The sequence below is a fragment of the Arthrobacter sp. P1_A5 genome (assembly GCF_056406825.1).
Genome location: NZ_JBFTZL010000016.1, coordinates 1 through 42208 on the forward strand (window position 1 = coordinate 1; position 42208 = coordinate 42208).

Here is a 42208-nt window from a genome sequence, read left to right on the forward strand (position 1 = left end):
AGCTTATTGTTCGTCGCCGTCGTACTGGCAAGAACAAGCGATAGGAGCCTGGACACATGCCACGCAGCCTGAAAAAAGGTCCTTTCGTTGACCAGCACCTCTTTGTAAAGGTAGCCAGGGAAAACGAAAAGGGCACCAAGAACGTCATCAAGACCTGGTCCCGCCGTTCGATGATCGTCCCCGACATGCTCGGCCACACGATCGCCGTACACGACGGACGCAAGCACATCCCCGTGTTTGTCACTGAGTCGATGGTCGGGCACAAGCTCGGCGAATTCGCTCCCACGCGGACATTCCGCGGCCATGTCAAGGACGACCGTAAGGGCAAGCGCCGCTAGGCGCCTGCACTTACGTCAAAGACGAGAGAAGGAAAGCAATGGAAGCCAAGGCAATTGCGCGTCACATCCGCGTAACGCCTATGAAGGCCCGGCGCGTCGTCAACCTTGTTCGTGGTAAGCAAGCGAATGAGGCTCTGGCAATTCTGAAGTTTGCCCCCCAGGCAGCTTCGGAGCCGGTATTCAAGGTAGTTCAGTCGGCAATCTCCAACGCCCGGGTCCTCGCGGACCGCGACGGCGTGGCGTTTGACGAAGGTGACCTCATCATCAGCGAAGCGTTTGTTGATGAAGGCCCGACCATGAAGCGGTTCCAGCCGCGAGCCCAGGGTCGTGCATTTCAGATCAAGAAGCGCACGAGCCACATCACCGTGGTAGTCGCTACCCCGGAGAAAGAGGAGGCTCGCTAAGTGGGACAGAAAGTTAACCCGCACGGGTTCCGACTCGGCATCACCACCGATCACGTATCGCACTGGTTCGCCGACAGCACCAAGGCCGGCCAGCGGTACAAGGACTTCGTTCGCGAAGACATCCGTATCCGCCAGCTCATGTCCACGGGCATGGAGCGCGCCGGTATCGCCAAGGTCGAAATCGAGCGCACCCGCGACCGTGTCCGCGTGGATATCCACACGGCACGTCCGGGCATCGTCATCGGCCGCCGCGGCGCTGAAGCAGACCGCATCCGCGGCGAGCTTGAGAAGCTCACGGGCAAGCAGGTTCAGCTGAACATCCTCGAGGTCAAGAACCCCGAGATGGAAGCCCAGCTTGTTGCCCAGGGCGTTGCTGAGCAGCTGACTTCCCGCGTGGCTTTCCGCCGTGCGATGAAGAAGGCCATGCAGTCCGCACAGCGCGCCGGTGCCAAGGGCATCCGGATCGCTTGCTCGGGTCGACTGGGCGGCGCAGAAATGTCCCGCTCGGAGTTCTACCGCGAAGGCCGTGTGCCCCTGCACACCCTGCGTGCGAACATCGACTACGGCTTCTACGAGGCCAAGACCACCTTCGGCCGCATCGGCGTGAAGGTCTGGATCTACAAGGGCGACGTCACTGCCAAGGAACTGGCTCAGCAGGCAGCTGCTGCTCCGTCCCGTGGCCGTGCCGGCGACCGCCCGGGCCGCCCGGGTGGCGCCGACCGTGGTGACCGCCGCCGTCGTCCCGACCGCCCCGCAGCCGAGGCAGCACCTGCCGCCGAAGCTCCGGCTGTCGAAGCCGGTGCCGCAGGCACGGCACAGTCAGTAGAAGGAGGACAGGCTTAAATGCTTATCCCACGTCGAGTCAAGCACCGTAAGCAGCACCACCCGGGTCGTTCCGGCGCTGCTACGGGCGGCACCCAGGTCTCCTTCGGTGASTRSGGCATCCAGGCGCTGAGCCCGGCCTACGTCACGAACCGTCAGATCGAATCTGCCCGTATCGCGATGACCCGCCACATCAAGCGTGGCGGAAAGGTCTGGATCAACATTTACCCGGACCGTCCGCTGACGAAGAAGCCGGCCGAAACCCGCATGGGTTCCGGTAAGGGTTCTCCGGAATGGTGGGTCTCAAACGTCAAGCCGGGCCGGGTTCTCTTCGAACTCTCCGGTGTCAGTGAAGAGGTAGCTCGCGAGGCCCTGCGCCTGGCAATCCACAAGCTGCCGTTGAAGGCACGCATTGTGCGTCGCGAAGGTGGTGAGTAGAAATGGCAGTAGGATCCAAGGAACTTGCATCCGCGCAGCTGGACGGTTTCGACAACGAGCGTCTCGTTGAAGAACTCCGCAAGGCCARGGAAGAGCTGTTCAACCTGCGTTTCCAGTCCGCCACCGGTCAGCTGGAGAACCACGGTCGTCTGCGCGCGGTAAAGAAGGACATCGCCCGCATCTACACCGTTCTCCGTGAGCGCGAGCTCGGCATTCGTGCCGAGGTTGCCGCACCGGTTGTGGAAGCCAAGGAAGAGAAGAAGTCCAAGAAGGCTGCAACCAAGAAGGCTGAGAAGGCTGAAACGGTTGAATCCGAGGAGGATGCCAAGTGAGTGAAAAGGACGAGAACGTGACGGAAACTGTTTCCGACGCAGCCAAGGCTGACGAGCGCGGTTACCGTAAGACGAAGCGCGGCTACGTCGTCTCGGACAAGATGGAAAAGACCATCACTGTCCAGGTCGAAGACCGCGTGAAGCACGCCCTCTACGGCAAGGTCATCCGCCGCAACGCCAAGATCAAGGCTCACGACGAAGAGAACAGCGCCGGCATCGGCGACCTCGTGCTCCTCGCCGAGACCCGCCCGCTGTCCGCTACCAAGCGGTGGCGTCTGGTCGAGATCCTCGAGAAGGCCAAGTAACACCTGCACCTGTTTGCCTGGTGATACAGCAGAAGCCCCCGTTCCCCTTTGGGGAGCGGGGGCTTCCGCGTTGCCGGCAGCCGCCGCAGCCGGCAGCCTGAGACCGGCGGCAGCCGTTTACCCTGCTCGTCAGGCAGAGCAGCCTTTGGGGGCTTACGACGCCGGCGGGCCGGGTTCCCGGGATACGCGGCGGCGGACGGGCCCAAAGCCTGTCCGGCGGAACGGGGTAACGGCTTCGCGGYTACGGGGGAGGGGTGTGCAGGTTCCATGGCTGTGATATGGGGATACGCCCAAAACGTGCTAAGATTTTGAGTTTGTATGGCGCCTTTTGCGCGCCGTCATCAACCTCGTAAACAATCGTGCCACGGCATAGTGCCCCCTTGCGCCCCGACTCGTCGGGAACCGCCTGGGAAGCAAATGTTTTTGGCACGGGCGTTTAGGCCTGGTCTGGCAAAATCCAGGCAGGTCAAGAGACACCCCGATCAACCGTTCCGCAAGGCTCATTCCGTAGGAAGATTTTCGGTCTGAGAACCAGCGCGACGCAAGGAGTAAATAGTGATTCAGCAGGAGTCGCGACTCAAGGTCGCCGACAACACGGGTGCTAAGGAAATCCTTACCATTCGCGTTCTCGGTGGATCTGGCCGTCGCTACGCAGGCATTGGCGACGTAATCGTCGCTACCGTCAAGGACGCAATTCCGGGCGGCAACGTAAAGAAGGGCGACGTCGTCAAGGCTGTCATCGTCCGTACCAAGAAGGAACGCCGCCGTGCGGATGGTTCCTACATCAAGTTTGACGAGAACGCAGCCGTCATCCTGAAGAACGACGGTGACCCCCGCGGTACCCGTATCTTCGGACCGGTTGGTCGTGAACTTCGCGACAAGAAGTTCATGAAGATCGTTTCTCTGGCTCCGGAGGTGCTCTAGTCCATGGCTAAGATCAAAAAGGGTGACCTCGTTCAGGTCATCACTGGCGCCAAGGCTGAGCGCGGCGGCGACAAGGGTAAGCAGGGCAAGGTTCTGCGCGTATACCCGGAGACCAACCGCGTGTTGGTTGAAGGCATTAACCGCGTGACCAAGCACACCAAGGTCGGTCAGTCGCAGCGCGGCACCAAGACCGGTGGCATCGAGGTCGTCGAGGCTTCGATCCACATCTCCAACGTGGCTCTGGTTGACCCGTCCACCAAGAAGCCCACCCGCGTCGGTTTCCGCACCGAGACCGTTGAGCGCGATGGCGTGAAGCGTGACGTGCGCGTCCGCGTGGCCAAGAGCTCAGGGAAGGACATCTAATGACTGAGACTCTCGAGACTCCGGCAAGCAAGATCGTTCCTCGTCTGAAGACCAAGTACGCCGATTCCATCAAGAACACGCTGACTGAGGAATTCAAGTACCAGAACGTCAACCAGGTTCCCCGCCTGGTGAAGGTCGTTGTGAACATGGGTGTTGGAGATGCCGCCAAGGACTCCAAGCTGATCGACGGCGCTGTCCGCGATCTGACCCTGATCACCGGCCAGAAGCCGCAGGTAACCAAGGCCCGCAAGTCGATCGCACAGTTCAAGCTGCGCGAAGGCATGCCGATCGGTGCACACGCAACTCTGCGTGGGGACCGCATGTGGGAATTCCTGGACCGTCTGGTCACGCTGGCCCTGCCGCGTATCCGCGACTTCCGTGGCCTCAGCGGCAAGCAGTTCGATGGCAACGGCAACTACACCTTCGGTCTGACCGAGCAGGTTATGTTCCACGAGATCGACCAGGATTCCATTGACCGCGTTCGCGGTATGGACATCACCGTCGTGACCACTGCCAAGACCGACGACGAAGGCCGCGCGCTGCTGAAGGCGCTTGGCTTCCCGTTCAAGACCGAAGACTAATCTAGCTACGTAAAAGGTCCGCCCGCGCTCCTTTCCGAATTCTGTTCGGGACAAAGAGTACGGCGGAAACCGTTATGAGGAAGGGCAAGAGCCCACATGACAATGACAGATCCCGTCGCAGACATGCTTACGCGTCTGCGCAACGCTAACTCGGCATACCACGATTCCGTGACCATGCCGTACAGCAAGCTCAAGGCACGCGTTGCCGACATCCTGAAGGCTGAAGGTTACATCGCCTCCTGGAAAGAAGAAGACGCTGAGGTTGGCAAGAAGCTGACCCTCGAGCTCAAGTTCGGTCCGAACCGCGAGCGTTCAATCGCTGGCGTTCGTCGTATTTCCAAGCCGGGACTGCGCGTTTACGCAAAGTCCACCAACCTGCCGCACGTGCTCGGTGGCCTGGGTGTCGCAATCCTGTCCACCTCTTCCGGCCTCTTGACTGACAAGCAGGCCGGCAAGAAGGGCGTGGGCGGCGAAGTCCTCGCTTACGTCTGGTAACGGGAAAGGAAGAGAATAATGTCACGTATTGGACGTCTCCCCATCACCGTTCCTGCCGGCGTTGAGGTCAAGGTTGACGGCTCTGTCGTCAGCGTCAAGGGTTCCAAAGGCGAGCTGAGCCACACTGTGGCCAGCCCGATCGAGGTTTCCCTGGAAGATGGCACCCTGACTGTCGCCCGCCCGAACGACGAGCGCGCCTCACGTTCGCTGCACGGCCTGACCCGCACCCTGATCGCCAACATGATCCAGGGTGTCACCGCAGGCTACGAGAAGAAGCTTGAGATTGTCGGTACCGGTTACCGCGTCCAGGCCAAGGGTTCTGACCTGGAGTTCGCTCTGGGCTACAGCCACCCGGTCAACGTCTCGGCACCGAACGGCATCACCTTTGCAGTTGAGACCCCGACCAAGCTCTCTGTTTCAGGTATCTCCAAGCAGCAGGTCGGCGAGGTTGCTGCCAACATTCGCAAGCTGCGGAAGCCGGACCCCTACAAGGGCAAGGGCATCCGTTACGCAGGCGAAGTCATCCGCCGCAAGGTCGGAAAGGCTGGTAAGTAACCATGGCGATCGCAATTAACAAGAAGCGTACGAACAAGAGCAAGTCTGCCCAGCGCAGCCGCCGCCAGCTTCGTATCCGCAAGCGCATCTCCGGTACGGCTGTACGCCCGCGTCTGGTCGTCAACCGCTCCGCACGTCACGTATTCGTCCAGGTTGTCGATGACACCAAGGGCCTGACCGTGGCAAGCGCCTCCACACTGGAAGCCGACCTTCGTGCATTCGACGGTGACAAGACCGCCAAGGCCAAGCGCGTTGGCGAACTGGTCGCCGAGCGTGCCAAGGCTGCCGGTATCGAAGCAGTTGTCTTCGACCGCGGTGGTAACAAGTACCACGGCCGGATCGCCGCCGTCGCTGACGGCGCACGTGAAGGTGGGCTGGCACTGTGACCGAAAATAACGAAAAGGACATTCAGGTGACTGAAGCTGTAGCTGCTCCGGCAACTGAGACCGCTGCGCCTGCTACCACTGACGACCGCCGTGGTGGCGCTCGTCGTGGCGAGCGTGGCGACCGCGGCCAGGGCCGTGGCGACCGTGGCGGCCGTGGTGGCCGTGACGGCGGCCGCGAGGCCGAGAAGAGCCAGTTCGTAGAGCGCGTCGTAACCATCAACCGCGTTTCCAAGGTCGTCAAGGGTGGTCGTCGCTTCAGCTTCACCGCCCTCGTCGTCGTCGGTGACGGCAACGGCATGGTCGGCGTCGGCTACGGCAAGGCAAAGGAAGTTCCTGCCGCTATCGCGAAGGGCGTTGAAGAGGCCAAGAAGTCCTTCTTCCGCGTTCCCCGCATCGGCAGCACCATCCCGCACCGCGTTCAGGGTGAGGCCGCCGCAGGCGTCGTCATGCTGCGCCCGGCTTCCGCCGGTACCGGTGTTATCGCCGGTGGCCCGGTCCGTGCAGTACTGGAGTGCGTGGGCATCCACGACATCCTCTCCAAGTCGCTCGGTTCTTCCAACGCCATCAACATCGTTCACGCAACCGTTGACGCGCTGAAGCGCCTCGAAGAGCCGGCAGCAGTGGCAGCACGCCGCGGCCTCCCGCTCGACGAGATCGCCCCGCCGGCAATGGTCAAGGCTCTCCTGAACCAGAAGGCAGGTGTCTGAGTCATGGCTAAGAACGTGCTTGTCTCCGACGCAAAGTTGGAGATCACTCAGATCAAGTCCGCCATTGGCGGCAAGCAGAACCAGCGCGACACCCTGCGGTCCCTCGGCCTGAAGCGGATCGGACACACCGTTGTCCGCACCGCCGACGCCGTGACCGTCGGGATGCTCAACACGGTTCCGCACCTGGTAAAGGTAGAGGAGGCGAAGTAAATGGCAGAGAAGAACACCGCCGAAAAGGCACAGGGCGCCGCTGAGAAGCAGAACGCACTGAAGGTTCACCACCTGCGTCCCGCCCCGGGTGCCAAGACCGCCAAGACCCGTGTTGGTCGTGGTGAAGGTTCCAAGGGTAAGACCGCTGGTCGCGGTACCAAGGGTACGAAGGCCCGCTACCAGATCAAGGCTGGCTTTGCCGGCGGCCAGCTGCCGCTGCACATGCGCCTGCCGAAGCTGCGCGGCTTCAAGAACCCGTTCCGGGTTGAGTACCAGGTTGTAAACCTGGACAAGCTCAACGAGCTGTACCCGGAAGGTGGCGCTGTCACCGTGGAGAACCTGGTCGAAAAGGGTGCCGTTCGCAAGAACCAGCCCGTCAAGGTGCTGGGCACCGGCGACATCACCGTCAAGGTTGACGTCACCGTCCACGCATTCTCGGCCAGCGCTGCTGACAAGATTGCTGCAGCAGGCGGAAGCACCACCGCCCTCTAACGAGGCGGCGGGGCAGTTGCCCGTTGTTGAAACTCCCGGTACCAGGGGCTCAGGCCCCCGGTGCCGGGAGTTTTTTTCATTTTCCGGGCCCCGCCGATTGTTCGCGGGGCGCATCCACCCGTTAGACTCGGTTGTTGGGTTTATTTGACCTGTCTCACACGACTTTACTTATTACTCAGGAGGACGCTTGCTTAGCGCATTTGGCCGGGCCTTTCGCACGCCTGATCTGCGACGCAAGTTGTTGTTCACGCTGGGAATCATCACAATCTTCCGCTTGGGTGCCTTCATCCCCTCGCCTGGTGTGAGCTACCAGAATGTCCAGCAATGCTTGCAGAACGGTCAGACCTCGGGCGGGATCTACCAGCTCGTCAACCTGTTCAGCGGCGGTGCATTGCTGCAGGTGTCCATCTTTGCCCTCGGCATCATGCCGTACATCACCGCCAGCATCATCGTCCAGCTGCTCCGGGTGGTCATTCCCCGCTTCCAGCAGCTGTACGAGGAGGGCGCGTCAGGGCAGTCGAAACTGACCCAGTACACCCGTTACCTCACGATCGCACTCGGCCTGCTCAATGCCACGACACTGGTGTCGCTGGCACGCTCCGGCCAGCTGCTGCCTAACTGCCAGCTGCCCATCATCCCGGACAGCTCGATCGTCACCACGGTCCTGATCATCATCACGCTCACGGCCGGCACCGGCCTGATCATGTGGATGGGCGAGCTCGTGACGGAAAAAGGCGTCGGCAACGGCATGTCCCTGCTGATCTTCACGTCCATCGCCGCAGGCTTCCCCGGCTCGCTCGGTGCGATCTGGAAGGCCCAGGGTCCCGGAACCTTCTTCCTGGTCCTGATCATCGGCCTGCTCACCGTGGCGCTTGTGGTCTTCGTGGAGCAGTCCCAGCGCCGGATCCCGGTGCAGTACGCCAAGCGGATGATCGGCCGCCGCAYGGTCGGCGGAACCAGCACCTACATCCCCATCAAGGTGAACATGGCCGGCGTCGTGCCCGTCATCTTCGCCTCGTCCATGCTCTACCTGCCGGGGCTGATCTCACAGTTCAACCAGCCCAAGGCCGGCGAGCCGGTACAGCCCTGGGTTGAGTGGATCAACAACAACCTCACCAAGGGCGATCACCCGATCTATATGGCACTGTATTTCGCCATGATTGTGTTTTTCACCTACTTCTATGTTGCGATTACTTTCAACCCCGAAGAGGTCTCGGACAACATGAAGAAGTACGGCGGCTTCATTCCGGGCATCCGCGCCGGCAAGCCGACCGCGGACTATCTTCAGTACGTCCTATCCCGGATCACCCTGCCCGGCGCCTTCTACCTCGGCTTCGTGGCATTGATCCCGCTGGTTGCACTGGTCCTGATCAACGCGAACCAGAACTTCCCGTTCGGCGGCACCTCGATCCTGATCATGGTGGGCGTCGGTCTGGAGACCGTGAAGCAGATTGATGCGCAACTACAGCAACGTCACTACGAAGGGCTTTTGCGATGACGAGAATGTTGATTATCGGACCTCCCGGGTCCGGCAAGGGAACGCAGGCGGAACGCATTTCAGAACGCCTCGGCGTCGTTGCGATCTCCACCGGAGACATCTTCCGCGCCAACGTCAAGGGCGAGACTCCGCTCGGCGTCGAAGCCAAGAAGTACATGGACGCCGGCGACTTCGTCCCGGACAGCGTCACCAACAAGATGGTGCGCGATCGCCTCAATGAGGACGACGTCGAGGCAGGCTTCCTGCTCGACGGGTACCCGCGCACCACCGCRCAGGTGGACTACCTCGAGGACATCCTCGCCGGCGCTGACCAGAAGCTCGACGTCGTGCTCCAGCTCACCGCTGACGACGAGGAGCTGGTTACCCGCCTCCTGGGCCGTGCCAAGGAAACCGGCCGCAGCGACGACAACGAAGGCGTTATCCGTCACCGGCTGGACCTCTACCACGAGCAGACCGAACCTGTGGTGGCCAAGTATGCCGAACGCGGCATCCTGACCCAGGTAGACGGCATCGGTGCCATCGACGAAGTCACCGAGCGCGTCATGGAAGCGATCAAGTCGGCCCAGGCCGCCTGATCCTCACCCCCTGATCCACGCATGCTCAATGCGGCTGACGCAGAACAGAGACGCAGTGCAGAAGGGCGCGTTCCGTACCATCGGGTACGGGACGCGCCCTTCGGCGTTGGGTGGCCCCGCAACGGGCCCGTTCCGAACCGTTGAACCGGTACGGGAGAATAGAGCTTGAAGACTTGGGTTGATGACCCATGGTGGAGGCCCGGGATCCAGCCCGCCCGGACCGCGAGAGAAAATTTTGAGGTAGCGATGGCATTCGGCCAGGCACGCATTGAATACAAGACCAACGCCCAGATGCGCACGATGCACGAGGCCGGACTGGTCCTGAGCCGGGCACTGGATGCAGCGGTGGCCGCCGCGGCCCCCGGCGTCACCACGGCCCGGCTGGACGAGGTTTTCGCCGCCGTGCTCCAGGACGCCGGCGCCAAGTCCAACTTCCTCGGCTACCACGGGTTCCCGGCCACGATCTGCACCTCGGTGAACGAAGAGGTGGTGCACGGCATCCCCGGCGGCCGGGTTCTGGCGGACGGCGACATCATCTCGATCGACGGCGGCGCGATCGTGGACGGCTGGCACTCCGATTCGGCGCGGACTGTGGTTGTCGGCACCGCCGATCCCGAAGACGTACGCCTCTCCGAGGTTACCGAGGAGGCCATGTGGCGTGGCATCGCAGCCCTGGCCACCGGGAAATTCGTGGGCGATATCGGCAACGCCGTGGACGACTACGTCTCCTCCGTGCCGGGCAAACCGCTGGGCATCCTGGAGGACTATGTAGGGCACGGAATCGGCTCCGAGATGCACATGGCTCCGGACGTGCTGAACTACCGCACCGGCCACCGCGGGCCGAAGATCCGCCCGGGGCTGTGCCTCGCAATCGAGCCCATGCTGGTCCGGGGCAGCATCGAGACCGCAATCCTGGACGACGACTGGACCGTCGTCACCACGGATGGCAAGCGCTCCTGCCAGTGGGAGCACTCGGTCGCTGTGCACGAGAAGGGGATCTGGGTCCTCTCGGCACCTGACGGGGGAGCGGCGAAACTGGCGCCGCTCGGCGTCGTGCCCGTCCCGATTCCCTAGGCCCGAACTACACGGCGACTCGCGGGTTTTCTGGCGGCGCGCAAAATCCCTGGCGACGGAAGACCCATAGCGCCAGGGATTTTGCGTGTCGCGGGTCAGCGGGGGCGCACAATGGAGCCATGGGAGCAACGGGAGCCATCACAGACGTGGCCGGGATCCGGGTGGGGCATGTCCAAAAGTCCGGCGACGGCTGGCTGAGCGGAGTGACTGTGGTTCTCCCGCCGCCGGGCACCGTCGGCTCGGTCGACGTCCGGGGCGGCGGGCCCGCGACGCACGAGACGGACTCACTGGATCCCACTACGCTGTCCCAGACCGTGGACGCCGTGGTCCTGACCGGGGGCAGCGCCTTTGGCCTTGCAGCCGCGGGCGGCGCCATGCGCTGGTGCGAGGAGAACGGCCGAGGCTTCACGGTCCCCGGCGGGCTTGTTCCGATCGTGCCGGCGGCCGCGATTTTCGACCTGGGCCGCGGCGGCGATTTCTCCGCCCGCCCCGGAGAGGCGATGGGCTACGCGGCGACGGCCGCCGCCGCCGGGCAGCCGGAAGGGCACGACGTCGAACGCGGCAACGTCGGCGCCGGCACAGGAGCGGCAATCGGCAGGGGCACCTACAAAGGGGGAGTGGGCACAGCCTCCCTCACCCTAAACAACATCTCCAAAGACGGGCCGGTGGTGGTAGGAGCCATAGCGGTAGTCAACGCGCTGGGGTTACCTTTTGGGGCGAAAGCCGCGCAGGTCCCCGAGGCGGCGCCGCCGCTCAACACCACACTTGTCGTCGTCGCCACGGATGCCGTCCTGGACAAGGCGGACTGCAAACGCACCGCCTCCGCGGCCCATGCCGGACTGGCCAGGGCTTTGAATCCAAGCCACACCCTCGCCGACGGCGATACCGTGTTCGCGCTGGCGACGGGCGCCGTCGCGCTTGACCGCAGCACCCCGGCAGCCCGGCAGATCAGCCTCATTACCCTGCAGAGCGCGGCCGCCGACGTCGTCCGGCTGGCCATCCTCGACGGGATCTCGCGGGCGGAGGCAGTGACGACGGCGGCCGGGACGCTAGGTGCGTACGGACGCTGAGTGCGCTACGATGGGCGGATTTAACTTCGGATTTAACAATCGGGCCGCGATGGCGTAGTGTTGTCTGTTGGTTGTCTGCCCCGTTGTGCCCTTTTGGGGTCGGGTGGCACCAACCAATCAATCAAAAACGTCCGCGGTCATGACCGGTGCAAACCGGGAGGCTGCGGCAACAACAGTTAGCGGAGGGTATGGCCAAGAAGGACGGGGTCATTGAGATCGAGGGCGTTGTGACCGAGGCGCTGCCCAACGCGATGTTTCGCGTTGAGCTCACCAACAAGCACATCGTTCTGGCACACATCTCTGGAAAGATGCGCCAGCACTACATCAGGATCCTCCCCGAGGACCGCGTAGTGGTGGAGCTGAGCCCTTACGACCTGACACGTGGTCGTATCGTCTACCGCTACAAGTAAACACTGGGCGGCCAGGGCGACAGCCGAGGGCCGGTCCAGCTGACCAACTGCAACACGCAAAGGAACGCCATGAAGGTCAAGCCGAGCGTCAAGCAGATCTGCGAAAAGTGCAAAGTGATCCGCCGTAATGGCCGGGTCATGGTGATCTGCGAGAACCCGCGCCACAAGCAGCGCCAGGGCTAATTTCCTTCACAGGAAATCCTGGGTTGCTAACCCACGCAAGTAAATAAAGGCAGCACAAGCTGAACTGGGACGTATTGAGCCCGGACAGCTAACCCCCGGTCGGAGGCTGGGGCCGCACTGTAAGTGCGGGTGTACTGCCTACGACCTCCGGTTTATACAAGGAGTACTGCCAATATGGCTCGTCTCGCTGGCGTAGACATTCCCCGCGAAAAGCGGTTGGAAATTGCGCTTACTTACATCTACGGCGTGGGCAAGACCCGTGCACACGAAACCCTGGCTGCTACCGGCATCAGTGCAGACGTTCGGGTCAAGGACCTGACCGACGCACAGCTGGTTGAGCTGCGTGACTACATTGAAGGCAACTACAAGGTTGAGGGTGACCTTCGCCGCGAAGTGGCCGCTGATATCCGCCGCAAGGTTGAAATCGGCAGCTACGAAGGTATTCGCCACCGCAAGGGCCTGCCCGTACGCGGTCAGCGTACGAAGACGAACGCGCGTACCCGCAAGGGTCCGAAGCGCACCGTCGCAGGCAAGAAGAAGGCCCGCTAAACCCCAGTTGCCCCCTAGGATCGCTTACGCGATTTCTGGGAACCCGGCAAGTGTGGGCCAAGCATAGGCTTTCCCCCAATAACTTTCTGTAGGAGAAAAAATGCCCCCGAAGACTCGTGGCGCGGTTCGCAAGCCGCGTAAGAAGGACAAGAAGAATATCGCGCTGGGCCAGGCGCACATCAAGAGCACCTTTAACAACACCATCGTGTCCATCACGGACCCGAACGGTGCTGTCATCTCCTGGGCTTCGTCCGGTGAGGTTGGCTTCAAGGGCTCGCGTAAGTCCACCCCGTTCGCTGCCCAGATGGCCGCCGAAGCCGCCGCAAAGCGTGCACAGGAGCACGGCATGCGCAAGGTTGACGTGTTCGTCAAGGGACCGGGTTCCGGACGCGAAACCGCCATCCGCTCGCTGCAGGCCGCTGGCCTCGAGGTTGGCTCCATCCAGGACGTCACCCCCAGCGCCCACAACGGCTGCCGTCCGCCGWAGCGCCGCCGCGTCTAAGGCTTTCCAGCGCCCAGGAGCTTGCCCGGACCCTCACCGGTCCGGGCAGGCCCGGCCGCGTTAAGTCTTCAGACCGATCTTTCCACCACCTGTGTTGCGTCATATAGCGGATGCTCGCCGAAAGGAAACCTAAGTGCTCATTGCACAGCGCCCCACCCTCTCCGAAGAGGTCGTCTCCGAAAACCGCTCACGGTTCATCATCGAACCGCTGGAGCCGGGCTTTGGTTACACCCTCGGAAACTCCCTCCGCCGTACCCTGCTCTCCTCCATCCCCGGTGCCTCTGTAACGAGCATCCGGATCGATGGCGTGCTGCACGAGTTCACCACGGTTCCGGGTGTCAAGGAAGATGTCACTGAGATCATCCTAAACATCAAGAACCTGTCGGTTTCCTCCGAGCACGACGAGCCGGTTGTTGCTTACCTGCGCAAGCAGGGACCGGGAGTCGTCACCGCCGCGGACATCGCTCCGCCGGCCGGCGTCGAATTCCACAACCCGGATCTGCACATTGCCACGCTGAACTCGAAGGGCAAGTTCGAACTCGAACTGACCATCGAGCGCGGTCGCGGCTACGTTTCGGCAGCTCAGAACAAGTCCGGCGACTCCGAGATCGGCCGCATCCCGGTCGACTCGATCTACTCGCCGGTCCTGAAGGTTACTTTCCGCGTGGAAGCTACCCGTGTTGAGCAGCGCACTGACTTCGACAAGCTCATTGTCGACGTCGAGACCAAGCAGGCAATCGCCCCGCGCGACGCCGTTGCTTCGGCAGGTACCACCCTGGTGGAACTGTTCGGTCTGGCCCGCGAGCTGAACACCGCAGCTGAAGGTATCGAGATCGGTCCGTCGCCGACGGACGCTGCCCTGGCAGCCGACATGGCACTGCCGATCGAGGATCTGGACCTGACGGTCCGTTCCTACAACTGCCTCAAGCGTGAGGGCATCCACACCGTGGGTGAACTCGTTGCCCGCTCCGAGGCTGACCTCATGGACATCCGCAACTTCGGCGCGAAGTCCATCGATGAGGTCAAGGCCAAGCTGGTCGAACTGGGCCTGTCCCTCAAGGACTCCCCTCCCGGTTTCGATCTCGCAGCACGTGCCGCAGCCATCGAAGAGGACGACGCCGCGTTCAGCGACGACGAGCTCTAACCAACAGATCTTGGCCGGCTGGCTGGATGCACCCTGGTGTGCGCAGCCCAACGGCTTCCAATGAGGAGAAACTATAATGCCTACCCCCGCTAAGGGTCCGCGCCTCGGAGGCGGAGCGGCTCACGAGCGTCTTATGCTCGCGAACCTGTCCGCCGCACTTTTCGAGCACAAGCGGATCACCACCACGGTGACCAAGGCCAAGCGCCTGAAGCCGTACGCCGAGCGCCTGGTGACTTTCGCCAAGCGTGGCGACCTCGCGTCCCGCCGTCGTGTACTCGGCCTGATCAGCAACAAGGGCGTCGTCCACGAGCTGTTCACCGACATTGCACAGGCAGTGGAAAACCGCGATGGCGGCTACACCCGCATCACCAAGATCGGCAACCGCAAGGGCGACAACGCTCCCATGGCTGTCATCGAACTGGTTCTCGAGCCGGTTTCGGCAAAGCAGGCCGTGGTAGCAGAGGCTACCTCTGCTGCCAAGCGCGACGCCGACAAGAAGGACGCCGAAAAGGCCGAAGCAGCTCCGGTTGCCGAGACCGAAGAGGCTGCTGAGACCGAAGAGGCTCCGGTCGCTGAGGAAGCAGCCGCTGAGTCCGAGAAGGACGCGAAGTAATTCGCTAAGTCTTTCTTATAGACTTAAGTCTATGAACGAGCTCAAACCCGCTGCCCCCGTCTTGGGGGGCGGCGGGTTTTTGCGTATCCGGCTGGATGTGGCGTACGACGGCGGCCCGTTCAGCGGGTGGGCCGTGCAGCCGGGACTGCGCACCGTCCAGGGCGTCCTGGAGGAGGCCCTCGCGCTGCTGATCCGCCGCCCCGTCCGGGTCACGGTTGCCGGGCGCACCGACGCCGGGGTGCACGCCCGCGGTCAGGTAGTCCACCTGGACCTCAGCGAGGCGGAGTGGCTGGGCCTGAACCGGGGCGCCGAACTGGATCCCGCCGTCGCCCTTCTCCGCCGCATCCGCGGTGCCTTGAGCCGTGGCCTGGGCGACCTCAGCGGCGCCATCGAGGTGCATCGGGTGAGTGTGGCACCCGTTGGCTTCGATGCCCGGTTCTCCGCCCTCTGGCGCCGCTATTCCTACCGGATCGCGGACGGCCCCGGGCTGTGGGACCCGCTGGGACGGGCCTCGACCCTGTGGCACAAGGTTCCGCTGGACGTCGGTCTCCTCAACGAGGGCGCCGCGCCGCTGCTGGGCCTGCAGGACTTCCGCTCGTACTGCAAGCCCCGCGAGGGGGCCACGACCATCCGTGAACTGCAGCGCTTCGAATTCGCGCGCGGCACGGACGGCGTCATTGTCGTCACCGTTCAGGCTGACGCGTTCTGCCACAACATGGTCCGCTCCCTGGTGGGCTCGGCGTTGTACGTGGGGGAGGGCGAAGAGGCCCCGGAATGGCTCTACGAGCGGCTCCTCGCCCGGCAGCGCGACGCCCGCTCCGTGCTCGCAGCCCCGCACCCGCTGGTGCTCGAGGAAGTGGCCTACCCGACAGAGAGCGGCATGCTGGCCCGGGCCGAACTGACGCGGGCACTGCGGGCCTAAATCCAGACCTGGAACGCGGCTATGGGAACGCCGGCTGGGAGTAAGCCGGCGCGGTGCTTTTCGCAGGGAGCTCGAGCGTGAAGGTGCTTCCGGATCCGAGGAGGGTGTTGCAAGAGATGGAGCCGCCATGGCGCTCCACGATCGCCTTCGTGATCGACAACCCGAGCCCGGCCCCGGGGATGGAACCGTCCCGCACCGCAGGGCTTCGGAAGAACCGTGTGAAGACTCGTTCGGCGTCGGTGGCTGTCATCCCCAATCCGTCATCTTCCACGTGCAGCAGCACCCGGTCTCCCTCGGTGCTGGCGGAGACGCGCACATTGCCGCCATTGGGGGAATATTTGATGGCGTTGGAAATGAGGTTATCCAGCGCCTGGCTGATCCGGAGCGGGTCTACGTGCGCCCATAGCGGCGCCGGCACCTCCATCGAGAGCGTGACCTGGGAAGCCTGGGCGTGTGCGTGAGCCGAACCCAGGCTCGCCTCCACGAGGCTCGCCAGGTCGGTCCGCAGGGGATGGACATGGACAGCCGAGTTGGCGGACATCAGCAGATCCGAGACAAGGGCGAGGAGTCGTTCGGCGTTTCGTTGCGCAACTTCGAGGCGGCGGAGGGCCTGAGCGGACAAATGTTCCGAGTCGCTGAGGGCTAGATCCAAATTGCCGATAATCGATGTCAAGGGGGTCCGGAACTCGTGGGAGACGGTGGAAAGCACATCGTCCTTGGCCGCCAGGGCATCGATCAGGCCGGACACTTCGTCATTGAGCAGTCGTTCGCGTTCGCAGCCGGCGTGGAGTTGGGTTGTCAGGCGCCCAGTCAACTGTTGCCGAGTAACCCGCAGAGCAATGGCCACTGCCAATGTGATGAATGGCAGGAGAACGGCGGCCGCGATTCGGTCCGGGGTTGAGCCGCCGTTGAGCAACCACGGCAGGCCGGTCAGCAGGGGTCCGAAGAAGCTGATCGAGAGGATCGCCGGACCGGACAAACGGGAGGCCGTGACCCAGAGGACCGGAAGGACGGCCAAGATGCCGAGATCGGGCAGGCCTTCGACGCTGCCACTGCGGACGAGGCAGATCGCGGCTAAGTCGAGCACAGGGATTGCGAGCGGAGCATAGGGCCCGAACCGCTGCCAGGGCACCAGAAGGCAGGCCATGAGGAGGGCCAGAAGGAGCGCAAAGGCAGCCCGGCACACGCCACTCTCGAAGAGGCCGGGCCAGCCCCCGGGCGCTGCAAGCGCCACAGCCGTCATCGCCAGTGTGAGTGGAAGCTGGCATAGGGCAACCTGCACACGCCGCGGGAATCCCGCGAAGTAACCTGCCGGGTTCCGGACCAGTTGCTGTTTACTCAATGAAGCCGCGCCCCTTCCTCGCTACTCTAATTTAACAGCCTTCGTCACGTTAACTTGACAAGTTACGAAAATATATTGCCGCGACTGTGCCTAAACAGTCGTTGGCGCTATAGCGTGGGTATTCTAGCAATGCTGGCGAATCATGATTGCACAGCAGTACCGACGCGGCCGCTATGGGGGTAGGTGTCGCATCAGATGTGAGGGGGACCATGACTGACTTGGGAGTCGCCGTAGTTGTGGAGGACGATGACGATGTGCGTCATCTCGTCGAAGCGGTATTGAGCCAGGCGGGATTTGACGTCCACGGCGCGGCGAGCGGTCGCGAGGGGGTCGAGGTCGTGCGGAATCAGAAGGCCAACGTTGTCACCTTGGACGTTGGCCTCAACGATATTGACGGCTTTGAAGTCCTACGCCGAATTCGACAGTTCAGCGATGCCTATGTGGTCATGCTGACGGCGAGGACGGACGAGTTGGACACGCTGACCGCACTGCATACCGGTGCCGATGATTTCATGACCAAACCGTTCCGGCCGCGCGAGCTCCGAGCCCGGGTGTCTGCGATGATGCGCCGGCCTCGGCAGGACGGCCCTGAGGCCAAGTCCTTGGATCCGGGAACGGCACCGTCAAAGGCCCTTGTCCTGTCCCACGGTTCGGAATTTCGGCACAACGGCCTGGTACTGAACCCGCACACGCGTTCGGTCACTGTTGACGGCATTCCTGCCAGCCTCACGCGCAGTGAGTTCGATCTCCTGCATGCCCTGTTGAAAGGGGCAGGTGCCGTCCGGTCGAAGACTGATCTGGTGCGGGTAGTGCGGGGTCAGCATTACAGCGCGGATGCCTACATCAGTGAATCCGACGAGCGTGCCGTCGAAGTACATATTGGCAACATGCGTCGCAAGCTGGGGGAGGATCCGCTGCAACCGCGTTGGCTCCAGACCATCCGTGGCGTTGGGTACCGGCTCACGCCTGCCGTGGACTAGCTATCCCCGAGGTTGTGCCTGAGCTGCAGTTCGTCCACGGTGTCGTTTCCACTCTCCGCGACTTCACGCAGGAGCAACCGCGCCAGGCGGGCGTCGTGGACGCGGATTGCGTCCTCAAGTTCTCTGGCGAGCTCGGCCAGACGGACGCCACCGACCATCGCAGAGGACGTCTTCAGGCTCAGGACGGCGTCCAGTGCTGCGGTCTCGTCACCGCTGTCAAGGGACGTCGCGAGGGACTGATAGCGCTGGTCCCACATCCTTGTGTAGTCCCTGGCGAATCCTTTTGCCACGGCCGGGCTGTTCAGCTGTGATCCGAGGTCCTGGAGGGCGGAGGGGTCCACGATCGGGCTTGCAACTTCTTCGGCAGCCGTTTGGGCCGTGCCCGCACCAGGCGGGGAGCTGTCGGCGGAGGAGCCAGTGTTTGCATCGCCGTCGTCTGGCGCACCTAGGAAAGACATGTGCCCACGCTACTTGCTGCGTCGGCACCGTGTTTCCAACTCCGGTGTTTCCTGTGGCAAAATTGTGGCTTTTCGGGTGCATTGCCAGGTTCTGCCCTGCGGTTCGGACTCCTCAGGTGCCCTCATGCAGCTATCCGCCGCTGAAGGTCGCCACGGCATTGATGACGGCGGGGCCCAGAATGGCGATGAAGAGCACGGGGAAGATGAAGAACAGCAGCGGGAACAAGATCATGACAGGGAGCTTCATCGCCTTCTCCTCGGCTCGCTGCCGACGCTTGACCCGCATGACTTTCGCCTGGATTCGAAGCACTGTGCTGACGGCGATTCCGTACGTGTCCGCCTGAACGACGGCCTGGACGAAGCTACGCAATTCCGGGATGCTGGTCCGTTCCGCGAGCGCCATGTACGACTCGCGGCGGCTCCTGCCCACTTGCATGTCTTGCAGGGTCCTGACGAGCTCCTCGGCGAGCGGTCCCTTCCCGTTTTCGCCAGCGCGCGCCATGGCTCCCTCGAACCCCAGCCCTGCTTCCACAGAAATGAGCATCTGATCCAGGGTGTTGGCCAGTTCCAGTTGCATTACCTTCTGGCGTTCCTGTCCCTTGCTGTAGAGCAGGAGGTCGGGGATGAAATAGCCGAGCAGTGCTACAAAAATTCCCACGGCCTTGAGGATCGGCATCGATCCTGAGTTGCCTAAGTAAAGGCCGACGAGCGCACCCACAAGGCCCAGCAAAGGCTTGGCCGCGAGCACGCGCCCGAGCGGCAGTGACGCCGGACGTCCCGCCAGGGACACAAGCCTGTCGAGCTTCCTGATGTAGCCGGCCGGCGTCAGCCGGTAGCCGATGCGCTCCAATAGCTTGCTTTGCTCCTGCCCGGAGGGACCGGTCGTGTCGCTGCCAAGGGCCAGGAGTTCCCGGGCTGCACGTTCGGACTTCCGGTCCACGGAGAGCCATGACCAGGCCAGGAACCCGAGCGGAAGGGACACCAGCAGTAGCGCGAGCAGAAGAATCGGGTCCATGGGGTCTCAGAACTTCAGGTCGATGATCTTGCGCATCCACAGACCACCGATAGTCATCATGACAGCAGAGGCCGCGATCATGGCCCAACCCAGCGGGTGCGAAAACATGACGTTCATGTAACCAGGGTTGACCATCATGAGCATTATTACGATGCCAAACGGCATGGCCATCAGGATGTAGGCAGAGAACTTGCCCTCCGCGGCCAGGGACTTGATGTGGMCCTTGATTTCGCTGCGCTCGCGAATCGTCTCGCTGACCTGGTCCAGGACCTCTGCTAGGTTTCCGCCCACCTCCCGGTTGATCTGGATTGCCTGCGCGATCCAGACAAAATCCTCATTCTGCATTCGTTGCGCCGTGTCATTGAGGGAGGCCAGCAGATCGCGCCCCAAACTCGTCTCCGTCACCACGCGGCGCATCTCTTCCGATGTCGGGCTTAGGGATTCCGTGGCTGCCGCGTCAATGGCGCGCAGAATGCTGTGACCGGCCCGAAGGCCGCCGGAGAGCAGCTGGAGGGTGTCTCCGAGTTGTTGATCAAACAAACTCCTGCGCTTGCCCGACAGGAAGCTCAGGACAAGGTGACCCGTCAAGGGCGCCAGCAGAATGAGAAGGATTGCCAGCAGCGGTCCCGAGATGGCGAAGCCTGTCAGCGCACCCACGAAGGCTCCCGCCAGAACCAGTACCAGGAAATCGGACTGGCTCAGTCTGAGTCCTGCGTTTTCGAGCGTCTCCCGGTTGAAGAGCCTGAGTCGCCGCTGAGCGGAGAATCGGTCCACGAGTTGGACAGCCGAACCCGCGAACCGGGTCAACGGGGAGTCGGGCTGGTTCTGGACGGGCCTCCGCCGGTCCAGCGGCACCGTGGCCTTCCTCGGGGCAAGCAACGCACCGGCAAGGAGCAGAAGCGCGGCGAAGACAAAGGCAACTCCAAGGGACAACAATGTCATGTCCTCCTCACGGTCTCAGAGCCGAGGCTGGGGGAGCGGCGAACACGCTGGGCGAAACACGAATGCCCAGATCCTCGAAGCGATCAATGAAACGCGGACGGATCCCGGTGGGGACCGGCTTGCCGAGAAAACGACCGTGAGCGTCCACACCGGCCGAGTAGTCGAAGACGAAGGCATCCTGGAGCGTGACGATGTCCCCTTCCATGCCTTGGACCTCAGTGACATGGGTGATTCGGCGGGTGCCGTCGCGGAGCCGGGAAATCTGGACGATGAGATTGACTGCCGAAGCGATCTGCTCCCGAATGGCGCGCAGCGGCAGGTCCATGCCGGCCATCAGCACCAAAGTCTCCAGACGCGCGACGGCGTCGCGGGGTGAATTCGAGTGGACCGTGGAGAGCGAGCCGTCGTGGCCGGTGTTCATGGCCTGGAGCATGTCSAGKSAYTCGCCGCCSCGGACCTCGCCTACCACGATGCGGTCCGGACGCATACGCAGGGAGTTCCGCAGCAGTTCCCGGATGGTGACCTCGCCCTTGCCTTCGGTGTTCGGCGGCCGGCTTTCCAACCGCACCACGTGCCGCTGCTGGATCTGGAGTTCGACGGCGTCCTCGATCGTCACGATGCGCTCGTCCGATGGCAGGAATGATGACAGGACGTTCAGCAGCGTTGTTTTGCCAGTGCCGGTACCGCCCGACACGATGATGTTGAGCTTGGCCTTCACGCATGCATCCAGCAGCTCGGCCATTTCGGGCGTCAGCGTGCCGAACTCGATGAGGTTCCGGACTGTCAGTGGCACCTTGCTGAATTTTCGGATGGTCAGGGATGAGCCGCCCACTGCGAGCGGGGGAATGACGGCGTTGACGCGGGACCCGTCCTCGAGCCGGGCATCGACGAGGGGCGACGACTCGTCGATGCGGCGGCCCACCTTGGAAACAATGCGCTCGATGACCTTGCGAAGGTGGTCCTCGGAACTGAATCTTGACTCCGTAAACGTGAGCTTGCCGTGCCGCTCGACATAGATCTGGTCCATCCGGTTGACCATGATTTCCGTGACGGCCGGGTCGTCGAGGAGCCGCTGCAGGGGGCCGTAGCCGAGCACATCGTCTGCCACGTCGCGGACCAGCCGTGAGCGCTCCTCTGCAGAGAGCGGGACTTGCTCACCATCGACGATCCGGATGAGCTCTTCCCGTGCGGCTGAACGGAGATCTTCCTCTTTAACAGCGGAATCGTTGAAGCGGGCGCCCATCCTTTCAAACAGGGCCGTGGCGGCGCGTTCCTTGAGCGCAGCAAAGGCATCCACCGGCTGTTGGCCGCTGGAACGAAGGGCGTCTGGCTGATCCCCGAATGTAGGGGCGGACTGCATGAGGCCCGGTTGTTCAAAAGTTGAAGGCACCACAGCCGAGTGTGGATCAACGTGGGAGGCGCGGCGGCCGGCGGGTGCGGCCTTAACCTCAGGGGCAAACCCACCCTCAGCGGCGGAAAGCCGTTCGGAAAGTTTCACTGGACCACCACCCTTCGGTGCAGTTTCTTTTTCGCTCTGGCCCGCCACGCCGGATCAAACCGTTCCACGAGCTGGCGCAGGCCCTTGACCGCAGGGTCTTTGCGTCCGTCCTGAAGCACCGGTATGCCCCGGTTAGTGGAGAAGGCTACGGCCTTCGAACGGGGAATGCTGATGTCAACGGGCGCACCTATGGTCGCCTCAACGTCCTGGACGCTGAGGCCGGATTTGGAGTCTGCCATGTTCAGGACCACATGACGCGTCTCAGGCAGGACGTCMAGCCGGCCAAGGATTTCGAGGCCGGACCGGAGTCCTCGGATGCTGGGAACATCCATGGCGGTCACCCAGACAATGTCCGTGCATTGCTCCATCGCAGCCAGACCTATTTCAGGCAATCCCGGGGCTGTGTCCACGATGACGTACTGGAATTGTTCCGCGAGCTGCTGCAACATTCGGGTGACTTGCTCCGGTGTGACGAAGTCGGCTTCCACCGGACTATGCGGGGCGCAGAGCGCATAGATGTTGCCGGAATGCACGGTCAGGAAGGCCTTGAGCACTAGAGAATCGTGGCTCGCCGCGGAGGAGACGGCGTCCGTGACAGTGTGCTCCGGGTGGAGGTATAAGCCCGAGGCTACATCTCCGAACTGCAGGTCCAAGTCCACGATCACCACACTCATGGGCGCGATTTGCCCGAGTCCTATGGCGATGTTCGTGGCGATTGTCGTCTTGCCTACTCCGCCCTTGGGCGAGAAGACGCCGATCACTTGGCCACTCGAACCCCCAGGCTCCTGACCGGCCTCTGTCCTGTACTTGCTGGCAAACGACTGGCAGGCGCGCTCCAGCAAAATCCGGATCTGGGCATCTTCGGCGTTCGGGCTGAGAAAATCCCGGATGCCGGCGCGCATGGCCAGCAAGACAATGTCTGGATCAGGTTCGCTGACCAGAATGATGCTTAACTCCGGCAATTGGACGTCAAAGACCATAGCCAGCCGCAACGCGTCTTCGAACGGCAGGTCCGGCCCAAGTATCAGCACCTCGGGGCGCTCCTGGTTAAGGTTCATGAACAGTGCCCCAGGGTCGGACGGATCGACGAAGGCGAAGGTCTGCAGGCCGCCGGGCAGACCGCCTGCCAGTGCCCGGCGAACTCGCGCGTCGAAGTCGGTATTGGGCGTGATCATCACGAAGCGGCTCATTTGTATACCTCCGGTTTCGTCATAATTCCAGGGCGGCCGCTGTCCACGGCGTTAAGCGGTTCTTTGCTGAGCCAGAGGGTGCCGAATTCGCTGCCATAGACGATCTTGCTGGCGTCCACATCGTTCACGGCCACGGTGAGGATCAGTGGCCCGGCGGGAACAGGGGGAGCCGCAGCGGGGGCCGCGGCCGAGCCGCTATCCGAGGGCTGGGGAGTTGCCGTCGGGATTGGGGCGCCCTGCACCGCGGTCAGCAGGACTTTGTGGAGGGACAGTTGCGTCGTCTCCTTCTCCGGGGAGGCCTCGATGCCGCCGCCCTTCAGCGAGATGAAGATGCCGATGTGATCGCCGGGCGCCAGTTGGCCGCCGACGACTCGTTGGGGCTCGAGTTGGAAGGAGATTTCCTGCAAGCCCTCCGGTACAGGTATGGCGCCGCCGCTGGATTTGATGGTTTCCGGGGCGGCCAGACGCTCCGCAACGAGCTGCTCCCCGGGCAATAGGTCAACGGCGGTGACCTTTCCGGCTTGGCCGTCGAGACTGGCCAGAGCGCTCTTGGCTACAGCGGTGCCCGGGAGCTTCTGACTGGTCAGGAAGGGCAGGAGGCTCTCTACGGAGGTGCCTGCCGGCACAGGCTTTGCCACAATGAGGACGTCCAGGGGCTCAAGATTCTTCACAGCCCGCGCGTCCGCGCCGCTGGCGTAGGACACCACGAGGATGGCGCCGACGACGGCCAGGACAACCGCTGCTACTCCGGCGAGTAGTCGGGACTTCATGCTTAGGGTGCTCCAATGCTGAGGCGGACGACGGACGCACCGTAGTCCGCGGTGCCGCCGAGTTCGAGGGCTTGAGACAGGGAGACAAATTTGACGAAGTATCCGCGGATGGACTTGTTGGCAAGTCCACCAGAATTCCAGCTGTCGCTGGAAAGGCGATAGCCGGTTACGTGAAAGGCCGCAAACCCCTTGACGTAAAACTTGCCGCCGGAGCCCGTTCCCGTGGCGACAGCGTAGAGCGGAAGCAGAACCGTTTGATCTTGTAGGGCCCTGATGTCCGCGGCTGAGCATACGGAGGGTCGGGGGGCGCCGGTGTCGCTGTTGAACCAGATCCCTGGGTCACTTGATGCGCCGGCGCTAATCGTGACGCTGCATTGGCTGTCTTTTACGTCGGTGATCCAGCCGAAGCCGCCAGGAATCCCGCCGCATCCGTTAACGTCCATAGTGAGCACTTGCACGAAAGTGGGGTCTGGAGAGAATTTGCATTCAGCGATCGCCAACGGCACGATCACCGTTCCCTTTGACGGGGCCCCCCACTGGGCCCGAGACGTGGCACCCACCTCGGCGCTGGTGATGCCCAGGGCCCTGGCGAAGAACAGCGAAATGCTGTTGGCGGGGCTTCCCGTCTCTTTCGCCCCGGTGTTTACCGAGACGGTCCCCTTGGTCTTATCGAGGGTGATGGATTTGATGTTGGTCAGGCCGTCCGCGGCGTTGCCGTTGGCCAATTTGGCGGCAAGCTCGGTGGGCCGCGGCCACGTGGCGGAGCATTCCGGATCAGTGACACTCCTGGCGCACTTCTGGGCCACCATCAGTGCCACCGCGTCCGAGCTATTCTGCAGCTGGGCCCGCTCGGCGTAGAGTACGCCGACGTCTACGGCCAGGGCGGCGAAACCCAGCAGGCATACCATTACGATGGCGACGATCACGCTGATAGCGCCACGCTGACGGTTGTCTTGACGTCCTACCCCCCGCACAGCATGGCTCCTTGGCCCTGCATGGCGAAGGGGCCGGCAATGCCAGTCATCGTGCTGAGCGTGTAGGCCACGGTCACGGACATTTGAGCTCCTGCCGAGCAGGTCTTAGCGCCGGCAGGCGTGGAGGCAGTGAAGACGATATTGTTGTCGGCCAGTACCGGTACGAGCGTTCCGAGTGCGCCCCGGACGGCACTTCGGGCAGCAGCCGGGTCGTTGCTGACTGCCATGACACGCGCGCCTTCGCGGGCCGCATTGGAAAGAGATATCTGCACGTTATAGGCCCGGCCGAACTCCGTGATGCCAAACAGCAACAGAATCAGGACCGGCGCCAGCAGCGCAAACTCAACGGCCACAGCACCGCGTTCCGAGCGCTCGCGCATACGTCGAGACCCTTCCTTAGGAATTCTTGGCCAGGCCTGAATGACGCGCCAGGACTGGAAAGTGCAGGGCGGTACGGCGAWGGGAGGTAGCCCTTCGCCGTACCGCCGCCTTTTTGCCGGGGTGGGGACTGCTGTTACGCCGCTTTCGGGGCCGGCAGCAGCTTGGTGATGCCGTCAAACGCCTCGTTGATCTGCTTGCCAAGCATAGTGACGGCGACGATGATGACTACGGCGATGAGGGCGACCATGATGCCGTATTCGACAGCCGTTGCGCCCTTCTCGCTGCGAAGGCGGTCCTTGGCGGCGAAACCGAGGGTCTGGAGGGTTGCAATGAGTGAAAGCATGTGAGACTCCTGAGCGAGCGAAGGTAAGCTGGCCAATCGCCAGCTCTGCCAGAAAGCTAGCAACGCGATTCGTCAAAAGTTACGCTGCTTGCCACATCCTGTGCCAAGGCTTCCCAAACTGCACGTTTTCTGCACATTTTCTGCGCGGATTCTGCGCTTGAACTGCGGAGGCATAAGTCGGGACACATGACGGACCCCCTCGGCTCTGGGCGCCGAGGGGGTCCTGTCTATGGGGATGCGGCCCGTGTGGCGGGCCGGGTGTCGGGGCTTAGAACGCCCCGATGTAGTTGTTCATCACGTTGATTGCTGCGGGACCTATGACGACGATGAACAGCACTGGCAGGATGCAGAACATGAGGGGGAACAAAACCTTGACGGGCAGTTTCATTGCCTTTTCCTCGGCACGTTGCCGCCTCTTGACTCTCATCTGCTTTGCCTGGGTTCGGAGGACGCCTGCCAGCGCAATTCCGTACGTGTCTGCCTGCACCACGGACCGAACGAAGCTCCGGAGGTCCGGAACATCGGACCTTTCTGCCATGGCCAGATAGGAATCTTTGCGGCTTCGACCGACCTGCATATCTTGGAGCGTGCGAACGAGTTCTTGCGCCAGCGGGCCCTTTCCGTTCTGGCCCGCGCGTGCCATCGCCGCTTCGAATCCCAAGCCTGCTTCGACCGAAATCAGCATCTGGTCGAGGGTGTTTGGCAACTCCATCTCAATGGCCTTCTGGCGCTCCGCTCCGCGACCATGGATTAGGATGTCCGGAACGAAATAGGCGAGCACCGGCAGGAGAAGCACTAGCAGGAGAAGAATGCCGCTCGGAGACTTTGCCAGGAACAGCATGCTGACGAATGCCGCCACCAAGGCCAGGGCCGGCTTCGCAATGAGGAGACGATCGAGGGGCATGCCGGCAGGTCTCCCCGCCTTGGCAAGGAGTTTGTCCAGCCACCCTGCATAGCCCTTGGGGGTCATCCGGATGCCGAGGCCCGCCGGTCCGCGTGACTCTGCGGTCGGGGTGCTTTCCTGCGCCAAGCGAAGGCCGCGGCCGAGGTTCCCTCGAACCGCAGCCAGGCCGCCGCGGTCGACTGCGATCAGTGAAAAGATCATTGCCGAAATCGGAACGATGATGAGTCCGACCAATAACCACGCCATTACACTCACAACGAGCCTCCTAGAACTTGATCTTTACGACGCGGCTGAGCCACCAGGAGCCGAGGGCCAGCAGCACGACGGACATGCCCACCATTACCCAGCCGATGAAATTCGAGTACAGAACGGCCATGTAGCTTGGGCTCGCTGCACTGAGATACAAGAACATGCCAACCGGCAGGGCGATCAGGATGTAGGCAGAGAGCTTCCCCTCGGCGCTAAGAGCCTTCACCTGCCCTTTGATCTCAGAACGTTCCCGGATGGTTTCTCCCACATGGTCCAGAACTTCTGCCAGGTCTCCGCCCACCTCGCGGTGGATCTCTATGGCCTGCCCGGTCCAGTCGAAGTCGTCGCTCTTGAGGCGTTTGGCGGCATCAAGCATCGAGTCCTTCAAATCCCGCCCGAGGCGTGTTTCATTGACCAACCGGGCGAATTCCTCGGACGTCGGGGATTCTGCCTCCTGGGCAACTGCGTCCACGGATCGCAGAAGGCTGTGCCCGGCCCGCAACCCGCCGGCAAGCATCTGCAACGTATCCCCCAGCTGATCCTCAAATTTCGATCGTCTGCGGCCGGCGAGGATCCGCAGGAAGAGCATCGCAAGTAGAGGCGTGGCCACGAGGAATAGCAGACCCATGAGGACGCCGCCCAGAATGAACCCGACAAGGCTTGCCGTGACGCCGATGCAGCAAACCAAGAGGATGAAGTCAGCCTGCCGGAGTTTAAGTCCTGCCTGCTCCAGCGATTCCCTCGTGCCGAAACGGGCATTCTTGCTGACGTTCCGATCCACGAAGGTTACGGCGTGGTCCGTCACCCGGGTCAAGAGAGAAGTTTCGTCCTTGACTCCGGGCCGCCGTCTGGACAAAGCAATTCCGGCTTTGCCCATGCCCATAGTGGAAAATAGGAGGATGCCGAGTGCTACGAGGCACAGGCCGATGCCCAAGGCGAAGAAAATGGGGCTTGTGGCGGTCACCGGTGTCCACCGCCCATGTGCACGCCGCCGAAAACAGCGGGTGAAAGCTGGATGCCCAGCTCCGCAAAATGGTCGGCAAAGCGAGGCCGGACCCCGGTGGATGTCGGGCGGCCGAGGAACCGTCCGTTAGCATCAAGGCCGGCGCTGTAGTCGAAAGTGAATGCGTCCTGCAGGGTGACGATATCCCCTTCCATTCCCTGGACCTCGGTCACGTGGGTGACACGGCGTGTCCCGTCCCTGAGCCGCGAGATATGCACGATGAGGTTTACGGCCGATGCAATCTGTTCGCGAATTGCACGCAGGGGCAGGTCCATGCCGGCCATGAGCACCAAGGTCTCAAGCCGCGCGATGGCATCTCGGGGGGAGTTGGCGTGCACGGTGGATATTGAACCGTCATGTCCGGTGTTCATTGCCTGCAACATATCGAGTGATTCGCCGCCGCGGACTTCGCCAATGACAATCCGGTCGGGCCGCATACGAAGCGAATTTCGAACCAGGTCGCGGATGGAGATCTCGCCTTTGCCCTCAATGTTGCGCGGCCGACTCTCCAGCCGCACGACGTGCTCCTGCTGCAGCTGGAGTTCCACGGCGTCTTCGATGGTGACAATCCGCTCGTCGGCCGRCAGGAAGGACGAGAGCACGTTCAGCAGTGTCGTCTTTCCGGTGCCGGTACCACCGGAGACCAGGATGTTCAGCCGGGCCTGCACACAAGCGTGCAGGAGCTCGGCCATCTCCGGCGTCAGGGTTCCGAAGGTGATCAGATTGTCGACGGTCAAAGGCGTCTGCCCGAACTTACGAATTGTCAGCGATGCCCCGTTAACTGCAAGGGGGGGAATGATCGCATTGACGCGCGAGCCGTCGGACAAACGGGCATCAACCATGGGCGACGACTCATCGATACGCCGCCCGACCTTCGTGACGATACGTTCAATGATCCGGCGCAGGTGGTCTTCCGAACTGAAGCGGGCGTTCGTGAGGTACAGTCGCCCGCCACGTTCCACGTAGACCTTGTCCGGCCCATTGACCATGATTTCCGTAACGGCCGTCTCATTCAGGAACTTCTGGAGCGGTCCGAGCCCCAGCACATCGTCCATGATCTCCTGAACGAGACGGTGCCGTTCAGGGGCAGTAAGCGGAATTTCATCTTCGTCCACGATGGCCCGAAGCTCGTCCTTGACGTAGCTTTGCAGCTCGGCCTCGTCAAGGGACGCATCAGTGATCCGGCTACCCATGCGTTCGTAGAGCGCGGTGCCCGCCCGATCCTTGACGGCGGTCAAGGCTTCGTTGGCATCTGTGCCGAGGACCTTCGGCTCGGGTGCCATGGACGGTGACTCGGCTGCCATTGCTGGCCCACTCGACCAGGGTCCGCTTGCAGCCACCGGATTCGTCGAAGCTACCGTGTCGACACCGCCGCCCCGAAGAGATTCAAAACGCTTGGTGAGGTTCATTAGACTACTGCCCTTCTGTGAAGTTTCTTGTGGGGGCGAGACTCCCAGTTGGCGCTGAACCGTTCGACAAGCTGGCGGAGGCCCTTTGTCACCGAATCCCTGGTGCCGTCCTGGAGCAGCGGCGCGCCTTTGTTCGTGGAAAATGGCACAGCGCGGGATCGCGGAAGCACCACATCCACGGGACAACCGATCGTGGCCTCAACGTCCTGCAGCGTCAGCCCCGTACGTCGATCCGCGAAATTGAGCACGACGTGGCGGTTGTCAGGTACGAGGTCGAGTTCCGCGAGGATTCCGAATCCAGTTCGAAGCCCGCGGATGCTGGGAATGTCCATGCCGCACACCCACACAGCATCAGTTGCCATTTCCAGCGTGGCCAGGACATGCTCGCCCAGGCCAGGTGCTGTATCGACCACCACGTACTTGAATTCGTTGGCCAGTTGGCTCAGGAGTCGTCCTACCTGTTCGCCCGATATCTGGTCTGCATCGGTTGGGCGCAGCGGGGCACAGAGGGCGTAGATGCCTGAGGGATGCAGCGTCAAGTAGGACTTCAGCACGACGCTGTCCAGGACTGCGGCGCCGACGACGGCATCAGCAAGTGTCCGCTCCGGTTCCAGCATGAGCCCTGAAGCAACGTCGCCGAACTGGAGGTCGAGGTCGACCACCACGACGCCCATGGGGGCCTCCTTGCCCAGCCCCACAGCGAGGTTGGTGGTGACAGTTGTCTTGCCGACCCCGCCTTTGGGCGACATGACCGCGATGATCCGGCCGCTCCTGGCCTGTCCTTCCACGGAGTTTCCCAGTCCACGGCGCCGGCCGGCTGCTGCGAGACTTGCCCGTTCCAGCAACGAGCGGATGGTGTCAACATCCGAATCCGGCTGGAGCAAATCCCTGATGCCGGCCCGCATTGCGGGAAGGGCGATGCCCTCCTCACTTTCGGTAACCAGGACAACGCTTATTTCCGGGTATTGGAGGTCGAAGAGACTGGCCAGACGGATGGAGTCCTCTGTCTGCAAACCGGGGCCAAGCAGAATGACTTCCGCAGGGTCGCCGCTCAGGACCCGGAGCAGGTCATCGGGACCCTGGGGGAGGCTGTCGGCCACGATCGCGTGGAACGTGCCATGGAGTCCTGAGGCTGCCTGCCTCACACGGCGTTCAAACCCTGGATCTGAGGTGATCAGTACGAAGCGGCTCATCGGTACAGTCCCGGCTTCTTGACCACGACGGGGGCGCCCTCTGTGGCGGTGGATGGCTCCTTTGTGAGCCATAGGCTCCCAAAGTGGGCACCGAACGCGATTTTCGCGGAATCGGCGTCGTTGCGGGCAAACGTGACGATCAGCTGTCCCGTAGGCAGTTCCGTGTTCGCCTGCGTTGCGGGGTCACTGGCGGTTGACGCCTTCGCCGTCGACCGCTGAACACTGGTGACCAGAACCTTGTGGAAGACCTCCTGGCCGGTTTCGACATCGGGGGAGTCCTTCAGCGCGCCCTTGTCGAAGAGGACGACGATGCCCACGGTGTCGCCGGCCGCGATGCGTCCGCCCACCACCCGCTGAGCTTCCAGCTGCACTGAGATTTCCTGCATCCCGTTGGGGACAGGGACGGAGCCTGGCGCTGAGAGGCTCTCAGGGTCGGCCAATCGGGCGCCCAGCAGGGGCTCTCCGGGAAGCAGCTCTACACCTGCGACCTTTCCGTTTAGTCCGTCGAGGCTTTTGAGTGCTCCATTGGGAACGGAAGCCGCCGGAAGCGATGTCAGCTTGACGGCGGATTTGATTTTTTCAACATCGGATCCCCGGGGGATCTGCTCCTGAACTACCAGTACCTCGACGGGCTGCAGGTCCTGTTGGGCCCTGGCTTCTGATGCTTGAACATATGAGACCAATAGCAGAGTGCCAACGATTGCCAGCACAAGTGCGACGATGCCTCCCAGTAGGCGAGTTTTCACTGTGACTTTCTCCTTTTGCCGAATAGAACTCGTTTTGCGTGGTCGTTGCTACTTGGAGAGTTGGACCCCCAGCGCTCCGTAGGTTGTCGGGCCGCCCATGGCTGCTGCTTCGGCCAGGGTGACTTTTTTGATGAATCGTCCAAAAATTCCGTTGTCGCTGTTCTTGAGCTTCAGTGATTTGGACAGTGTGGTTGCCTCTGCAGTCATGAAGTCCCCGGGCAGCGAGCTGCCACCTTTCAAATTCCATCCCCGCAGGGATATTTGGGCGAAGGCCTCGATGTGGAATTCTGCGCCGGCTCCATTGCCACGGACGTCGTCAAAGATCGGCACGAGTATGTCCACGGTTTTCGAAGGATCAGCCAGAACGGCCCCCCAATTGTTCAGAGCGGTGGCACAGTCACTGTCGTAGTTTTGGCCGGTATTGGTTCCCACCCACGGATTCAGGATGTCCACGGTCACCTTGCATACCCCTGGGGTGTGATCTAGCCAGCCGAACCCTCCGGGAACTTCAAGCCCCGATGAGGAAGTCGTTATGCATTCATAACCGGGATCGTCTGCCAATGAATTGCCGTGCTCCGGGAAGAACTGCAGACCCTTTGTAAACCCTGGATCCGCCTCACATTTGGAGAACGAAAGCGGAAGCACATTGCCAGTCGAGTAACCACCGAACTTCGCCTCTGCCGAGGCCTGGATGTCGGTAACCTGGATGCCCAGCACGCGTGCGAAAACGAGTGAAAAGTGATTGTTTCCCGAGGAATCCTGGGCCTGGGTTGTGACGTTCACTGTGCCGGCACCAACCGCGGCACTGAGTACGTTGGTGTGCCCGTCGAGGGCGTTGCCATCTGCAAATCCCGTTGCGTAGGACATAGGCGCGGTACAGGACGCATCCGTAGGTGTCTTGGCGCAGGATTCTGCAATGGCCAAGGCGGCGGAGTCCGCACCATTTTGCAGCTGCGCATGTTCGGAATACATCGTTGCGACATCAACTGCGAAGGCCGCCATTCCAAGCATCGCCACCATGAGGATCGCGGTCAGGGGTGCAATGACACCACGTTCGGGATCATCGCGCCTCAGCCGCCGCATCGCATTACACCTTTACTGGAGATGTTGAGGCTGGCTGGCATGCCCGGGATGAGTGCGGGAAATCCAGTCATGTAGGGCGTGGCCACGTTAACTGTGACAAAAACGCTGTTGCCAGCTGCGCAAGCGCCGCCGCCGGAGTACGAAATGTTGATGTTCCCAGGTGCCAGGGCCGCGGTTGGTGCAGCACTGACGCCTACATCCTGGGCGGATGCCGTGCTGAAGCCGGCGTCGGCGTAGTGAATCGCCGTATACCGTGCAGTCTCCCGGGCGGCCTCTGAGAGCGACACCTGGATGTTATATGCCCTGCTGAATTCGACGATTCCCAAGACGAGAACGAGGAAGATCGGCAGAACCAGCGCGAACTCGACTGCGACCGCGCCCTTTTCCTTTTCGGATCCGGGGCGTACGGCCGCCCGATGCCGGGCAGTCATCAGAGACCGTCAACTACGGATTGAAAGCCAGGAATTAGCTGACCTCCAAGAGTGCCGACAATGCCTATGATCACCGCAGCGATGAGTGCCACCAAAAGGCCGTATTCGACCGCAGTCGCTCCCGCTTCGCTTGAAAGTTTTCCCCATCGGCCGGCTCCCGCCGCCCGCCGCAGGGTCAAGCTATATCTACTGAGACCTTTCACAACTCCTCCAACACTTGAGACCTGGCACAACCGTGATAATCGAAAAGCCCAGGGCCGGAGGCGATGGCAGCGGAGCTATCGCCCGAACTACCTCCGCCCCCCGCCCTGGGCTTTTCTGCATGTGCGCGGCTAGAGCTTGCCCGAGATCGTGGTGAACGCGGTGTTGATCTGAGTGCCGAGCGTTACGACGACGCCGATGATTACTGCCGCGATGAGCGCCACGAGCAGCCCGTATTCAACAGCCGTTGCGCCCTTCTCGGAGGAGAGGCGATCCTTGGCGCCGGCGATGAAAGCGAGCATTGAGACCATGAGACCAGTCATTTTATTTGTCCTTTTCAGAGTTTCGAATGTGAAACGAAATTCCAGCAAATCCCCTTTTGCTAAACCCCCTGGAGTTCCGCTGAGACAACATTTGCATGGCGATTAAGGCCCCTGCAATGGCGCGGGATACTCGACTTTTTGAAGGAAATTTTGGGCACCACCTGCCCACAAATGAGAGGTGTACTCAGTTTTCAAGTAGGAGCACGGCTCGACTACTTGGTTTGATAAGCCGTCTTACTTAATTCGCGTCCCACGGGGACGTAGACCACTTAGGGGAGCAGCAGGATAATTGCCAGGCCGGCAGCCAGCATCGAGGGCCCGTAGGGGACTTCCTTCTGCTTGTTTCCGCGGTTCTTGAGGACCAGGAGCAGGGGAGCGACGCCACCTGCGACGAACCCCAGAGCTCCGCCATAGAACAAGTGGGACCAGCCCAGGTAGCCCAAGTACAGGCCAAGTGGTGCAGCAAGCTTCACATCGCCCATTCCGAGGCCGTTTCGGCTGGTCAGGGCAAGAAAAAGGTACAAAACGAACAATATTAAGGCGCCGGCCATCCCGCGCAGTAGGCTACCTACCTCGCCGGACACCCCTGCAGCGGCTCCGAGTAGCACGATTCCGGCCGCCAGCAGGGGCAGGACCATCCGGTTGGGCAGCAGGTGGTGCTGCAGGTCGATCCGTGCCAGCTGGACGCCGGCCACTGCCAGCAGGATGTACGCAAATAGCTCGGGGGAGAGCCCGAAGCGCCAGGCCAGCATGGTGGACAGCGCGAACGTGGCTGCCGCCGTCGTAATTCTCATGCGTACAGTCAGGGGTCCGCCAAGGCGGGGGAGCGTGCGCCGGATAAGGAGTTCGGCCAGCAGGGACAGGCATGCGCCGGCGAGGCCAACACCCGCCATGAAAAGGACGCCAGTGAACGATCCGGAGGGCTGTGCAAGCAGCAGGGAGCCGGCGGCGGCGGGATCGGACACGGTTCCTCCAAGGATGCGACGGGCCGGCACAGGACACTCTGCGAAGCAGAGAGCAAACAGGATGCATCCGGACACCCCATTTTGACCCAAGAGGCCGTGATCGGCTATTCTTGGTAGTCGTTGTGCGTGTCCTATCTCGATGGTGCGTGCCCGCTTGAGAATCCGGTTGCAGGATAGCTACTCAACGTGCACATTCGAGACTTCAGGATGACTGGTTACATGGAGCCCTCACCTCTGTTCCGGTAGCGCATAGATAGTAGGTGCACCGTAAGAGTGACGCCTAAAACAAGAACGCCAGAACAAGAACGAGGCAAACACCGTGCGTACGTACACCCCGAAGCCCGGCGATATCAACCGCCAGTGGCACGTCATTGACGCCACCGACGTTGTCCTTGGTCGTCTTGCCAGCCAGACCGCAATCCTGCTGCGCGGCAAGCACAAGGCCACCTTTGCGTCCCACATGGACATGGGCGACTTCGTCATCATCATCAACGCTGAAAAGGTTGCCCTCACCGGGGCCAAGCTGGAGCAGAAGCGCGCATACCGCCACTCCGGCTACCCGGGCGGCCTGACCTCCGTCAACTACGCGGAGCTGCTTGAGTCCAACCCGGTTCGCGCCGTGGAGAAGGCCATCAAGGGCATGCTCCCGAAGAACTCCCTCGCTGCACAGCAGCTGGGCAAGCTGAAGGTGTACCGCGGTGCAGAGCACCCCCACGCCGCCCAGCAGCCCAAGACTTTCGAAATCACCCAGGTCGCCCAGTAGTCCTGGCCACCAACCAACTTTTTATCAAGGAGAATCGTGGCTCAGAACGAAGAACTGACCACCGAAGCCGTTGAGGCTGAGGAAAACCTGACCAGCTACACCTCGGAGAGCGGTGCTGCGGAAGCAGCTGCGCCGAAGAAGGAACGCCCGGCACTGACCGTTGCCGGCGCTGCAGTTGGCCGTCGTAAGGAAGCCGTTGCACGCGTTCGCGTTGTGCCCGGCTCCGGCAAGTGGACCATCAACGGCCGCGAGCTGGCGAACTACTTCCCGAACAAGCTGCACCAGCAGGACGTCAACGAGCCCTTCAAGATCCTCGATCTTGACGGCGCCTACGACGTCATCGCCCGCATCCATGGTGGCGGTATTTCCGGCCAGGCCGGTGCCCTGCGCCTGGGCATCGCCCGTTCACTGAACGAGATCGACACCGAGAACAACCGCGCCACCCTGAAGAAGGCCGGTTACCTGCGCCGTGACGCCCGCGTCATCGAGCGTAAGAAGGCCGGTCTCAAGAAGGCCCGTAAGGCTCAGCAGTACTCGAAGCGTTAATCCCGCTTCCAAGCGCTTCTGGCGCTTGCACGAAAGCCCGTTCCGCCACTCGGCGGGGCGGGCTTTCGCCGTTTCAAGAGCTCTTATTTGGCGAGTTGAAAGTACTGTGCCCCGTCGACATCCTCGGCTACGAATCGCTGCCTCACCCATTCGACGATTCGAGCTGACTCGCCGCGGCCTTCCAAGGTCTGCGGCGGCAGGTTCTGTACGACTACTGATCCCACTCGTCCTTCCGCGACGAGTACCTCGAACTGTTCCAGGGTCGGGAACGGATCCGTCCCGTCGAACCCACCCAGCGGCAGCACCGCATGACCGGATTCGAGCTGATAGTTGGCGGAAGTCTCGGATCCGACTATGGCAGCCGCCCACGTCGTGGACGCCGGCTGGTTGCTCAAGCGCTCAAGTACGCCGGCCGACGGCAGATCACCGTACATGACGGCCAAGTAACTCGGGTGAGTGTCCGGAGACGCGCGATTGCGCTCGTCGGTGCGCATGCCGAGGATACTGGGCCCAGCAACCACTCCGGCCCCGATGTGGGGGGCCAGGACCGTGTTCAGCGACCACAGCAGGGGCCCAAGGAACAACGCAGCAAGCAGGAACACTGGGCTTGCCCGTGCCACTGCGGGTTTTGGTGCAGGGATAAGGACTCCGGCGATCGCGATGCCCCAAATTAGCAGCATGACGTAGGGCAAACCCGGGAAATCCGCCGTCGAACGGGCCGCGGTGACATAGGCAAAGATCATGCTCGCTGTCAGCGTGATAATGGCTGCCCAACGCGTGCGGGGGGCGGCGAGCCCATGCAGAAAGTACACCAGGGCAACGGCCGCCAGGCAGCACATGGGCGGGACAGCGGTCAGGACGTAATACGGGTGCACGATTCCAGACATGAAGGCGAGAACGGTGGCGGAGCAGGCGAACCACACGCAGCAAAGCACGAGGAGCGCACTTGCGGCGCGGGGCACTCGGCGGCGGACGATGCACCAGAGTCCAATGCAGAGACCCGCTGCAGCCAACGGGAGGAACCACCCGCTCTGTCCGGAGAACTGTGGCTGGAGGAAGCGCTGGAAGCCGACATCGAGTTGGTCAGCCGCGCCCGTGATACCCGCCGCCATGGTTCTGCTGGCGTCTTCCCCGGTCAGGCGGTCGAGCCCGTTATAGCCCAAGGTGAGCTCCACGACGCTGTTCTTCCTGGAGCCGCCGATGAACGGTCGTCGGGCCGGGTCCGTGATTTGAACTAACAGGAACCACCAGCCGCCTGCCACCGCGGCCGCGCCGAGGGCAGCGAGAAGATGCAGGCACCGCTTGAATACTGAGGCGCGCGAGAACAGAAAGTATGCTGCCGCAATGGAAGGCAGCAGAAGCAGGACCTGAAGCTGTTTCGTGAGAAGAGCCAGGCCAGTGAGCAGGCCGGCCAGCAGCAGCCATCTAACTTGGCCACCATCGATGGATTCCAGGGCAAGAAAGGCAATTCCAATCATGAGCAGCGTCAGGAGCGCATCAGGGTTGTTGTAACGAAACATGACTGTAGAGACGGGCATGACGGCCATAAATGCAGCGGCCAGCAGGCCCACAGCTGAATTGAAGCGTTTTTGGACCATTCGGTAGAGAAGATAGACGCCAGCTACGCCCATGAGCGCCTGCGGAAGCAAAAGGCTCCAGGAGTTGAGTCCGAACACGCGGACGGATAGCGACATGACCCAGATGCTGAGAGGGGGTTTGTCCACGGTGATCGCATTCCCCGGATCGGAGGCGCCGAAGAGAAGTGCCGTCCAATCGAGGGATCCAGACATGGCAGCCGCAGAGTAGTAGGAGTTCGCCCACCCGTTGCGATCCAAGCCCCATGTGTAGAGCAACGCTGTGAGCGCCAGCAGGGCCAACAGAGCAGGACGTTGCCACCGGCCGCTGTGGAACAGCGTGCGTGGCCACTCGGCCAGGAGACCCCTGTCTAAAGCTGATGTTCGCTCGCTACGGACAAGCGCGGGCTTCAGTGAGCGGGTGTGCGCGGAGTTCAAAGCGCAGGTCCCTCAACCGGCTGGGGGGAGATACGAGCGCCGCGTTGGGCGATATGACCGACCCTGAAAACCCAAGCCCGAAGCAGGACAAACCTGAGGAGGGTGGCCACAATGTTGGCACCAGTCAGGACCAGGAGCTCGTGGCTCGGAGCGGCATCGACACTGACGGCATGAAGAATCATCAGCGAGGAGGAAGTGATGGTCCAAGCAAGGAGGAAGACCACAAGTCCTTGGAATTGCTGAGTGAAGAGCCTCACCGGACCACGGATGCCAAACGTGAACCGGCGGTTGGCTGCAGTATTACCGACGGCGGTCAAAAGCAGTGCTATGAAGTTCGCCTGTTGGGCGCCAAAGGGAGCTTGAAGGGTCAGATAGAGCAAGGCAAAGGCGATGGTGGAAGCCCCGCCCACCAATCCGAACCGCAGCACCTGGCCGAAGAAGCTCGGCCGCCGCGGAGCCACGATGGGCCGGCGCCCCAGCTCTGCGTAGATTGCCTGGACAGGAATGCTTCCCTTCAAAAGCGAGCCTGCTACGCGGACCAAGCCCCGGAGATCATCCACGGCCGTCTGCCTGATATCAACTCTGCTGTCGGGATCGTCAACCCAGTCCACAGGAATTTCATGGATCCGCAGGCCGGAGCGCTCGGCAATGATCAACAACTCCGTGTCGAAAAACCAGCCATTGTCCTCAATGTGGGGAAGGATCCGCTTGGCGACATCCGCCCGGATGGCTTTGAAACCGCATTGGGCATCTGAGAATCTCACCTGCATGGTCCGTCTGAGCAGAAAATTGTAGGAGCGTGAAATGAACTCGCGCTTCGGGCCGCGGCTGACCCTGGAACTCTGCCCCAGCCTGGTCCCGATGGAAACATCCGAATGGCCCGACAACAGCGGCGCCACAAGTGGTGGCAGCGCGGCCAGGTCCGTTGACAGATCGACATCGAGATAGGCCAAGACCTTGGCTGAGGATGCGCCCCAAGCGTCCCTCAGCGCGAACCCGCGTCCCTTGACCTCGAGTCTGCGGTGAATCACATTCGGCAGCTGCTCCGCCAAGCGCTGGGCAATACTCGAAGTATTGTCCGTGCTGGCATTGTCCGCRATSGTAATTTGCCAYGTCGAAGGCATTTCTTGCRATAAGTAATTCGCGAGCTTWGTGATGCTKTTTTCGAGTACCGCCTGTTCATTAAAGACCGGTACCACAATTTCAAGCGCCAAGCCCCCAGAGCTAGGTGTCATGCCACGAAGCCTAAACGCATCCTGGAAAAGGCAGTAGGTGTTTGGGGAAAATAGAGTACAAGAAACCTCAAAACCAAGTAGTCGACCGATCTTTCAGTCGAATGTGGGTCGGCCCGGGCCGGGTTGAGTCCCCCGAATGTTGGCAGAGGAATGGGGTATGTTCGCCGAAGAGCAGTTGCACCGCGTGAACGAGGGGGATCGTATGCCGGAGCCCGGCGTCGAGGTTGTGTGGGGCGCGTTATCGAGGACCTGGCGGAAGGCCCAGTACGAGGAGTTGTGGCTTCAGTTTCGGCCCAGCGGTTCCAAGGACGTCTTTGATGCCGTCGAGGTCGCGGTTCAGGTCGCGAACCAGGAAGTCGAGGACGCCGGGTGGGGCGACGCTGTCTTCACCGCGGGCGTCTCGGACTCGGACGCCGGACCGGTGGCGCTTATGAGCAGGGCCGGACCGGAGGAGGGCGTGCGCGCCTGGCTGGATGCCTTCGCCCGGCATTTGCAGGCACTCGGGATGTCCGGGCGGGTCACGGTCGCGCCGGAGGCGTTTTTCCCGGACTGGTTGAGCTGCGAAGTCGAGCTGCCGCGGCAGCTGACGGCGTCCGTGTCTTACCAGACCATTGACCTGGCCCTGCCGGAGACAGACGAACAGCAGCGTGGCTGGCATGTCGCGGCCGCCGTGACGGCGAAGGTGGCAGATGCCGCTACGGCGTGGGGCCGGTTCAGCGGTGCGGACGTGTACCTGCTGCGCAACATTCACCAGACCCTACGCAGAACCCCGACGTGGGTCCGGCGATGGCGGCCGCTGCCGCGAAATTCGGACAGGCTGGCGCGACGTATCTGCGGTCGGAGCCGCGCCGGTTGGGCTGGGCGTCGCTTGGCACCCTGGGCCGGGCCTGCTATGAGGTCATGGATGACACGGCCTCCTGGAAGAACTGGCTTGCGCAAGTCACCCGGGCGACGGTCGCGTTCCCCGGGGACACCGATCTGGCGTTTGCGCAGTACACCAATCCCCTCAGCAGCACCTGGAGCGAGCTTGCCGTCGTCAGACCGCCACTGCCGTACGTGAAGGAATACCAGATCCGCTACAACAGGCACCTGGATGCGCAGTACATCGCCGACGAGCACGGGCTCCAGCTCCTCACCGACGCCCATCTGGCGCAAGCGAACGACCTGTCCGACTGGATCATCGAACCTCTCGGCGGGGGAAAGCACTCGTGYGGGCCAAAGACCTGGAGCCCTGGTACGCCAACATCGACCCCGACCCGGCAACACTCGCGAAGGCGCGCGCCGACTTCGGAGGCATGCTCCTCACCCCGGAGATCATCGCGGACAACCCGCCACCCTGGCGCTGACCAAACGATGGCGTGTGGCCGGGACGATCGCGGAGAAAAATGATCGCCACGGGCGCACCACCGCGTACGGCCGCCCATCGACTAAACTTGGGCCGATGTCTAGATTATTTGGAACCGATGGAGTCCGGGGCCTGGCGAACGGGTTGTTGACCGCCGAGCTCGCCTTGCAGCTGGCTCAGGCCGCCGCCGTCGTACTTGGCCATGACCGCAACACGACCGGGAAGCGCCCGATTGCCGTGGTGGCACGGGACCCGCGGGCCAGCGGTGAGTTCCTCGCGGCTGCCGTGGAAGCGGGGCTCTCCAGCTCGGGAATCGACGTCTACGACGCCGGCGTGCTGCCCACCCCGGCCGCCGCCTACCTCGTGGCGGACCTCAACGCCGACTTCGGCGTGATGATCTCCGCCTCGCACAACCCCGCGCCGGACAACGGCATCAAGTTCTTCGCCCGCGGCGGCCAGAAGCTGCCCGACGACGTCGAGGATGCCATCGAAGTGCAGCTCGGCAAGGAGCCCTTCCGGCCCGTCGGCGGTGAGGTGGGACGGATCCAGCGCTTCTCCGACGCCGAGGACCGCTACATCGTGCACCTGCTCGGCACGCTTCCGCACCGCCTGGACGGCTTGAAGGTCGTCCTCGACTGCGCCCACGGCGCGGCCAGCGGCTGCTCCCCGCAGGTGTTCAAGGACGCCGGCGCCAACGTGATCGTCATTGGCGCCGAGCCGGACGGGCTCAACATCAACGAAGGGGTCGGCTCCACGCACCTCGGCCCGCTCAAGCGGGCCGTCCTGGACCACGGGGCGGACCTCGGCATCGCGCACGACGGCGACGCCGACCGCTGCCTCGCCGTGGACCACGAAGGCAACGAGGTGGACGGCGACCAGATCATGGCCATCCTGGCCGTGGCCCTCAAGGGCGCCGGAAAGCTTAGGAACGATGTCCTCGTGGCCACCGTCATGAGCAACCTCGGCCTGAAGATCGCCCTGCGCGACGCCGGGATCAGCCTGCGCGAAACCGGTGTGGGGGACCGCTACGTCCTCGAGGAAATGCGCAACGGCGGCTACAGCCTTGGCGGCGAGCAGTCCGGGCACGTAATTTTTGCCGAACACGCCACCACCGGCGACGGCGTACTGACCGGACTGCAGATTGCCGCCCAGGTGGCACTCACCGGCCGCCCGCTCAAGGAGCTGTCAACGGTGATGACCAAGCTGCCCCAGGTCCTCATCAACGTCAAGGGCGTGGACCGTACCCGGGTCAAGGGCGATGCGGTGGTGGCGCAGGCGGTATCCGCCGCCGAAACCGAACTCGGCGACACCGGACGCGTCCTGCTGCGCCCCTCGGGCACCGAGCCGGTGGTGCGCGTGATGGTGGAGGCCGCAGACCACAAAACCGCCCAGGGTGTCGCGGAGCGACTGGCCCAGGTGGTCCGGACCGAACTGGCTTTGGAGCTCGTCCCCGAATAGTCGGCCAAGCCGGTTCCGTCCGCGAATCGCTGTGTCCGGCGAAGCTGGGTTTCCCCACCTATGTCCGCGTCCGACGGCGTGTGGGCCGGTTGCGCCGGCGTGTACCGGCGTCGTGGTGGCAAAGATGGGAAAATCCGCGCGGACCGACGCCGCCCCACGGGTAGCCCGGCGCCGCCTACAAGTACGCCGGGGCGGCTTCCACGCCGAAGTATTCCTCGAGCGTGCCGATGCCGCGGGCGCGCATGTCCGCGGCCGCCTCCTTGCCGATGAAGCGCAGATGCCATGGCTCGTAGAAATACCCGGTGATTTCGTGCAGCATCCACGGGTAGCGGACCACGAAGCCGAAGCGGTGGGCATTCGCCTTGGCCCAGATCGCCGCCGGGCGGTCCTTGAACTGGGGCGTGAAAGAGTCCGCCCCGCTGCCGTCGCCGATGTCGAACGCCCAGCCCGTCTGGTGCTCTGAGTAGCCGGGCCGGGCCGAGGCGGTGTCAGCCTCCGCCTGACCGCGGGAATTCACGTAGCTGCCGTAGGTTGCCCGCTGCGTCGCGAACGAACGG

Annotated in this window: 54 protein-coding genes; 31 read left to right on the forward strand and 23 right to left on the reverse strand. The window is 62.4% G+C overall.

Annotated features, from left to right (window positions below; translation table 11 throughout):
- Positions 1-56 precede the first annotated feature (56 nt).
- From rpsS to AC1D1S_RS05285, 26 genes are all read left to right on the forward strand, one after another.
- A complete protein-coding gene (gene rpsS, locus AC1D1S_RS05160; protein WP_018773666.1) occupies positions 57-338 on the forward strand; it encodes a 30S ribosomal protein S19 in 282 nt (93 codons plus the stop codon).
- A gap of 38 nt (positions 339-376) precedes the next feature.
- Positions 377-742: a 50S ribosomal protein L22 gene (gene rplV / locus AC1D1S_RS05165; RefSeq protein ID WP_003803798.1), complete on the forward strand. Its 366-nt coding sequence runs from the start codon at positions 377-379 to the stop codon at positions 740-742.
- Positions 743-1585 (forward strand): 30S ribosomal protein S3, encoded by an 843-nt coding sequence (rpsC, locus tag AC1D1S_RS05170; RefSeq protein ID WP_028275116.1) that lies wholly within the window; start codon positions 743-745, stop codon positions 1583-1585.
- Positions 1586-2002: a 50S ribosomal protein L16 gene (gene rplP / locus AC1D1S_RS05175; RefSeq protein WP_476993892.1), complete on the forward strand. Its 417-nt coding sequence runs from the start codon at positions 1586-1588 to the stop codon at positions 2000-2002.
- A 2-nt stretch (positions 2003-2004) separates the two neighbouring features.
- Positions 2005-2334 (forward strand): 50S ribosomal protein L29, encoded by a 330-nt coding sequence (gene rpmC, locus AC1D1S_RS05180; protein WP_476993893.1) that lies wholly within the window; start codon positions 2005-2007, stop codon positions 2332-2334.
- The gene (rpsQ, locus tag AC1D1S_RS05185; RefSeq protein WP_018773670.1) at positions 2331-2639 is read left to right on the forward strand and encodes a 30S ribosomal protein S17; all 309 of its coding nucleotides are present in this window, start codon (positions 2331-2333) and stop codon (positions 2637-2639) included. Before rpmC ends, rpsQ begins: the two co-directional genes overlap by 4 nt.
- A gap of 555 nt (positions 2640-3194) precedes the next feature.
- Complete coding sequence (rplN, locus tag AC1D1S_RS05190) at positions 3195-3563, forward strand: 50S ribosomal protein L14 (RefSeq protein WP_003803789.1); 369 nt, start codon at positions 3195-3197, stop codon at positions 3561-3563.
- Between the two features lie 3 nt (positions 3564-3566).
- Positions 3567-3926 carry a 50S ribosomal protein L24 gene (rplX, locus tag AC1D1S_RS05195; protein WP_028275000.1) on the forward strand — a complete coding sequence of 120 codons (360 nt, stop codon included), beginning with the start codon at positions 3567-3569 and terminating at the stop codon, positions 3924-3926.
- Positions 3926-4507, forward strand: a complete 582-nt coding sequence (gene rplE, locus AC1D1S_RS05200) for a 50S ribosomal protein L5 (protein WP_018773672.1) — start codon at positions 3926-3928, stop codon at positions 4505-4507. The genes rplX and rplE overlap by 1 nt, the downstream gene beginning before the upstream one ends.
- 96 nt (positions 4508-4603) lie before the next feature.
- A complete protein-coding gene (rpsH, locus tag AC1D1S_RS05205) occupies positions 4604-5002 on the forward strand; it encodes a 30S ribosomal protein S8 (RefSeq protein WP_018773673.1) in 399 nt (132 codons plus the stop codon).
- An 18-nt stretch (positions 5003-5020) separates the two neighbouring features.
- Positions 5021-5557 carry a 50S ribosomal protein L6 gene (rplF, locus tag AC1D1S_RS05210; RefSeq protein ID WP_011692797.1) on the forward strand — a complete coding sequence of 179 codons (537 nt, stop codon included), beginning with the start codon at positions 5021-5023 and terminating at the stop codon, positions 5555-5557.
- Between the two features lie 2 nt (positions 5558-5559).
- The gene (gene rplR / locus AC1D1S_RS05215) at positions 5560-5943 is read left to right on the forward strand and encodes a 50S ribosomal protein L18 (RefSeq protein WP_018773674.1); all 384 of its coding nucleotides are present in this window, start codon (positions 5560-5562) and stop codon (positions 5941-5943) included.
- 26 nt (positions 5944-5969) lie between these two features.
- Complete coding sequence (gene rpsE / locus AC1D1S_RS05220; protein WP_173403037.1) at positions 5970-6650, forward strand: 30S ribosomal protein S5; 681 nt, start codon at positions 5970-5972, stop codon at positions 6648-6650.
- 3 nt (positions 6651-6653) lie between these two features.
- Positions 6654-6860 (forward strand): 50S ribosomal protein L30, encoded by a 207-nt coding sequence (gene rpmD / locus AC1D1S_RS05225; protein ID WP_018773676.1) that lies wholly within the window; start codon positions 6654-6656, stop codon positions 6858-6860.
- Positions 6861-7352 carry a 50S ribosomal protein L15 gene (gene rplO / locus AC1D1S_RS05230; RefSeq protein ID WP_476944182.1) on the forward strand — a complete coding sequence of 164 codons (492 nt, stop codon included), beginning with the start codon at positions 6861-6863 and terminating at the stop codon, positions 7350-7352.
- A 187-nt stretch (positions 7353-7539) separates the two neighbouring features.
- Positions 7540-8850, forward strand: coding sequence for a preprotein translocase subunit SecY (secY, locus tag AC1D1S_RS05235; protein ID WP_476993894.1), 1311 nt, complete (start codon positions 7540-7542; stop codon positions 8848-8850).
- Between the two features lie 5 nt (positions 8851-8855).
- Positions 8856-9425 (forward strand): adenylate kinase, encoded by a 570-nt coding sequence (locus AC1D1S_RS05240; RefSeq protein ID WP_173403039.1) that lies wholly within the window; start codon positions 8856-8858, stop codon positions 9423-9425.
- A 246-nt stretch (positions 9426-9671) separates the two neighbouring features.
- Complete coding sequence (map, locus tag AC1D1S_RS05245) at positions 9672-10499, forward strand: type I methionyl aminopeptidase (protein WP_243181086.1); 828 nt, start codon at positions 9672-9674, stop codon at positions 10497-10499.
- 119 nt (positions 10500-10618) lie between these two features.
- Entirely contained in the window at positions 10619-11569 is a 951-nt protein-coding gene (locus AC1D1S_RS05250) for a P1 family peptidase (protein ID WP_476993895.1), read from the forward strand.
- 188 nt (positions 11570-11757) lie between these two features.
- The gene (gene infA / locus AC1D1S_RS05255) at positions 11758-11979 is read left to right on the forward strand and encodes a translation initiation factor IF-1 (RefSeq protein ID WP_009358723.1); all 222 of its coding nucleotides are present in this window, start codon (positions 11758-11760) and stop codon (positions 11977-11979) included.
- A gap of 69 nt (positions 11980-12048) precedes the next feature.
- Positions 12049-12162: a 50S ribosomal protein L36 gene (gene rpmJ, locus AC1D1S_RS05260; protein ID WP_009358722.1), complete on the forward strand. Its 114-nt coding sequence runs from the start codon at positions 12049-12051 to the stop codon at positions 12160-12162.
- 174 nt (positions 12163-12336) lie between these two features.
- Positions 12337-12711, forward strand: coding sequence for a 30S ribosomal protein S13 (rpsM, locus tag AC1D1S_RS05265; RefSeq protein WP_028275004.1), 375 nt, complete (start codon positions 12337-12339; stop codon positions 12709-12711).
- A 100-nt stretch (positions 12712-12811) separates the two neighbouring features.
- A complete protein-coding gene (gene rpsK / locus AC1D1S_RS05270) occupies positions 12812-13213 on the forward strand; it encodes a 30S ribosomal protein S11 (protein WP_476993896.1) in 402 nt (133 codons plus the stop codon).
- A gap of 133 nt (positions 13214-13346) precedes the next feature.
- Positions 13347-14357, forward strand: coding sequence for a DNA-directed RNA polymerase subunit alpha (locus tag AC1D1S_RS05275; RefSeq protein ID WP_018773683.1), 1011 nt, complete (start codon positions 13347-13349; stop codon positions 14355-14357).
- A gap of 76 nt (positions 14358-14433) precedes the next feature.
- Positions 14434-14970 carry a 50S ribosomal protein L17 gene (gene rplQ / locus AC1D1S_RS05280; protein ID WP_476993897.1) on the forward strand — a complete coding sequence of 179 codons (537 nt, stop codon included), beginning with the start codon at positions 14434-14436 and terminating at the stop codon, positions 14968-14970.
- A 31-nt stretch (positions 14971-15001) separates the two neighbouring features.
- On the forward strand, positions 15002-15892 hold the full coding sequence (locus AC1D1S_RS05285; protein ID WP_476993898.1) for a tRNA pseudouridine synthase A: 891 nt from the start codon (positions 15002-15004) through the stop codon (positions 15890-15892).
- A gap of 19 nt (positions 15893-15911) precedes the next feature.
- On the opposite strand, the gene AC1D1S_RS05290 is transcribed toward AC1D1S_RS05285, so the two are convergent.
- Entirely contained in the window at positions 15912-16979 is a 1068-nt protein-coding gene (locus tag AC1D1S_RS05290) for a sensor histidine kinase (protein WP_476993899.1), read from the reverse strand.
- 464 nt (positions 16980-17443) lie between these two features.
- On the opposite strand from AC1D1S_RS05290, the gene AC1D1S_RS05295 reads away from it, so the two are divergent.
- Complete coding sequence (locus AC1D1S_RS05295; protein ID WP_476993900.1) at positions 17444-18214, forward strand: response regulator transcription factor; 771 nt, start codon at positions 17444-17446, stop codon at positions 18212-18214.
- On the opposite strand, the gene AC1D1S_RS05300 is transcribed toward AC1D1S_RS05295, so the two are convergent.
- The 19 genes from AC1D1S_RS05300 to AC1D1S_RS05390 form a co-directional block, all read right to left on the reverse strand.
- Complete coding sequence (locus tag AC1D1S_RS05300; protein ID WP_476993901.1) at positions 18211-18672, reverse strand: Hpt domain-containing protein; 462 nt, start codon at positions 18670-18672, stop codon at positions 18211-18213. The genes AC1D1S_RS05295 and AC1D1S_RS05300 overlap by 4 nt on opposite strands.
- Before the next feature lie 130 nt (positions 18673-18802).
- Positions 18803-19687 carry a type II secretion system F family protein gene (locus AC1D1S_RS05305; protein WP_243181080.1) on the reverse strand — a complete coding sequence of 295 codons (885 nt, stop codon included), beginning with the start codon at positions 19685-19687 and terminating at the stop codon, positions 18803-18805.
- 6 nt (positions 19688-19693) lie between these two features.
- The gene (locus AC1D1S_RS05310) at positions 19694-20629 is read right to left on the reverse strand and encodes a type II secretion system F family protein (protein WP_476993902.1); all 936 of its coding nucleotides are present in this window, start codon (positions 20627-20629) and stop codon (positions 19694-19696) included.
- A gap of 7 nt (positions 20630-20636) precedes the next feature.
- Positions 20637-21989, reverse strand: coding sequence for a CpaF family protein (locus AC1D1S_RS05315; protein ID WP_476993915.1), 1353 nt, complete (start codon positions 21987-21989; stop codon positions 20637-20639).
- Positions 21990-22123: 134 nt separating this feature from the next.
- On the reverse strand, positions 22124-23317 hold the full coding sequence (locus AC1D1S_RS05320) for a CpaE/TadZ family protein (RefSeq protein ID WP_243181077.1): 1194 nt from the start codon (positions 23315-23317) through the stop codon (positions 22124-22126).
- A complete protein-coding gene (gene cpaB / locus AC1D1S_RS05325) occupies positions 23314-24087 on the reverse strand; it encodes a Flp pilus assembly protein CpaB (protein ID WP_476993903.1) in 774 nt (257 codons plus the stop codon). The genes AC1D1S_RS05320 and cpaB (AC1D1S_RS05325) overlap by 4 nt, the downstream gene beginning before the upstream one ends.
- A gap of 2 nt (positions 24088-24089) precedes the next feature.
- Positions 24090-25013 carry a Tad domain-containing protein gene (locus tag AC1D1S_RS05330; protein ID WP_476993904.1) on the reverse strand — a complete coding sequence of 308 codons (924 nt, stop codon included), beginning with the start codon at positions 25011-25013 and terminating at the stop codon, positions 24090-24092.
- 35 nt (positions 25014-25048) lie between these two features.
- Complete coding sequence (locus AC1D1S_RS05335) at positions 25049-25441, reverse strand: TadE/TadG family type IV pilus assembly protein (RefSeq protein ID WP_243181074.1); 393 nt, start codon at positions 25439-25441, stop codon at positions 25049-25051.
- Between the two features lie 134 nt (positions 25442-25575).
- Positions 25576-25785 carry a Flp family type IVb pilin gene (locus AC1D1S_RS05340; protein WP_476993905.1) on the reverse strand — a complete coding sequence of 70 codons (210 nt, stop codon included), beginning with the start codon at positions 25783-25785 and terminating at the stop codon, positions 25576-25578.
- A 268-nt stretch (positions 25786-26053) separates the two neighbouring features.
- Positions 26054-26944 (reverse strand): type II secretion system F family protein, encoded by an 891-nt coding sequence (locus tag AC1D1S_RS05345; RefSeq protein ID WP_476993906.1) that lies wholly within the window; start codon positions 26942-26944, stop codon positions 26054-26056.
- Between the two features lie 10 nt (positions 26945-26954).
- Positions 26955-27902: a type II secretion system F family protein gene (locus tag AC1D1S_RS05350; protein WP_476993907.1), complete on the reverse strand. Its 948-nt coding sequence runs from the start codon at positions 27900-27902 to the stop codon at positions 26955-26957.
- Positions 27899-29350, reverse strand: coding sequence for a CpaF family protein (locus AC1D1S_RS05355; protein ID WP_476993908.1), 1452 nt, complete (start codon positions 29348-29350; stop codon positions 27899-27901). The genes AC1D1S_RS05350 and AC1D1S_RS05355 overlap by 4 nt, the downstream gene beginning before the upstream one ends.
- Positions 29350-30543 carry a CpaE/TadZ family protein gene (locus AC1D1S_RS05360; protein WP_243181069.1) on the reverse strand — a complete coding sequence of 398 codons (1194 nt, stop codon included), beginning with the start codon at positions 30541-30543 and terminating at the stop codon, positions 29350-29352. The genes AC1D1S_RS05355 and AC1D1S_RS05360 overlap by 1 nt, the downstream gene beginning before the upstream one ends.
- Entirely contained in the window at positions 30540-31289 is a 750-nt protein-coding gene (cpaB, locus tag AC1D1S_RS05365) for a Flp pilus assembly protein CpaB (RefSeq protein ID WP_476945760.1), read from the reverse strand. Before cpaB (AC1D1S_RS05365) ends, AC1D1S_RS05360 begins: the two co-directional genes overlap by 4 nt.
- A gap of 48 nt (positions 31290-31337) precedes the next feature.
- The gene (locus AC1D1S_RS05370; protein WP_476993909.1) at positions 31338-32372 is read right to left on the reverse strand and encodes a pilus assembly protein TadG-related protein; all 1035 of its coding nucleotides are present in this window, start codon (positions 32370-32372) and stop codon (positions 31338-31340) included.
- On the reverse strand, positions 32360-32803 hold the full coding sequence (locus AC1D1S_RS05375) for a TadE/TadG family type IV pilus assembly protein (protein ID WP_476993910.1): 444 nt from the start codon (positions 32801-32803) through the stop codon (positions 32360-32362). Before AC1D1S_RS05375 ends, AC1D1S_RS05370 begins: the two co-directional genes overlap by 13 nt.
- A complete protein-coding gene (locus AC1D1S_RS05380; RefSeq protein WP_308197243.1) occupies positions 32803-33006 on the reverse strand; it encodes a Flp family type IVb pilin in 204 nt (67 codons plus the stop codon). Before AC1D1S_RS05380 ends, AC1D1S_RS05375 begins: the two co-directional genes overlap by 1 nt.
- Before the next feature lie 129 nt (positions 33007-33135).
- Complete coding sequence (locus AC1D1S_RS05385) at positions 33136-33327, reverse strand: Flp family type IVb pilin (RefSeq protein WP_223980166.1); 192 nt, start codon at positions 33325-33327, stop codon at positions 33136-33138.
- Between the two features lie 269 nt (positions 33328-33596).
- A complete protein-coding gene (locus AC1D1S_RS05390; RefSeq protein ID WP_243181066.1) occupies positions 33597-34292 on the reverse strand; it encodes a prepilin peptidase in 696 nt (231 codons plus the stop codon).
- A gap of 319 nt (positions 34293-34611) precedes the next feature.
- Between AC1D1S_RS05390 and rplM the strand changes: the two genes are divergently transcribed.
- Both rplM and rpsI read left to right on the forward strand, forming a co-directional pair.
- Positions 34612-35055, forward strand: coding sequence for a 50S ribosomal protein L13 (rplM, locus tag AC1D1S_RS05395; RefSeq protein ID WP_015937805.1), 444 nt, complete (start codon positions 34612-34614; stop codon positions 35053-35055).
- Positions 35056-35091: 36 nt separating this feature from the next.
- The gene (rpsI, locus tag AC1D1S_RS05400; protein WP_018773707.1) at positions 35092-35601 is read left to right on the forward strand and encodes a 30S ribosomal protein S9; all 510 of its coding nucleotides are present in this window, start codon (positions 35092-35094) and stop codon (positions 35599-35601) included.
- A gap of 83 nt (positions 35602-35684) precedes the next feature.
- Here rpsI and AC1D1S_RS05405 read toward each other — a convergent pair whose 3' ends face one another.
- Positions 35685-37436, reverse strand: a complete 1752-nt coding sequence (locus AC1D1S_RS05405; protein ID WP_476993911.1) for an ArnT family glycosyltransferase — start codon at positions 37434-37436, stop codon at positions 35685-35687.
- Positions 37437-37609: 173 nt separating this feature from the next.
- Positions 37610-38848 carry a bifunctional glycosyltransferase family 2/GtrA family protein gene (locus AC1D1S_RS05410; RefSeq protein ID WP_476993912.1) on the reverse strand — a complete coding sequence of 413 codons (1239 nt, stop codon included), beginning with the start codon at positions 38846-38848 and terminating at the stop codon, positions 37610-37612.
- 1208 nt (positions 38849-40056) lie between these two features.
- Between AC1D1S_RS05410 and AC1D1S_RS05415 the strand changes: the two genes are divergently transcribed.
- On the forward strand, positions 40057-40194 hold the full coding sequence (locus tag AC1D1S_RS05415) for a hypothetical protein (protein WP_476993913.1): 138 nt from the start codon (positions 40057-40059) through the stop codon (positions 40192-40194).
- Positions 40195-40289: 95 nt separating this feature from the next.
- Positions 40290-41651, forward strand: a complete 1362-nt coding sequence (glmM, locus tag AC1D1S_RS05420) for a phosphoglucosamine mutase (RefSeq protein ID WP_243181061.1) — start codon at positions 40290-40292, stop codon at positions 41649-41651.
- 175 nt (positions 41652-41826) lie between these two features.
- Here the strand turns inward: glmM and AC1D1S_RS05425 are convergent.
- A partial coding sequence (locus AC1D1S_RS05425) for a M15 family metallopeptidase (RefSeq protein ID WP_476993914.1) occupies positions 41827-42208 on the reverse strand: 382 nt, incomplete at its 5' end.

Coding starts and splice junctions, on each gene's coding strand:
- rpsS (WP_018773666.1), top strand. CDS start 57: ATGCCACGCAGCCTGAAAAAAGGTCCTTTCGTTGACCAGCACCTCTTT.
- map (WP_243181086.1), top strand. CDS start 9,672: ATGGCATTCGGCCAGGCACGCATTGAATACAAGACCAACGCCCAGATG.
- AC1D1S_RS05340 (WP_476993905.1), bottom strand. CDS start 25,785: ATGCTTTCACTCATTGCAACCCTCCAGACCCTCGGTTTCGCCGCCAAG.
- infA (WP_009358723.1), top strand. CDS start 11,758: ATGGCCAAGAAGGACGGGGTCATTGAGATCGAGGGCGTTGTGACCGAG.
- glmM (WP_243181061.1), top strand. CDS start 40,290: ATGTCTAGATTATTTGGAACCGATGGAGTCCGGGGCCTGGCGAACGGG.
- AC1D1S_RS05335 (WP_243181074.1), bottom strand. CDS start 25,441: ATGCGCGAGCGCTCGGAACGCGGTGCTGTGGCCGTTGAGTTTGCGCTG.
- AC1D1S_RS05370 (WP_476993909.1), bottom strand. CDS start 32,372: ATGCGGCGGCTGAGGCGCGATGATCCCGAACGTGGTGTCATTGCACCC.
- rplQ (WP_476993897.1), top strand. CDS start 14,434: ATGCCTACCCCCGCTAAGGGTCCGCGCCTCGGAGGCGGAGCGGCTCAC.
- rpsH (WP_018773673.1), top strand. CDS start 4,604: ATGACAATGACAGATCCCGTCGCAGACATGCTTACGCGTCTGCGCAAC.
- AC1D1S_RS05250 (WP_476993895.1), top strand. CDS start 10,619: ATGGGAGCAACGGGAGCCATCACAGACGTGGCCGGGATCCGGGTGGGG.
- rpsM (WP_028275004.1), top strand. CDS start 12,337: ATGGCTCGTCTCGCTGGCGTAGACATTCCCCGCGAAAAGCGGTTGGAA.
- AC1D1S_RS05360 (WP_243181069.1), bottom strand. CDS start 30,543: ATGAGCCGCTTCGTACTGATCACCTCAGATCCAGGGTTTGAACGCCGT.
- AC1D1S_RS05305 (WP_243181080.1), bottom strand. CDS start 19,687: ATGGACCCGATTCTTCTGCTCGCGCTACTGCTGGTGTCCCTTCCGCTC.
- rpmD (WP_018773676.1), top strand. CDS start 6,654: ATGGCTAAGAACGTGCTTGTCTCCGACGCAAAGTTGGAGATCACTCAG.
- AC1D1S_RS05385 (WP_223980166.1), bottom strand. CDS start 33,327: ATGACTGGTCTCATGGTCTCAATGCTCGCTTTCATCGCCGGCGCCAAG.
- rplX (WP_028275000.1), top strand. CDS start 3,567: ATGGCTAAGATCAAAAAGGGTGACCTCGTTCAGGTCATCACTGGCGCC.
- AC1D1S_RS05300 (WP_476993901.1), bottom strand. CDS start 18,672: ATGTCTTTCCTAGGTGCGCCAGACGACGGCGATGCAAACACTGGCTCC.
- rplF (WP_011692797.1), top strand. CDS start 5,021: ATGTCACGTATTGGACGTCTCCCCATCACCGTTCCTGCCGGCGTTGAG.
- rplO (WP_476944182.1), top strand. CDS start 6,861: ATGGCAGAGAAGAACACCGCCGAAAAGGCACAGGGCGCCGCTGAGAAG.
- AC1D1S_RS05285 (WP_476993898.1), top strand. CDS start 15,002: ATGAACGAGCTCAAACCCGCTGCCCCCGTCTTGGGGGGCGGCGGGTTT.
- AC1D1S_RS05375 (WP_476993910.1), bottom strand. CDS start 32,803: ATGACTGCCCGGCATCGGGCGGCCGTACGCCCCGGATCCGAAAAGGAA.
- rplE (WP_018773672.1), top strand. CDS start 3,926: ATGACTGAGACTCTCGAGACTCCGGCAAGCAAGATCGTTCCTCGTCTG.
- rplV (WP_003803798.1), top strand. CDS start 377: ATGGAAGCCAAGGCAATTGCGCGTCACATCCGCGTAACGCCTATGAAG.
- rpmJ (WP_009358722.1), top strand. CDS start 12,049: ATGAAGGTCAAGCCGAGCGTCAAGCAGATCTGCGAAAAGTGCAAAGTG.
- rplR (WP_018773674.1), top strand. CDS start 5,560: ATGGCGATCGCAATTAACAAGAAGCGTACGAACAAGAGCAAGTCTGCC.
- cpaB (WP_476993903.1), bottom strand. CDS start 24,087: ATGAAGTCCCGACTACTCGCCGGAGTAGCAGCGGTTGTCCTGGCCGTC.
- AC1D1S_RS05295 (WP_476993900.1), top strand. CDS start 17,444: ATGACTGACTTGGGAGTCGCCGTAGTTGTGGAGGACGATGACGATGTG.